Below are 54,808 nucleotides of genomic sequence, written 5' to 3'. Positions count from 1 at the left end.
TCTGGATCCCGGGTCTTCTCCTTTGGGCAGCCGGTCACGCCGCCGCGGTCTGGGCCGCCAAGCGCGACGCGCAGTTCGTCGACGTGGTGCGGCGTCACCTGCGTTACCCGGCCCATCTCGGATCCTAAGGAGGCAGGCGATGATGAATCTCGCCGAATACCGCAGGCGCCCTTCCCTGCTCGCCGATTATCTGCCGTGGGCCGCGCTGGTCGCCAAGGGCGTCGTGCTCAACAAGGACGGCAGCTTTCAAAGGACGGCGCGCTTTCGTGGCCCCGATCTCGACTCCGCGACGCCGGCCGAGCTGGTCGGCACCACGGCACGGCTCAACAACGCGCTGCGCCGGCTCGGCTCCGGCTGGGCGATCTTCGTCGAAGCCCAGCGCGATGCCGCCAACCGCTATCCGGAGAGCCGATTTCCCGATGCGGTCTCCGCGCTGGTCGACGCCGAGCGCAAGGCGCAGTTCGAGGAGGAAGGCGCGCATTTCGAGAGCGCGTATTATCTGACGCTTTGCTGGCTGCCGCCGGCGGAAGATGCCGCCCGCGCCGAAGCGTGGCTGTACGAAGGCCGCGCCAAGGGCGGCGTCGACGGACGCGAGGTGTTGCGCGGTTTCATCGACCGCACCTCACGGGTGCTGCAACTCGTCGAGGGCTTTGTGCCCGACGCCGCCTGGCTCGATGACGCCGAGACGTTGACCTATCTGCATTCCTGCATCTCGACCAAGCGGCATCGCGTGCGCGTGCCGGAAGTGCCGATGCATCTCGACGCACTGCTGGTCGACGAGCCACTCGCCGGCGGGCTGGAGCCGCGGCTCGGAGCTAAGCATCTGCGCACTCTCTCGGTGATCGGATTCCCGACCGCGACCTTTCCCGGCGTGCTCGACGAGCTCAACCAACTCGCCTTCCCTTACCGGTGGGCAACGCGGGCGATCATGCTCGACAAGACCGACGCCACCAAGCTGCTGACGAAGATCCGGCGACAGTGGTTCGCCAAGCGCAAGTCCATCGCATCGGTTCTCAAGGAGGTGATGACCAATGAAGCCTCGGCACTTCTGGACACCGACGCGGCCAACAAGGCGCTCGACGCCGACGCCGCGCTGCAGGAGCTCGGGTCGGACACGATCGGCGAGGCCTATGTCACCGCGACGCTCACGGTATGGGACGCCGATCCGCGGACTGCCGACGAGAAGCTGCGGTTGGTCGAGAAGGTGATCCAGGGCCGCGATTTCACCTGCATCGTCGAGACGGTCAATGCCATCGAGGCATGGCTCGGGTCGCTACCCGGCCACACCTACGCCAATGTCCGGCAGCCGCCGATCTCGACGCTCAATCTCGCCCACATGATCCCGCTGTCCGCGGTGTGGGCGGGGCCGGAACGGGACGAGCATTTCGGTGCGCCCCCGTTGTTCGTTGCCAAGACCGAGGGCTCGACCCCGTTCCGGTTCTCGCTTCACGTCGGCGATGTCGGCCACACCTTGATCATCGGTCCGACCGGCGCCGGCAAGTCGGTGCTGCTGTCGCTGATGGCGCTGCAGTTCCGCCGCTACGCGCAGTCCCAGGTGTTCGCCTTCGACTTTGGCGGCAGCATTCGCGCCGCCGCGATCGCCATGGGGGGCGACTGGCATGATCTCGGCGGCGCGCTGTCCGACGACAATTCGAACGCCGTCGCCTTGCAGCCGCTCGCTGCGATCGACGAAGCAGCGGAGCGCGCCTGGGCCGCGGAATGGTTGGCGGCGATCCTGACCCGTGAGGGCCTCACCGTCACGCCGGAAGCCAAGGAGCATTTGTGGACAGCGCTGACCTCGCTTGCCTCGGCCCCATCCGGCGAGCGCACACTGACGGGTCTCGCCGTATTGCTGCAATCGAGCGCGCTGAAACAAGCGCTGCGCCCCTACTGCATTGGCGGTCCGTTCGGCCGGCTGCTTGACGCGGAGGCCGAGCGGCTAGGCGAGGCTGACGTGCAGGCATTCGAGACCGAAGGCCTGATTGGCAGTGCCGCCGCACCTGCCGTCCTGTCGTACCTGTTCCACCGTATCGAAGGCAGGCTCTCCGGCGCCCCGGCGCTCCTCATCATTGACGAAGGCTGGCTTGCGCTGGACGACACCGGTTTCGCGGAGCAACTGCGCGAGTGGCTGAAAACCTTAAGGAAAAAGAATGCCTCGGTGGTGTTCGCGACCCAGTCGCTCGCCGACGTCGCCGGAAGCGCGATCGCGGCCGCGCTGATTGAGAGCTGTCCGACCCGGCTGTTCCTGCCGAACGAGCGCGCCATCGAGCCGCAGATCACGGCGGTCTATCGTCAATTTGGCTTGAACGACCGCCAGATCGAAATCATCGCGCGCGCCACACCCAAGCGGGATTACTACTGCCAGTCGCGGCGCGGCAACCGGCTGTTCGAGCTCGGCCTTGGCGAGGCCGGGCTGGCCTTTACTGCTGCCTCCTCCAAATCCGACCAGGCTGCCATCGCGGATCTCCTGACTGTCCACGGCGCGGATGGCTTCGCCGCGGCGTGGCTCAAACGCAAGGACATCGCCTGGGCCGCCGAACTTCTTCCCACCCTCGCGCCGGAGGTTTCCCTATGACTCGTATCCGCTCGATCGTGGCGATCCTGTCGATCGCCCTTCTCCTGACCATGGGCTCAAGCACGGCCCAGATCCAGGTCTTCGATCCTTCGAATTATGCGCAGAACCTGCAAACCGCAGCCAATACGCTGAAGCAGATCAACAACCAGTTGACCGCGTTGCAGAACCAGACCCAGATGTTGCTCAACCAGGCGAAACATCTGGTGAGCCTGCCGACTTCCCTGGTCAGCGCCATCGACCAGACGTTTACGCAGACGCAGAACATCCTGCGCAACGTCGACCGCATCGCCTACGACGTACAGGCGATCGGCCAAGCCTTCTCGAACTACCAGCATTTCAATGCGTCGCAGAGCGACCAGCAGCTCATTGCGCTTGCCCAAGGGCGCTGGCAGACCTCGATCGACGCCTTCCAGCATTCGCTCAGCGTCGGCGCCACTACCGTCAATAACCTCTCCGCCACGCAGACGCAGACCGGAACGCTTGTCAGCGTCAGCCAGGGGGCGGTCGGGCAATTGCAGGCGACGCAAGCGGGCAACCAACTCCTTGGCGTGCAGTCGCGGCAGTTGTCGGACCTGACCGCGCTGCTCGCCGCACAAAGCCGTGCGGCAGCGCTTGAGCTGGCGCGCAAGGCCGCCGCCGAGGACCAGGCGCGCGAGCAGACCAGCCGCTTCCTGAACAACGGCCAGACTTATCAGCCGCAGACCGCGCAGATGTTCCATTGAGGATGGCGCGCATGCGTCCGTGTGCTGCGATTTCAACGCTGTTGCTCGCTTGTGCGTTGAGCGGCTGCACGGTTCCGCTTTCGAGCTGGAGCAGCCGTCCCGCGGTCTCGCCCGACGACGGCACGGCGCTCGATGCGCGCCTCGCCCGCTGTGCCGCGCTCGGCACCAGCGCGTCCGCTGACGCCGATTGTCAGGATGCCTGGGCCGCAGCGCGCCGTCGCATCCTGCCTTTGCCCCCGGAGAAATGAGCCCATGAACAATACCGGCGTCATCGACCAGTTTCTCAATGTCTTCACGCAATATATTGATTCCGGCTTCGGTCTAGTCGGCGGCGACGTGCGCTGGCTGAGCACGACACTGATCGCGATCGACATGACGCTCGCGGGCCTGTTCTGGGCGATGGCGGGCGAGGAGGACATCCTCGCGCGGCTGATCAAGAAGACGCTCTATGTGGGCTTCTTCGCCTTCGTGATCGGCAACTTCAACAGCCTGTGCAAGGTCGTCTATCAGAGCTTCTCCGGGCTCGGGCTGGAGGCGGCCGGCTCCACACTGTCGGCGCAGACGCTCCTGCAGCCGGGCAAGCTGGCACAGGTCGGCATCGATGCGGGAAAACCGATCCTGGCCGCCGCCTCCAGCCTGACGGGCTATGTCTCGATCGTCACGAACGCGATCCCGATCTTCGTGCTGCTGGTTGCCTGGGTGGTGGTAGTTCTCTCCTTTTTCGTGTTGGCGATTCAGCTCTTCATCGTCCTGCTCGAATTCAAATTGACCACGCTGGCGGGCTTCGTGCTGATCCCGTTCGCGTTGTTCAACAAGACCGCGTTCCTAGCCGAGAAGGTGCTCGGCAACGTCGTCGCCTCCGGCGTGAAGATCCTCGTTCTCGCCGTCATCGTCGGGATCGGCTCGACGCTTTTTAACCAGTTCACGCAAGGGTTCGGCAGCAACCAGCCGACGATCGAGGATGCGCTCTCGATCATGCTCGGCGCGCTGTCGCTATTCGGCCTCGGCGTCTTCGGCCCGGGAATCGCGACCGGTCTTGTCTCCGGCGCACCGCAGCTAGGCGCCGGCGCCGCCGTCGGCACGGCGCTCACCGCCGGCGGGCTCGGGGCTGCGGCGGCGCTTGGCGCGGGTGCTGCCATTGGTGCGGCGGGCTCGGGCCTCGGCGCCGCGGCGCGAGGCGCATCGCGGCTTTCTGGTTCTGCCGCGGCGCCAGCCACGGCGGCGGCTTCGAATTCGACGTCGCCATCAGGTCCTCCTGCCTGGGCGCAGCGGCTGCAACGCGGCGCGCGCCACGCCGGTCGGGCCGCGCTCCATGTCGTCCGCTCCGAGGGCCAGGGCGGCGCGAATTCCGTGTCCCTTGATCAGGAGGATCGCCGATGAATCCGTTCCGTCGGCCGAGCGTCCGCTACGGTAGGACGCCCGCCCCCGAGACGCCGTACCAGAAGGCTGCGCAGGTCTGGGACGAACGCATCGGCTCGGCGCGCGTACAGGCGCGCAACTGGCGGCTGATCGCCTTCGGCAATCTCACCCTCGCTGCGGGATTGGCCGGAGCCTTAGTGTGGCAGGCGACGCGCGGCACGATCGTGCCGTGGGTGGTGCAGGTCGACAAGCTCGGCGAAGTCCAAGTCGTGGCACCGGCGAACGCCGATTATCGGCCTACGGACGCGCAGATCGCCTGGTATCTGGCGCAATTTATCGAGCAGGTGCGCTCGGTTGGCGTTGATCCCATCATCCTACGGCAGAACTGGCTCAAGGCCTATGACTTCGTCACCGACCGCGGCGCGCTGGCGCTGAACGATTATGCCCGGACCAATGACCCGTTCGCGAAGATCGGCAAGGCCCAGGTCGCTGTCGATGTTTCCAGCGTAATCCGCGCCTCGCCGGATTCGTTCCGGATCGCCTGGGTAGAACGCCGCTACGAGAACGATGCACTCGCGGCGACCGAACGGTGGACCGCGATCGTCACCATCGCCATCGCAACCCCGCACGACGCCGACCGGCTGCGCAAAAATCCGCTCGGGGTATTCGTCCATGCCATCAACTGGTCGAAGGAGCTCGGCTGATGCGGTTGCCTTACATTATATTATGTGCCTGCTCTCTCGCCGGCTGCGCTGCCAACGCTTGGAAGCCGCCGCAGATTTCCTACGACGAACTCGAGCCGGCCGTGTTGGAGGCCGATCCACCGAAGCCGGTCGAGGTCGTGGAGGTGCCGAAGCTGCTGCCCCTTCCCGGCCAGCTCAAGCCGCTCCCGGGCAAGACCGCTGCGCCGGAAGCGAAGGATCCGAAGGAGCGCGTCGCCAAGGCCAACAATGCCGCTCGGGTGCAGCCGACGCGGCACGGCTATCTCAACGCGGTGCAGGTCTACCCCTTTGCCGACGGCGCCCTGTACCAGGTCTATGCTGCGCCGGGCGAGGTCACCGACATCGCCTTGCAGGCAGGCGAGCAGCTTGTCGGCTCGGGTCCGGTTGCCGCCGGCGATACGGTGCGCTGGGTCATCGGCGATACCGAGAGCGGCGCCGGCGCGTCCAAGCGCATCCACATCCTGGCCAAGCCGACGCGGCCCGATCTCGTCACCAACCTCGTCATCAACACCGACCGACGCACTTATCTGCTGGAGCTGCGCTCGACCGAGAAGACCTACATGGCCTCGGTGTCCTGGCAATATCCGCAGGACCAGCTCATCGCGCTGCGGCGGCAGGCTGAGGCCGCCGAGGCGGCGACGCCGATCGACAGCGGCATCGACATCGGCAAGTTGCGTTTCCGCTATGCGATCGAAGGCGACAATCCACCATGGCGGCCGACGCAAGTCTTTGATGACGGCTCAAAGGTTTATATCGAGTTCGCGCATGGCATCGCGCAAGGCGAGATGCCGCCCTTGTTCGTGATCGGCAGCGACGGCGGTACCGAGCTCGTCAATTATCGCGCGCGGCAGAACTACTACATCGTCGATCGCCTGTTCGCAGCGGCCGAGCTGCGTCTCGGCGGCGACAACCAGCAGAAGGTCCGGATCGTGCGCAGCGACGGGTGGAAGAAGCCGTGGTAACCGAACCCCATGTCACGCGGGAGGATCAGCTCGCGGCTGAGCTACGGCTGCGGCCCGAACGGCCGCCAGTGACCAGGCTGTCGCGCCGGGTGCTCGCGACGCTCGGCGCCGTGGCCACAGCCTTGATCCTTGGCGCGCTTGTGTTCGCGCTGCAATCGCCCGGCCGCCGCCAAGAGAGTAGCGAACTTTACTCGACCGACCACAAAACCACGGCCGACGAGCTCGAGAAACTTCCAAGGGACTATGCCGGCCTGCCGCAAGCGCCGCCGCCCCGGCCAATCCCACAGCTCGGGCCTCCCCTTCCCGGGGACCTCGGCCGCCCTATCCTCAACGCCCAGGGCGGCGCACCGTCGGCAGACGAGCAACGCATTGCGCAGGAGGATGAGGCCGCGCGGGTGAGCCGGGTGTTCGCGACCACGAATGTACGGCAGGAAACGGTGCCGACCGCGCCGACTCCAGCGGCGAGCGGCCTGCCGGGACAGCCGCAAGCGGCCGACAATAAGCCGCCGATCGATCCGGGATCGCTGCAGAACATGCAGGAGCGGAAACTTGCGTTCCTGAATGCCGAGACCGATAAGCGCACGGTGAGCTCGGACCGGCTGGCGCGGCCAGCGTCTCGCTATATCGTGCAGGCCGGATCGGTCATCCCCGCGGCGCTGATCACCGGAATCCGCTCGGACCTGCCCGGCGAAATCACCGCGCAAGTCACCGAGAACGTCTATGACAGCCCCAGCGGAAAATTCCTTCTGATCCCCCAAGGGGCGCGTCTGATCGGCCAGTACGACAGCCAGATTTCGTTCGGTCAGTCGCGGGTGCTGCTGGTGTGGAAGCGGATCATCATGCCGAACGGCACGTCGATCGTGTTGGAGCATCAGTCGGGCGCCGACAGTGCGGGCTATGCGGGGCTCGAGGACGAGGTCGACTATCACTGGGGCAATCTAGTAAAGGCAGCGGCGATCTCGACCCTGCTCGGCATCAGTAGCGAACTTGTGCTCAATAGCAACAACGCCGTGGTGCAGGCGTTACGCACTGGTGCCGAGAACACCATCAACCAAACAGGGCAGACATTGGTGAGCCGGCAGCTCAATGTGCAGCCGACCTTGACCATCCGACCAGGCTTTCCGGTGCGGGTCGTGGTCAATCGCGATCTGGTGTTTGTGCCCTACAAAGGCTGACGGAGTGAGACACTGTGGCCAGGCTGAAGCTCGGCGCGCTCGTGGACGACAAACCGGTCAAGCTCACGGTCGAACTGCCGGCCGCGGTGCATCGCGATCTCGTCGCCTATGCGGAAGTGCTGGCGTCCGAAAGCGGCCAGGCGGTCGAGGCGACCAAATTGGTCGCTCCGATGCTGGCGCGTTTCATGGCGACGGACCGGGCTTTCGGGAAGGCGCGGCGCGATATTGCGCCGAAGTCTCGATCGTCGCGGGCGGCCGAATGAGGGAGCCGTTGCGCGAGAGGGATTCGTCACGCAGCAAGCTCAAGAATTGATGCAGCGCCGGATTGTCGTTGCGGCCGTGCCAGCAGGCGACACACCGGACCGGCAGCGCGCGGTGTCGGCCGGATAGCTTCCTATAGATGACCCCGGGGTGAACGACGCCGGCGCTGGAGGCGTAAATCAACGTGACGGATCGGCGCAAGGCGACAAGGCCGACGATGGTGTCGCGGTCCGCGCTGGTTCGGAGGATGGCGGGCAGGTCGCCTGCCCCATACAGGTTCGCGATCAAGGCGTTGTGCAACTCCGGACCGGGATCGCGGCTGGAGAACAGGATGCGTTCATGGCGAAGATCGTCCCATGTGACGGCGTCCTGCTGAGAGAGAGGATGGTCGTTCGGCAGGGCGACGAGGATATCCTTGGTCCAGAGCGGCAAGATCTCGTGCGCACCGTACCTGACCCGGCCGTTGACGATGACGATATCGAGAGCGCCGCTGTTGAGCCGCTCCATCAGACTGCGTTGGCTTTCGTCGACGACGCTGATTTCGACGTCGGGGAAGCGATTGGCGTAGGCCAAGAGCGCGTCGCGGAGCGGGCCGGTCGACAGCGACACGTAAATTCCGATGCGAAGCCAGCCGGATTCGCCGCGACCGGCGCTTCGGGCGTTGACAAGGACCGAGTCGAGATCGGACTCGATACGCTGTATGTTCTCAAAGAAGATCCTGCCCGCATCGGTCGGACGAACGCCGTGGCGATGTCGTTGGAACAACGAGACACCGATCCGAGCCTCTAGCTCGTGCATCCGCCTGCTGAGTGTCGAAGGCTTGACGCCCAGCAGCGATGCCGCTTTGTGAAAACTTCCCTGCTCCGCCACAACCAGTGTTTGAAAGAGAGTGTCGAGCTCGATGTTCCTCATCGTCAAAGGGCGAGTTATTTGATTGGTTGCCAGAGCGAGTGCGGCGAACCGCGTCATACGCATGATGGCGCAAGTCCAACGGCTCGGAGCGGAACGAACTTCCTCAGAGTTCGCGTCGCCCTCCCCGCGCATCGGAAGTGGGCCCACCATAGAAAGCTGCCAGAGAGTTTGTACATTCACTGGACCGTATACATCGAAACGGCATTCAGTCCCAACACGAGATTGGGTCGGCGCAGCGGCACGCAAACTGTCTTGCGCTGCGGATTCGGTCGCGTGAGTATGGACGCTGTTGCCGAGAAGGCGGGCGTCGCCAAGCGTACGCTTTACTACTAATACCGCTGCAAGGACGCTTTCGCGCAGCCTATCTCCACGACCGACCGCGACTAACCTCGCACCTCTCCAGTACTGGTTCGACGAGACGAAAGACTCGCCGAGGGGCGCGCGGCGCCGTCATCAATCTCGCTAATGAAGGACCCGCGGAGCGCGCCCCTTTGCCGGGCACCTGCCCCTGCCTGCGGCGTTCTCTCCATCGGAGAGATCGTTGCCCGCCCAAATAATCTGCTCGAGGGTCGCATTCGCATCTCGTGGGAGCCGCCCCAAGATATACCGACTAGTGAATATACCGATTGGACCCTTTGGTCGATATTCGCGCCATGGGCGTTTCGTTCTTCGCCTGCGGCTTTCAACTGATGCTCACCGCTACGTGACTGCTCGCCCAACCTAGAAGCAACCAAAGGAGTCGTTACTATGCCTCTAGCTCAAATCTACGTTCCAAACGCGCTTACGCTCGATCAGCGCCGCGCCCTTATCAAGGGCGTCACGGATGTCATCGTCTCAGTTGAAGGGTTACCGCCGAGCGCGCGGCCGTTTGTGACCGTGCTGATCAATGAGGTGCCAGATGGTGGCTGGGGCGTGGCCGGGCACGGCTATCTGCGCTCTGAGCTCCCCGAGTTGATACAAAAGGGCGCCCGAACCGATCCGGACGTGCCACGATAGTAACGCGACCGCGCATTGCCGCTGCGCCGATGCGCTGCCGTCGGCGCAGCAGCTGACCGTCCACATCTCTCAGCAAGGAGGCCATCATGACTTCGGCGTTAAATCGTCGCGACTTCACATTTCTCGGTTCAGCGGTCGTATTCTCGGTCGCTGTATGTCCTCTTCGCGCCACTCCTGCGATGTTGGCTCAACCGACAGGCTCACCTGTGGTCGTTCAGATCATTGGCGGAGACCTGACCACCGGAAAACGGCAGGACATGATTGCCCAAATCACCGACCTATTGGCCGAGACGCTTCAGTTGCCGGACCGATCATTGGTTACGGTGTTATCGATGACGCCCGTCGACCAGTTCGTATCGACCGAAAGACAGCACGACGTGGTGTAAAGGCGGTACGCGACATCACACTCAGCCAGCAGTCGGAGAGTACCCAATCCACTAGCAGCATTTGGTTGGAAAATTCCTCAGACGGGAATCGTCCACGGCGATTTACCCTGGCTAGCAACAGGTGCCTGGGGGGGTGTCTCGAATAGCTTTCGCGGCTTTTCTTCCTTTCCGCCCCTATGCGCGGCAATGAAGCGCGGCATCGCACCGCGGGTGGAGGCCGCGCAGGCGATGAATGAACGACTGCGGTCAAGAGTTTTCGCTTGCTAATGGCGTTTGACACCATTAGCCGAGTCCGGCCACGGTCGCCGATTGGACCGACTGCCGTGCTGCTTGTGATGCAAGAGGCAGCATAGCTGCGCTCTCCGGTCTTCCCCATACCGATGGCCTTATTAGCGCACGGTCTTGGAAAGTAGCGCGGCAGCGGCCTTTCCGGCAGCGCGAGCATATGACGGGTCGCGATGGATTAGCATCTGTGCTACGGCGCCATCCAGCACTATCATGAGCTGGCGAGCACGCCCGTCCGGGTCATCGAGCCCCTCTGCGCGGATACGACTGGCTAGCCATGCCTCGAACTTTTTCTTGTGAGCTGATCCGATCTTCAGCGCTGGGTGACCTGGAGTGTTTGCAAGTTCGGCGGCCGCACGCAAGAAGCCACATCCTTTCCATTTCGCACGGGCAGCGACGCGTGCCAGCCGCCGAAAGACCCCAGCCATCTGATCGGCCAGTGAGCCTTGCGTTTCATCGAGCCAGTACGCGTATCTCTTGAGGGTCGGCTCATCCCGTGCCTCAAGATAGGCGGCAATCAGATCATCTTTGCTACGGAAATGATTATAGAGCGTGCGCTTTGTGATGCCCGCTCTTTCAGCGATCGCATCCATGCTCGCGCTACGAATGCCCGCTCCATAGAACAGGTCATCCGCTGCCTGGACGATAAGCGCGCGTGTGGCAACCGCCGTGGACCTCATCGTGGCAAAGTATACTAACTAGTGAATGTAATCAAGGCGTCCAGCTCCCTATGTTTACAGCCAAGGCGCGCCCGAGACGTCCATTAACCAAGGAGTACAGCAATGCCTCAGGTCAATATCACGGTAATTGGCGATACCCCGAGCCCTCAGCAGAAGGCGGCGTTGTTCGAGAAGATCACTGATCTCATGGTCAACGTGCTTGGCCGCACCCGGAAACTAGTCGTTGTTTCTGTCACTGCCGAGTCCGCCTGCGATTGGTCTGCCGGCGGCGCCGTGCGAACTGGCGGCGGTGTGGCAGGCGTTCAGGCCGTGCTGAAAATCCTCGCCGGAAGTGCCACCGATGAGCAGAAGGCACAAATGATCGAGCAGATGACGAGTGTTCTGCGCAGCGTGCTCGGCCAGCCGTCTATGCCGCTGTACGCGATCTTCGAGGAGATCCCGCCCAGTTCATGGGGCTACGACGGGCGCCCGGTTTCGGCATTAGCCCACGCGCCAAGCTGAAATCGATCGCAACACTCACCAGAATGTCCTCAAGAGAAGGGCTCCGTTATGCGTCAACTCAGTTACATCAAGCCAGGAGTCCTCGAGTGGCATGACGTGCCGCGCCCTCGCCTTGCCGCTGACACCGATGCTATTGTTCGGCCAATCGTGGTAGCTCGCTGCGATCTCGATCTCTGCATTGCGACCGGCATCGGGACCGGGACGCGGGTTTTTCCTGGGCCATTCGCATTCGGGCACGAGGCGGTCGCGGTCGTCACGGATGCCGGTGATGCCGCGGGCGTCGTGCCTGGTGAGATGGTGGTCGTGCCGTTTCAATTGTCGTGCGGCCGATGCGACCATTGCCGGCGCGGCTTCACGAATGCGTGCAGCGCCTATCCGCCGCGTGCCGCTTTTGGTCTCAAGCCCTCCTCGGGCACGGAATTTGGCGGCGCCGTTTCCGAAGCCATGCGCGTTCCCTTCGCCGATCACATGCTGATCAAGGTTCCTCACGGCATGGACCCCCTCAGCGTTGCCAGCATGGCGGACAATCTCCCGGATGCATGGCGGGCCGTAGCGCCCCAGCTCGAAGCCTGGCCGGGGGCCCGCGTGTTGATCTTGGGCGGGTGGGCACAAAGTATCTGTCTTTACGCGGCCGGGCTTGCGGTTTCGTTGGGTGCCGGAACAGTGCTGTATCTCGACGATGACCCCAAGCGTCGCGCAGTTGCCGAGAAGATGGGTGCAACGGCGGAAGCGCTCGCACTCGGTGATCGCGATGGGGCGGACAAATTCGAGATTGTCGTCGATGGGAGCGGGAATCAAGACGGGCTGCGTTTCGCCATAGCGTCAACTGCACCGAACGGGGCGCTGACCATTGTGTCCATGTACTTCGGCGAGGCGACACCTCTTCCGCTCGAAAGAATGTATGCGAAATCGATGAGTTTCACGAACGCTCGCATTCACGCGCGAGCGTTGATTCCTCCGGCCTTGGCGCATTGCGCTACCGGTCGATTTCACGCTCATGCAGTAACCTCACGCGTCGTTCCGTTCAGCGACGCCCCGGAAGGGTTTTTGGACCCTAGTCCAAAAATCGTTTTCCAGAATGATTGGCCAAAGTAGTGCCAATTTCCAAGGCTTGGGAGAAACATGATGGCGCCTGAGAAGGCCGTGCAGCAAACGCCTGGTTCGCGCGTGGTATTGCTCATCGCGGTCGCGGCCACGGTGCTGACTCTAAGCATGGGATTGCGGCAGAGCCTCGGCCTGTTTCTCGGTCCCATCAATCGCGATCTCGGCGTCTCGGCCTCGTCGTTCGGCTTTGCCATGGCACTCCAGAATATCGTCTGGGGAATCAGCCAACCTTTCGTCGGCATGCTTGGCGACCGCTATGGCGCACGCCCGGTGCTCATCGGCAGCGCCATCGTCTATGCCCTCGGCCTCCTGCTCATGGCCGTGGGCGGACCGGTGATCGGATTGAACATCGGAGGAGGGATCATTGCTGGTCTGGGCGTCGCCGGTACCGGCTTTGGGGTCCTGCTCGGTACCGTGTCACGCGCGGTACCCCCTGAGAAGCGCAGCCAGACGGTGGGTCTTGTCTCGGCAGCCGGATCGCTTGGAACGCTTGTTCTCGCGCCACTTGGTCAAGTACTGATCGCTGACTATGGCTGGCGCTTGGCCCTGCTGGCCTTCGCAGCCATTGCGGCCGTGATGGCGATCATATCCGTTGCCATCGGCCAGGAGTCTGCCGGCGCGAGGATGGGCGCGCCGGGCAGCGAAACGCGTGAGGGATCACTCTCGACCGCTGAGGCGGTTGTGCTCGCAGGCAGACATCGTGGCTTCGTCGCCATGATGGTCGCGTTTTTTGCCTGCGGCTATCAGCTCATGTTCATTACGGCACACCTGCCCCAGTATCTCTCGATCTGCGGACTGACGCCGGCGGTCAGCGCGAGTGCGCTGGGTTTGATCGGCTTGGGCAATGCTGCCGGCTCCTACGTCGTCGGGCACCTTGGCGCGCGTTTCAGTCAGAAGCGATTGCTCGCGCTCATCTATCTCTTGCGTACGCTTGCCATCGCCGTCTTTCTCCTGACACCTGTCACCCCCATCTCGGCGCTTCTGTTCGCGGCAGCCATGGGCTTTCTGTGGCTCAGCGTCGCACCGCTGGTGAGTGGCCTGATCGGGCGAATGTTCGGCCTTCAGCACTTCAATATGCTGTTCGGTCTTACGTTTCTCAGCCATCAAATCGGGGCGTTCGCAGGAGCTTGGCTCGGCGGCGTCACCTTCGATATGACCGGATCCTATGCTGTCGCGTGGGCATCCATGATTTTCATCGGTCTATCCGCCGCCGCTATTCAGTGGTTCATGGACGACCGCCCCGAGCCTGACCGCACGCAGCGGAGAGTCATGCCGGTTACCTCAGTTGCCTAGTCTAGCAACCTGCTTGAAACTTTTGCGGCCAGCATGTCGCCGCGTAGCAAGTCGCTCAGGCGATCTCCTCGCCCTGCGCGGCGGATCCATCGACGCTGGGGTCCTTATCGCGCTGAGCTGGAGACATATCAATATCTCGGGGAATATCGTGCAGTAGCGTGCGTCCTTTCGCGAGCCGTCGGCCCAAAGCGTCCACGAAACCTTCAAATCGCTCCCTTCCCTTGGCTTGCGCGGCCGCCTGCGCATCTGCCGGGAGCTGCGGCGTGACCGTGAGCCAGAAGCGAATGAATAGCGCGAGCGTTTCAGTCGCGATGGAGAGATCGCGCTCGATGCGTTGGACCCGGCGCGACAGGCGATCAAGCCTCCGGGTGAAGGCGGCTTCGGTGCGATCGGCGTCGTCGGGCAAGAGGAATGACGTGACTGCGGCCTCCACGATGGAAGAGCGCGAGAGCTTCTTGCGATCCGCTAGATCGATGAGCTGCCGTAACAACTCTGGAGGGAAGTAGACATTCATCCGGGTTCGCATTCCACCCCCTCATAAAGCCATGCCGTCATCGGGATCCATCGCGGCCTGACGTGCGGCTGCGGTGAAGGAGCGCTGCAACGCAGCGGTACGGACCGCTTTCCCGTGCCGTTCGTCGTCGAGCAGCGCGAATTCCGGCAATGGCACGGGCGCTTCGCGCGTGATCGCCTCGTGCTCGGGGAGCTCCGGCTCGCGGCGAATGCCGGAATTGGCGGTATCGGCTTGTTTGTCGAAACCGCCCATGGATCGTGTGTCATGCGACGGCGGCAAAGTCGTCCAGTCGGTGGCCGACACCGGTTTGCGTGTTACAGCGTCGTCATGCAGCGAGGCTGGCGTGGGCGGCGGCAGCACGCGCATGTCAAAGCGGCGATCCTTGAAGTAGCGCGTCTTCTTCGCAAGGATCGGCGGCGTACCGGAAACGAGCACCAGTTCATCGGAGGGCGGCAGTTGCATGACTTCGCCTGCCGTGAGCCGGCAACTCAATGTGCAGCCAACGCTGACCATCCGACCAGGCTTTCCGGTGCGTGTGGTGGTCGACCGCGATCTGATCTTTGTGCACTACAAGGGCTGAGGGAGCGGGACATTATGGCCAAGCTGAAGCTCGCCGCGCTCGTGGACGACAAACCGGTCAAGCTGACGGTCGAGCTGCCGGCCGCTGTGCATCGCCTCGCCGCCTAGAGGTCGACACGGACGCACTCGGTCACGTGTATGTCGACCCGACCGCTCAAGAGATCGGGAAGCGCAGCGCTGTCGCCCTTGTGTTGGTCCACGACGACCGAGAACTGGATGTTGCCGGTCACGAACTTCGATCTGGCACGGAGGTTGGCGATATGCGTGTCGAAGACCGTCTGAACCGCTGAACATGCCAGGCCGGCTCCAACGCGCAAGTCCGCTCAGTGACGGCTGGCAAAGTGCGCTGACACGATATCGCGCACCAATTCGGTCTCCCCTGCACTTTCGATCGCTTGGATCAGCCGGCCCGCTCGGCATGACAGAGGCACGCTGGCCGGCACGAAGGAGCTTGCATCATCGAGGCTATCGGCCAGCAAGAACTCTATTTGAGAGATCTCCTGCCTCCGCATCAGCACGGTCGTTCCACAATCTCTACAAAAGCCTCGTTCAACTGTCCGGCCGTCATCGGCGTCGATTGGGAAGAACTTGAGTTCGCTCCCGAGCATTTCCAGCCAAGCGTGCATTACGATCGCCAAATTGGCGGGTTCTAAGCCGCTGGCCCTTCGACAATCCCGGCAATGGCAAGCCAGTTTGAAAATCGGCTTCTCCGCGATTTCATAGCGAACGGCGCCGCAAGCGCAGCCGCCCGTTTGTCGAGAATTCAACGACGCCTCCACGAATCTGCCGAGAACCCACTTTGCTATGCGCGCCTGCCAGACGAAGCCCCTCGGGCAAGTTCGACAACTCCCGAAGGGGCCACCAAACCCGGTTCGAGGGTCCCCCTTCTCCGACATCCCCCCCTCCCCCGCCGACGCACCGAATCAGGGCATCCACGACTCCGGCGGTTTGTGATCACTGCTGGGCGGTGTGCGAGCTGTGCTCCATCACTCGTTTCGCCGGCTCGCGGTTCACGCTGAGCCGCAGCAGATCAGGACGCGAGTAATGCCCTGCGATGTCGCATATGGCCTTGGCCGCGAGGATAACGTCGCGGGACCCTTCCGCGACGAGAATCGTCTCGCCCTTGCCTGCCTGGGCGACGATCTCGCCGCGCGGATCTATGATGAGGCTGTCGCCCGTATACTCGCTGATGGATAGTTCTTTATAATGATCGGGTGTGTGCTCCAGTGTGCGAACTCCACCGACGGCGATCACGTAGCACGCCGCCTGCGACGCAAACGCCCTCGACAGCGTCAACTGCCTGGTCGTGAATGGCGACGGCGATGGCGGAGGAGGGTCCAACTCCTTACCCGGCCACGCAGCCACATGTACCTCCGTGCTTTCGGCAGCGAGGGCATATCCCGGGAGCATCATGTTATGTTCCCAACAGTTCAGGCCGCTCAATCGCGCGTACGACCGCTGATAGGTCCGCAGTCCGACGGCGTCCCCGTCGCTCCACACGGATCGCTCATGGAAGGTCGGCTTGATCTTGCGGTGGCGTCCCAGGATTTTGCCTTCGCTTCCGATGAATAGAAGAGTGCAGTACACGGTACCGGTGCTCTGAGGATCACGTTCGGCGATACCGATGGCGACGTCGGTTCCGGCCTGTTTCGCGGCGGCGCAAAGACGGTCGGTTTCCGCGCCTCCGATGATCACCGCATTAGAAAGATAGTCGGCTGCCGCGCGCCAACCGGCCATGCTCGGCGAAGCGTTGCAGAAGAACGGGTAGCCCGGCAGCCACGTCTCGCCGAACGCCGCGATCGTCGCCCCCATTGCGCCAGCCTCAAGGATCAGACTGCATGCCTTTTTTGTTGCCGCTTCGCGATCGAAGGGAATTGAAGCGGCCTGGATCGCCGCCAGCTTGAAAGTGTCTTTCATGGACGTAACGCTTCCGGTTGGGAGCCGGCCTCCGGCTCGCGGGATGGGGCTCGGGGAAATGATCGGGATGGCGGCCCGCCGGTGGATCAACTAGCGACAGGTCGCTAAGATGCGACCGCGGCGCTCGACGCCGTAGCCGGGATTGCTTCTTTGGACACGTCGTCGCCGGTCGAGCGCAGAAGACTCCCCAGGATTTCGCGCGCCTTCTGGCGTCGACGCCGCGCCAGCCGCTCTTCACCGATAACGCGTTGGCTCGGATCGCCAACCAGCATGGCGTGGATGTCAGCCACGGACCGCAGGACGCCACGGCCACCCCACGTTCCTTCGGAAATTTCGGTCGGGAAGATCATCAGACGAGGACCAACGTCCTCGACGGAAGCCCCTTCCGCACGGGCGACGGCGGCGGTGATTTCCTGCACGAGCTTTGCGCGCGCGGCATCGGTGTACTGGCCTTCCGGCACCGACGGGACGAAGCGGTAGCGCGGCTTGGATGCCGGCTCGCCGGCGACGTAGACGGCTGCGGGCCGATGGAGGAAGCATACCGAGACGCTCTGTGCGATCTTGTTTGTCTTCGGATCATAGCCTTCGGCCGTGATCAGGATGTCTGTCACTTCCTTGATGAGGCGCGCCTCGGCGTCGGCCGTCAAAGCACCAGCAGGAATTAGGGCATCGATCATTGGCATGTGAGTAGTCCTTTCCAACAACGCCGGGACCACAATACTCGAACGAAAAAGGTCAATTCCAAAGTGGCATAAATGCCATTATAGATGGTATTCCAGACAAACGGCTTTTCTTCGCCGACATGGCTAGAATGGCCATCGGGACCGCGCTCGGGCGACGCTAGATCACATTCTGAAGTTCGCGACGCTATCTTTGCTGAGCCCTAAGGGCGATTCTGGCCGGCACGTCGTCTTCGAGGTTCTTTCAGTCTATCGCTTGGATGCTTTCGCCAACCGAGACACCTTGACTTGCAACTCATGCGCGCCGCCAGGGCACGCCAGGATCAGCAGGATCAGTATCGCTCCGTATACCGCGCCCGAGAGCCCCTTCGACACCTGCTCGGCGAAATTCGGGACGAACACGATGAACGCAGCACCGGCGAGCGAGCCTGGTAGCCAACCGACGCCGCCGACGACCATGCCGAGGAAGAGCGCGACGGCGAGTTGGACAGTATAGGCGTCGGGAGCGACGAACTGCACCGCGATGGCACCTAGGCCACCGGCTATTCCGGTGAGGCCGGCGGAAAGGCCAAACGCGAGGGTTTTGTAGACCGAGACGTTTACGCCCATTGCCGAGGCGGCGATCTCGTCGTCTCGGATAGCCATCATTGCACGGCCGGTACGAGACCTCAGGAGATTAACGGACGCCAGATAGATCGCAGACGCGATTCCTAACGTGAAGAAGTACAGCCAGATGTCCGGCGACGGCTTGAGTCCGATTGCGGTCAGAAACGCTGGCGCATCGGGCTTGGTGACCACCAGACCTTGCACCCCACCCGTCCAGTATTCGAGGACACCCAACTTGAGAAGCTGTGGCATCGCGACGGCCAGAGAAAACGTGGCCAGTGCCAGATAGATGCCGGAGAGCCGCAGAGCCGGCAGACCAAACAAGAAGCCGGAAGCAAAGCAGACGAGGCCAGCGATCGGAAGCGTCGTCGCGTAGTTCATGCCGCCGTGCTCCATCAGGATCGCCGACGTATAGGCCCCGAGCGCGTAGAAGGCGCTCTGACCAAGCGAGAACTGGCCGCTTGCGCCTGTCAGAACGTTGAGCGCCAGTATTGCGATCGCGTAGATCGTGCACATCGTCATCTCAAAGACGACGAAGTTGGTCGCAAACAACGGCGCAACCACCAACAGAATTAGAACGACCAACCACCCTACCAATCGTCGCGGCTTGACCTTCTTCGTAACGGCGGCCGCGGTGGCGGAAGAAAACTCCTGGATCGCGCTCATGTCAGACCCGCTTTACGATGTTGCGGCCGAATAGCCCGTTCGGCCTGAGAACGAGGACCGCGACGATCAGCGCAAGCGCGATCGGCAGCTTGAGTTCGTTGCCGACCCCGGGGATGTAGGTCCCGATCAGATTCTCGAAGATCCCGACCAGAAATCCGCCGATCACTGCACCGGGTGGGCTCGACAGTCCGCCGACTACGGCGGCGGCAAAGCCGTAGATCAAGACTCCGCCCATCATGTTAGGCTCGAGGAACACGACAGGTGCGATCAGCATCCCTGCGATGGAGCCGACGGCCGATGCCATGCCCCAGCCGAGCGCCACCATCCACGACGTATTGATGCCTACGAGGCGGGCCGATTCCGGCATCGCTGCCGCCGCCCGCATCGCAAGGCCAACCCGCGTGTGGCGGAAGACCACGAACAATAGGAGCAGCAGCAAAAGCGTCACGCCGATCATGCCGGCCTGGTGGGTCGAGACCAATTGACTGCCGAGGAACGGCGCGGATCCGAACGGGGTCGGGAACTGCTTGACGTTGAAGTCCCAAACGAGCCCGGCGACGCTGTTGACGATCGCGAAAAGCGCGATGAAGCCGGCCACGTGCGTCAGCACCGGTGCCTTGGCAAGCGGCTTGAAGAGCACGCGCTCGATGGCGACTCCACCCGCAAAGGAAAGGAGCAGGACCGATGCGAATGCCATCCAATACGATAGACCCCATTTCATCAATTGCCAGGCCACGAATGTCGAGAACATCGCCATTTCGCCTTGCGCAAAATTTAGATGATCGATCGCCTGGTAGATCATCACTACGGCAAGCGCCATACAGGCATAGATCGCCCCGGTGGCGATGCCGGCGATGATTTCGTTGGTAAGCAATTCCACGACCGTCGCCTCAATATCCAAGATAAGATTTGCGGATGTCTTCGTTGTTGGCGATCTCATCGGCGGAACCAGACATCGCTATGCGCCCGGTTTCGATGACATAGGCCTTGTCCGCGAGCTCGAGCGCAAGCTGCGCGTTCTGCTCGACGACGAGGATGGAAATCTTCTCCTCGCGGTTGATCTTGCCGAGAATGTTGAACAGATCACGGACGATCAACGGCGCCAACCCGAAGGACGGCTCGTCGAGCAGCATCAGGCGCGGTCGTAGCATCAGCGCGCGCGCCACCGCGAGCATCTGCTGCTCGCCGCCTGAGAGCGTGCCGGCCTGCTGGGTGCTGCGCTCCTTCAGCCTCGGGAAATAGGCATACATCCGGTCGACGTCGGATTTGATCCCCGACATGTCCTTTCGCGTGATGGCTCCGAGCTGCAGGTTCTCCCCCACGGTCATCGCACTGAACGTGCCCCGCCCCTGAGGGACGTGCGCGATGCCGAGCCGCACGATGTTTTCGGTTGCAAGATTTCCGATCTTGCTGCCTTCGAACTCGACCGAGCCGCTGGAGCGGACCATGTTGCAGATCGCGCGCAACGTCGTTGTCTTGCCGGCACCATTCGCTCCGAGAAGTGTGGTGAGGCTGCCTACCTTGAGCTCGAACTCGAGACCGCGCAACGCCTGAACCTGGCCGTAGTAGGCCCGCAGTTCCTCTACTCGCAGTAGCGCCGTCATGAATTCTTGTCCCCTAAGTAAGCCATGATAACCGCAGGGTCCTTCTGGACGTCAGCCGGAGTGCCCTCGGCAAGCTTCTTGCCGAAATTAAGTGCGACCACTTGGTCGGCTATAGACATCACGAGGCCCATGTGATGCTCGACGAGCAGCACGGTGACGTCGCGCTCATCGCGGATCCGCCGGATCAGGTCCCCCAGAACGTAGACCTCTTCGTGATTCAGACCTCCCGCGGGCTCGTCCAGCAGGAGGATCTTGGGTTCCGTCGCCAGCGCGCGGCCAAGCTCCACGCGCTTCTGCGTCCCGAACGGAAGTCCCCCGACCAACGTCTCGCCGAATTCCCGCAGATCAAGATATTCTAATATCTCGTCTACCTGACGATCAGTGGTGGCCTCGCCCTTCCGCATCCATGGGAGCCTCAGTGCATCGCTGACGATATCGCTTTTGGTACGCGCGTGTCCGCCGATACGAACGTTGTCTCTCACCGTGAGCGAGGGAAATAGGGCTACGTTCTGGAAGGTCCGACCAATGCCTATCTCCGATATCCGGTGCGACGGGCGTCCCAGGATCGACTGGCCATCGAAGCGGATGTCGCCCTTCTGAGGCTGATAAAGCCGACTGATGCAGTTGAACAAGGTCGATTTGCCGGCTCCGTTCGGGCCGATCAACCCGAGTACGTCACCGCGCCGAAGCTCGAACGATACGCCGTCGAGGGCGACGATGCCTGAGAACGAGATTCCGATATTGTCTATCTTTAGGAGCGTTTCGGGTTTCCCGGAGACGTCGACATCGTTCGCCACATCTACCGATCCCGTTGCCGACCGATCCGATGGACCGGTCGACGGTAGCCCCCCCGACGATGCGACGGTCATCGATCAGTTTCCGGCGACCGGAACCGCGCCGTCGATCACGTCGCCGAACAGCTCCCATTTGTCGCCCTTGAACCGCATCATCTGCAATTGCTGAATAGGAAAGAAGTCGGTCGCACTCGTGTTCATCGTAATGCCGGGGAGGAGGACCTCGTTCTTGAAGTCGGTCAGGCTGGCCGCCTGCTTCATGACGTTCTCGCGCGTCAGATCGTCTCCACATTGCTCAAGTACCTTCTTCAGAGTGAGCGACTCCGCGTATCCGAACATCGCGATGCTGTCGCCGGGATCCACGCCGGGCAGGTATTTCGCTAGGAAAGCATAGTAGGCCCCCATCCCGGGATCGTTGGCCCATCGAGGATCCGAACCGTCCTTGGCGTACGCGGCTCCGATCACGCCCTGCGCATTCTCGAAGCCCGCCGGCTTCATCACCTGGGTGACCGAAATCGACGAGACATTCGTGAGTTGAAGGGGATGCCATCCGAGTTCGGCAACCTTCTTGATGGACTGCGCCGTAAATTTCGGACCGGCGAAGTTTACCAGGGTGTCGGCACCAGCAGCCTTGATCTTCAGAATGTGGCTATCAATCGTCGGCTCCGATGTTTCGTAGGATTCCTCTGCGACGATGTTTGCAGTGCCGCTACCCAGTCCAGCCTTGAAGCCGCTCAACAAGTCTTTGCCGTAGTCATCGTTCTGATAGATCACACCGATCTTCGCTGACGGCTTATCCGCAAGGAGGTATTTGGCGAACACTCTGCCTTCAATCTGGTAAGGAGGCTGAAAACCGATCGTCCAGGGGAACTCCTTCGGATTGCCCCATTTGGTGGCGCCGCTCGCCACGAAGAGTTGAGGCACTTTCTTGCCGTTCAGGTACTTTTGCACGGCGGAGCTGGGTGCCGTCCCCAACGGAGAGAAGATAAAGAGGACCTCGTCCCGCTCGACGAGCTTTCGGGTTTGCTCGACCGTTTTCGGCGGAGAGTACGCGTCGTCATAGCTAATATAGTTGATTTTGCGGTTGTTGATCCCGCCCTGCTCGTTGATCATCCGGAAGTAGGCTTCCTCAACCTTGCCGATGGTGCCGTACGCCGAAGCCGGACCGCTGTATGGTTGAGTACTGCCGATCTTGATCTCGGAATCGCTTGCTCCGGTGTCGTAGCGTGGCTGAGCCAGGCTAACCGCCGATGAGAGAGCCGCAAAAGCGCCGGCAACGACGACGGTGGCTAGCGATCCTCGCATGGTAATGGTCATTGTTCGACTTTCTGGTTGCTGGTGATGTTTGTCTAACTTCACGATCTAGACGCGGTCGGCAGCGCTAGCATCTTCCGCGCCTCGTCCGACGTCGCGACTCCGAAGTCGAGAGCCGCGAGTATTCTGGTCGCCTTAGTGACGAGTTCAGCATTGCCGTTCGCCAGCCTTCCCTTCGACAGGTACAGGTTGTCTTCCAAACCGACGCGGACGTGACCGCCGAGGAGAGCCGAAGCAGCCACGATCTCGAATTGAGCCTGCCCTATGCCGAACGCAGACCAGATCGAACCTTGCGGCAGTCGGGATCGCATGTGGGCCAAGGACTCCAGGTCGGCCGGAGCTCCGTATGAGATCCCGAGACATATCTGGAAGAAGGGAGGAGCTTCGATACGACCGTCAGCAATCAGACGTTTCGCCAATTCGATATGGCCGAGTTCGAAGACTTCGATCTCCGGCTTGGTGCCGGACGCGCGAGCGATATCCGCAATTTCCTTCACGTGATCTGGCGTGTTGACGAACACGTGCGCACCGAAGTTCAACGTTCCAGCATCGAGCGAGCAGATATCCGGCTTCAATGCTGCCACGTGCTGGGCCCGGATTGGCGGGGTAGCGAGCGTACTTCCTTCAGCCGGGATCAGCGGGATTTCCTTTCCGGGAATGAAGCGAGCGCCGGCGCCCGTCGTCAGGTTGACGATCAGACCGGGGCGCGCCTTTTTGATGCGCTCGACCACTTCCGCATACAATTCCATCTTCATGCTAGCGAGGGTGGTCTGCGGATCGCGCACATGGATATGTGCGATCGCGGCACCGGCTTCAGCAGCTTCAAGCGCCGAGTTGGCGATTTCTTCCGGAGTCACGGGGACTGCCAGATTCCTGCCTTTGGTATCGAGACCCCCGGTTAGTGCGCACGATATGATGACTTTCCTCTTCACGACCACACACCTGAGGTGGGCGACAACCACTGGGTCGGCCAGCGTCGCGGCTCGGCCGTCCCTCGATCAATGCCGCCTCCGATTGAGACGGCGCGATGGAAACAAGAAAGATATGGAAGAAGGGAGTGGCATCTTCGCCAATTCAGATGGCGTTCTTGTCATGCAGACAAAAACATTTTCTCGCGCTCGCCTCGATGAGCAAGGCTTGTGCTGATGCCTGCCGAAGAAGCATGATTTTGCCTAAAAGATGGATAGAAGCCGGGACCGATTCGTCGAGACTTGCACCGTTCGAGGATGACGGCGCACGATAGGCGAGTCGCGGAGTAGCGCGTGCGTCCTGAATGAGGGCCTGCGTTGACCTCCCTGAGCGTCTGACTACCGGGGATCAGTTAAGCTTGGTGATGCCCTTTATCTCTTGTGAGAACTTGACTTGGTAAGCCCTCAGCGTCATCCCCGTCTCTCGCTTGAAGAGTTCGCGGAATGTCGCCAGGTCTTCGTACCCAACCCGTTCGCTGACCTCCTGCGCCGAGCCCTCGCCCTCTTCAAGGAGACGCTTAGCGCTCTCTACTCTGATGGACTGAATGAACTTGATTGGCGTGACGCCGGTAGCAACTTTGAATCTCCGATTGAACGTCCGTTCGCTGACACCCAACGCCTTCGCGACGTCAGCCAACTTAAACGCGCGCCAATAGTTAGCGGTCAACCAGTTCTTAGCCTGCACGACAAATGAATCGTCGGATGGCTGCTCCACCGATAGACCTTCCTTCGCATAGGCCGTTTGGGCCCCTCTTTTTCGATCGATGAGCAGATAACGAGCCGTGTCGGATGCGAGGTGTTCGCCGGCCAGACGGCCGATAATCTCGAGAATAACGTTGGAGAACGACGTGACCGCGCCTCCGCAGATCACGCCCCCGTCTTCGGTCACAACATTCCGGATATCGAGCCGGACGTCCGGATAGGCCGCCGCGAACTCCTTCGCGCGCGCCCAGTGCGTCGTCGCCACGCGATTCCGCAACAGCCCTGCTTTGGCGAGGATGAAGGCTCCCGTACAATGCGTCGCGATGAGCAAGCCGCCGGTGTGAGCGCGCTGCAGCGCGCGGATCAACGCGGCTTCGTTGCCGGTCTCGTTTTTCGGAGATCCTGAGGATACTCCCAGAAAAGGGCTCGCGACATAGACCGCAGCAGCGGACTTTCGCATGGAAACGGCACCATCAACGGCGATGATCTGTCCCGATGCGGTGCGGATCGGTTGCCCATCCAGCGACTCGATGGACCAGCTGAAGAGGGCACGATCGCCGCCTCGGCGGCGCCCATTGAGCAGATTGGCTGCGACTAGAATATCGATCGGAGTCGTAATCGCGGAGGCGAGGACGCCGTCCGAACCCCAGAGCCGGATATTGAACATGGCTAATTTACCCATGAACTTGGCAAATACGCCACCTTGCCTAATTCTTCAATGGAAATGTTCAAGCTGTTACCGTTCGCCCGCGGGACATGTCACAGGGGTAGATCATGGCATACCAGGGCGCTGACGCCGTCGAGCAGAAGGGCTCGGAGAAGGTGGGCTTTCCCAGGCGTCACGCAATCTCGTCGCCCTGCGCGGCGGGTGCATCGACGCCGGGGTCGTCACCGTGATGAGTTCGAGACGGATCAATGTCTAGGGGAATGTCGTGCAGTAGTGTGCGGCCTTGCGCCAGGCGTCGACCCAAAGCTTCCACGAAACTCTCAAATCGCTCCCTTCCCTTGGCTTGGGCGGCCGCCTGCGCATCTGCCGGGAGCTGCGGCGTGACCGTGAGCCAGAAGCGAACGAACAGCGCGAGCGTTTCGGTCGAAATGGAGAGATCGCGCTCGAGCCGTTGGACTTGGCGCGACAGCCGATCAAGCCTTCGGGTGAAGGCGGCTTCGGTGCGATCGGCGCCGTCGGGGGAGAGGAATGACGTGACTGCCGCCTCGACGATGGAAGAGCGCGAGAGCCTCTTGCGGTCCGCCAGGTCGATGAGCTGCCGCAAGAGCTCGGGCGGGAAATAGACGTTCATCCGGGTTCGCATGCCGCCCCTCACAAAGCCATGCCGTCGTCCGGGTCCATCGCGGCCTGACGTGCGGCGGCGGCGAAGGAGCGCTGCAGCGCAGTGGTGCGGACCGCTTTCGGGTCGCGTTCATCGTCGAGCAGCGCGAATTCCGGCAATGGCGCGGGAGCTTCGCGTGTGATCGCCTCGTGCTCGGGAAGCTCAGGCTCGCGGCGAATACCGGAATTAGCGGTATCGGCTTGTTTGGTGAGACTGCCTATGGATCGTGTGTCATGGGACGGCGTCAAGGTCATCCAGTCGGCGGCCGATGCCAGTTTGCGTATTGCAGCGTCATCGTGCAGCGAGGCCAGTGTGGGCGGCGGTAGCACACGCATGGCAAAGCGGCGATCTTTGAAGTAGCGCACCTTCTCCGCGCGGATCGGCGGCGTGCCGGATACGAGCACCAGCTCGTCGGAGGGCGGCAATTGCATGACTTCGCCTGCCGTGAGCAACGGCCGCGCCGTCTCCTGGCGAGATACCATGAGATGGCCGAGCCAGGGCGATAGCCTGTGGCCGGCGTAGTTTTTCATGGCGCGTAGCTCGGTTGCAACGCCGAGCGCGTCCGAGAGACGTTTGGCGGTCCGCTCGTCGTTGGCAGCAAACGCCACGCGCACATGGCAGTTGTCCAGGATCGAGTTGTTCTGGCCATACGCTTTCTCGATTTGATTGAGCGACTGGGCGATGAGAAAGCTCTTCAACCCGTAGCCTGCCATGAACGCAAGCGCGGTCTCGAAGAAATCGAGACGCCCGAGCGCGGGGAATTCGTCGAGCATCAACAGCAGGCGATGACGACTTGATTTGGCGAACAGATCCTCGGTCAAGCGCCTCCCGATCTGGTTGAGAATCAGCCGGATCAGCGGCCTGGTCCTGCCGATATCCGACGGCGGAACGACGAGGTAGAGCGTCATCGGACGATCGGCTCCGACAAGATCGGCGATCCGCCAGTCGCAGTGGCTGGTCACTTTCGCGACGATTGGATCACGGTAGAGGCCAAGGAACGACATTGCGGTCGAAAGCACACCGGAGCGCTCGTTCTCGCTCTTGTTGCTGAGTTCTCGCGCAGCCGACGCAACGACCGGGTGCGGCCGATCGCCAAGATGCAATGTCGTCATCATGCCATGGAGCGTGGTCTCGATTGTCCGGCGGGGATCCGACAGGAAATTGGCGACGCCGGCGAGCGTCTTATCCGGCTCGGCATAGAGCACATGCAGGATGCTGCCGACGAGAAGCGAATGGCTGGTCTTTTCCCAATGGTTGCGCCTGTCCAACGCGCCTTCCGGATCGACTAGGATATCCGCGATATTCTGCACGTCGCGAACCTCGTGGTCGCCACGCCGCACTTCGAGCAACGGATTATAGGCCGAGGACTCCGAGTTGGTCGGATCGAACAGCAGCACGCGCCCGAAGCGGGCGCGCCAGCCAGCCGTGAGATGCCAGTTCTCGCCCTTGATGTCGTGAACGATGCAGCTTGCTGGCCAAGTGAGAAGCGTCGGCACCACCAGGCCGACGCCCTTGCCGCTGCGCGTTGGCGCGAAACACAGGACATGCTCGGGGCCGTGGTGACGCAAATACTGCCGGCGCAGCTCGCCGAGGATCACGCCGTCGGCGCCGAGCAGGCCAGCAGCGCGGATTTCCGCTTCGGTCGCCCAGCGCGCGGAGCCGTAGGTGTGGGCTTCCCTCGCCTCGCGTGCTCGCCACACCGACATGGCGATCGCAATAGCGACGGCGGCAAGGCCGCCCGACGCCGCGATCAAGCCGCCTTCGACGAAGATGCGTGGCGCGTAGGCATCGAACGCGAACCACCACCAGAAGAAGGCCGGCGGAGGATAAAGCGGCATGCTTGCGAAGTGCATCCAAGGCTGGCCGAGTACGGGCTGATAGCCGAGGCGCCAGGCCGTCCATTGGGTCGCCGTCCAAATGGTCAAGAGCACGACGATGAAAACAGTCGCAATCTGTCCCCAGAGCACTCGTGTTACGGGCACGGCATCGATCCTTAAGCAAAATGTCGCCTAAGGAAACGGCGCAGAAGAACAAATGCAAGGAGTCCCGGCCGCCGGTCGCAAGATCGGCTAAGTTCGAGCGCAATTACTGATCTTCGTTAGTTGCGCCCCAAAAGCGACAGCTCATTCAGAAACGGGCCGTGAAACTGAGTCGTTGTGGACCCCTCGCTGCATCCAACCAGACCATTGTTGCGGCCTAGGCCGTTCCGGTTCTACGCGCGACGTCGGCCACGTTTCAGCTTTGCCGACTCCCGGCGATGAGAGCAGCGGGAGGCACGAAAGGAAGCGGCCCCCCTCACAGCCCTAACCCTCTGTTTCGCCCGAAGGTCCACTCAATGCCGCCGTCCGATCTTGCGATCCCAGCCACGTGACGGCCGAGTTGCCGCTCCAACGATGGCGACCACGGCACCAAGCTGAACCCCAAGCCATCGTCGAGCATGGCGAAGCGACCGGAGCTGAGGCTGAGCCGGCGCTGATAGACGCCGCCAACCTGGCTGCCGCTCTCCGCTGGATGGTACGGCCGGTTGAGCTCGGCCGCGAGGCGTGCCCCTTCCGTATCAAGCTCTCGTCGTCGTAGCGTATCGAGCAGATTGCGCGCGAAGATCGCGCGCTGCCCCTGCCGGCGGGCCAAACCCTCGTCGATCAGGCGCTCGATGCGGGCATTGACGGCAGTCCGCGCTTCCGCCCCGAAGCCGCCATGTGCGAATAAGGCGTCGTCGTTGCTGACCAGGCGATGATCGAGCCAAGTCGCGCCCGGGGCCGTCACCTGATGTGCAAGGTCGGTGTCGGATCGTGATACCAGAAGGAGCGTCGGCGCCCGCTCCTGCGGTCCGCCGAACCGCCGCACCTCGACTATCCCGCCCTCGGGGGCGGCGTGTTCCAGCGCATCGAGACCCTTGAACCTGACATGATGCACACGCCCGTCAACGCCGTCGATCACGGCGTAGGCCTCGCCGTTCAATTCGTCGTAGAGCCCCTTCTCCAGCAATCGGCCGACGATCGGCGTTGTCGCCGCGCCGCCCTCGATCACGTAGTCGCCGGGTGGCCGTTCCAGGCCGCGCCCAGCGAGGGCGTTGTGCATGGTCTTGATGATGTCGCCCCGGACGGCAAGATCGCGCAAGACCGGTTCGGCATCCTGCCTAAGCGTCCACCGGCCTGGACCGCCGGAGGATGCGAGCCCCATCCGCTCGAGGCGCTGCAGCCGGCCGACCATGAGGCGGCGGATCTGCGGATCACCGGCCCCGGCGTTGGTGGGCCTAAGATCGATAATTCCGGTCTCGTCGGCTTCGAGCCTGATCGTGGCATCAAGCTTGGTCCAGCGCTCGGCGTCGACGTCCCGTTCCAGCGCCGATCGGATCTCCTGTTCTGGCTTGGGGCCAAGCTCAAGCGACACGAGATCCTCGGCCCGCGACCGCAGGCCGCGGCTGATGTAATCGCGTGCGATGACCAGGTCCCGGCCATCATCGGCAACACCGCGCACGAGCAGATGGACATGGGGGTTGTCCGTGTTCCAGTGATCGATCGCGATCCAATCTAGCCGCGTGCCGAGATCGATCTCCATCCGGGTCGCAAGATCACGGGTGAAAGCGCGGAGATGGCGAAGCGACCGGAGCTGAGGCTGAGCCGGCGCTGATAGACGCCGCCAACCTGGCTGCCGCTCTCCGCTGGATGGTACGGCCGGTTGAGCTCGGCCGCGAGGCGTGCCCCTTCCGTATCAAGCTCTCGTCGTCGTAGCGTATCGAGCAGATTGCGCGCGAAGATCGCGCGCTGCCCCTGCCGGCGGGCCAAACCCTCGTCGATCAGGCGCTCGATGCGGGCATTGACGGCAGTCCGCGCTTCCGCCCCGAAGCCGCCATGTGCGAATAAGGCGTCGTCGTTGCTGACCAGGCGATGATCGAGCCAAGTCGCGCCCGGGGCCGTCACCTGATGTGCAAGGTCGGTGTCGGATCGTGATACCAGAAGGAGCGTCGGCGCCCGCTCCTGCGGTCCGCCGAACCGCCGCACCTCGACTATCCCGCCCTCGGGGGCGGCGTGTTCCAGCGCATCGAGACCCTTGAACCTGACATGATGCACACGCCCGTCAACGCCGTCGATCACGGCGTAGGCCTCGCCGTTCAATTCGTCGTAGAGCCCCTTCTCCAGCAATCGGCCGACGATCGGCGTTGTCGCCGCGCCGCCCTCGATCACGTAGTCGCCGGGTGGCCGTTCCAGGCCGCGCCCAGCGAGGGCGTTGTGCATGGTCTTGATGATGTCGCCCCGGACGGCAAGATCGCGCAAGACCGGTTCGGCATCCTGCCTAAGCGTCCACCGGCCTGGACCGCCGGAGGATGCGAGCCCCATCCGCTCGAGGCGCTGCAGCCGGCCGACCATGAGGCGGCGGATCTGCGGATCACCGGCCCCGGCGTTGGTGGGCCTAAGATCGATAATTCCGGTCTCGTCGGCTTCGAGCCTGATCGTGGCATCAAGCTTGGTCCAGCGCTCGGCGTCGACGTCCCGTTCCAGCGCCGATCGGATCTCCTGTTCTGGCTTGGGGCCAAGCTCAAGCGACACGAGATCCTCGGCCCGCGACCGCAGGCCGCGGCTGATGTAATCGCGTGCGATGACCAGGTCCCGGCCATCATCGGCAACACCGCGCACGAGCAGATGGACATGGGGGTTGTCCGTGTTCCAGTGATCGATCGCGATCCAATCTAGCCGCGTGCCGAGATCGATCTCCATCCGGGTCGCAAGATCACGGGTGAAAGCGCGGAGGTCGCTCATCTCGCCGGCGTCTTCCGGCGAAACGATGAAACGGAAATGATGCCGGTCTTCCGTGCAGCGCTCCGTGAACACCCTGTCGTCGGCATCGTCGCTCCCGGCATCGAACATCCGACCGCGTGCGCCGTTCCGGGTCACGCCGTCACGCTTGAGATAGGACAGGTGCGCGGTCATCGGTGCGCTCCGGGCGCCGCGGGAACCGCCTCGCACGACACGCGCCTTGACTATCACGCGCCGCTGCGGACTGAACAGCCGGCTGCGGCTGAACGCCGTTCGGCCGCGGCCGAATCCTGAACGGCCGCCGCCCGTCAAGCGGCGCCCGGAGACCTCCCCGCTCTCGGCCTTCTTCGCCGCGCGAAGGACCTGGTGCACGAATGGTTTTGGTTTGCTGACGCGGCGGTCGCGAATGCGGCCCGGGCGAACATGCACGTCATCGTCGCGCTCGCTCATCTGCCGGCCCTTTCGAAGAGCGCCAGCGAACGAGTGCTGAAATCTATGTTGCTATCATTGCGCTTTTGGCTTCGCGCGGCACGCGCGCCGACCGACGCCCCCGCGGGGAGGCAAGCCATGCCAATGGCTTGTCGACGATGCGGGGGCACGAATTTTATCTTGCCGTAGGTCGGTCGGCTGTCGCTGGTTCCCAGGGCCCCACTTCCAAGCCAAGAGACTCTCGGTGCCCGCAGCGATTTGCGACGAAATGCAGTTCGGGTCATTGCGGTGGATCCTCCAATAGCGCTGCCCGAACACGTCGGCTGGTAGCCGATTCATTGCCAAAGAGCCGCCGCGACTTGGCAGTTGACTCGCGAAGCCCCCACTGTTTACGAGCGAAGCGAGCGTTTGCGATAGCGATCGTTACCCGGAGGGCCGAGACACCCGTAGGGTGGCTCGGTGAGGAGCGAAGCGACGAGTAGAGCGCGGGCCGAAGGCATCGCCCGTATGCCATCAGCACGTTAATGATGCGGGCTTGGCTTCGGATCGTCACGTCATTCCTTCGCTACTTGCTGTGCGCTTCTCGCTTGCCGACGAAGAGGCGGCCGGGAGGCGGAACGAGCGCGGAAAGATCGGCGACCGTTCGGTCGTTGCGCGCGAAACTCGCCAGCGGCGTGAACGCCGAGCGACTGACGCCCGAGACGCCTGCCCGCTGCTCGACGAACAACGGCGCTTGCTGCCAGGAGACGTGATCGATGGTGAGGGAACGATCGTCGGCGACAGGTCCACCCGACAACAGCGGCGCGAGCTTGGCGACGTACGCCAGCGTCTCGTTGGGCAGCGGCCGGCCTGTCGCCAGATGGTCCTCGTAGCGTTGCGGGCCGGCATTGTAGGCAGCGATGAATCCTTCCGTGCCGAAGCGTTCGCGCATGTCACGGAGATACGCCGTACCAGCGACGATGTTGTCATGAGGGTCTGTGAGATCTGCCCCGAGGCCGTAGCGAATGCGCAATTCTGAGTAGGTGTTCGGCATGAGCTGCATCAGGCCGACCGCGCCTTTCGGCGACAGAGCCTTGGGATTGCCTTTGCTCTCGATCTGGATGACGGCGCGGATCCAGGACGCCGGCACCGAGAAACGGGTTGCTGCTTCGTCGATGAACGACTGCCACGAAACGGCGAGCTCAGCCGATGGCGTAGATGCAGGTTCGGCGTGGGCCGAAACGGGAAATGAGGTCACGACGGAGGCTGCGGCGATCATGCCGAAACGGCCAAGCCGCCGCGCCATCAGTGTGATCACGTCTGTTGCCGTGACGGACGGGTCCAGCTCAGATGGAAGATGTCGCCGTCGCGCTCCAGATGGAACAGATTGGCGCGGATCGGGTGCGCGAAGGACAGATCATCGATCACGAGCGCAACGTAGTCGCCTGCCCGCTCGCCGGTGCGCTTCCAGCCAGCGCCGATCTCCACTTCGCCCGTGAGCACGCGATAATCCGGGGCGTTTTCGACGTCGCTCGCGACCGCTGGGATGATGTCGACCTCGCGGTCGAGTGTGAGCGTCCGAACGGTACCGCTATAGCCATCGTTCTTGCGCTTGAAGATGCCGATATGTGCCATGATTTACTCCGTTTTGGGGTGGTAAGGTGAAGGATCAGCGTGTGGTGGCGCGCCAGACAAACCGGCCGTCGCTGGCTTCGTCTGTCCAGAGTGGGATGGCGCGCGCGATAACGGCGGCTTTCGGCAACGGACCGAAATAGCGGCCATCGAGACTGTCGGGTTCGTCCCAGTTCATGAGAAAGACTTCGTTGTTGCCGATGACGTGGCAGCCTTGCCAGCTTGGTAGCGGGCGGCCGCGGCCGTCGCGCTCGCGGGCTGGCGCAGCGGCAATGCCGTCAACATTGATTTGGGTGCCGATCCGACACACGGTTTGGCCGGAAAGGGCGAAGATGCGCTTGAGCAACGGCACGCCGCGCGGCAGATATCCGCCACGATCCAGGAGCGAGGCGAGCGGTTCCGGCGGTCGCACGACCACAAGTGTGGTGATGCGCGGACAGTTCGGTGGTTCGACCGCGTACAGTCCGCGGGGCACACTTGGCGTGAGATTCCAGACATATTGGGGGATGTCCTGATGTCTGGCCGTTGCCGTGATCGCGGCAATGGCCAGCAATCCGGCCGCGAGCGGTGCGAGCCTGGTCATCACGGCACGATCCTGCGGCGCTTCAGCCAGGCACGGTGCCGGCTGAGCGTATAGGCGCGCGGTCTTTCGCCGACGATGAGACGGTTGTGAACGTGTCGCCAGTGATCCGGAGCGGCATCGGCCGGATCGATGCCGAGTGCCTCGACGGCGTCGATGGCCTGCAACACACGTTCGACCTTTGGCCAACTTTTGATCGACAGGAAGATTTCGCCACCTGGCTGCATGAACGGCGCAGTGGTGCAGCGTTCGCCGGGCGCGACGGCGCGCAGAATATCGATCTCGGAGGAGATGGTTCCGTAAGTGTTGCCCGTCCAGCGGACGACTGCGAAGATGGCGTTCGGCGCGAATGAAACGCAGCGGCGATGACGATCAAGGCGGAGGCTCGCCATGGGCCGGCCGAAACGGATGCGCTGTTCGACGCGCTTGGCCAACCATGTCAGCTCGACATGCGTCAGCCGGTCAGGTGCCGGATCGGCGAATTGGTGGAAGAAAGCGCTGGCCGTCATTGGACGCGCCCTCTGCCCGATCGGTGAGCCGCAAGCCGCCCCAAGCCAGGCACCGGCTTGGCAGCATGAATTACGCCATTTCCCTGATCGGACGTGGATTGGCGCAAGCCGACATCGGCCCAGGCTTGGACGTCTTCGATCGTATAAACGACCCGGCCGCCGAGCTTCCGGTAGCGTGGGCCGGTGCCATGCGTGCGATGTTTCTCCAGCGTGCGGTTGGAGACGCCAAGCATGCGGGCGACTTCAGGAGTCCTAAGGTAGCGCGGAGAGGGAGAGACTTTGTCGGCCATGGGATACATCCGGCTTAAGTTGGCCGTCTTGGCTCATCGACGGCGTGACGGGCGCACCATCGCGTATTTCGGGCAGCGACAAGGATGACGAAGATAGATAGACGCAAACTGTCCATCCCCCTCAAACGACGGCCGTTGCTCGGCCAGGATTGTTGAATTGCGGCCCGAGGAGGAGGAATAGCGGGGGCGATCTTTCGCCTCATCCGCCGCAGCCTCCTGGGTGGAAGCTGCCCATCGATCCTCACGACGAGATTCCGTGGCCCGTCAGCGCCTCGTTGTTGCGGTAATTCGATATACTATCGCAGGGGGCTTTAATGGAGAACTTAGCGATGGCGAAGGAACTTGACTGGCCCGGGCTTGTCGATCGGATCGAGATTAGCGAGTCGGCCGGGATCACAGTTGAGCAGATCGATGACGAGATCACGGTCGCCATCGCGAGCGTTGTCTGCGTCCATTTTGAGGTAACGGCGGATCAGGCGCTCAAGCTATCCCGCGCACTAGCGGTGGCCGCAGACAACGCGGCTAAATTCCTTGCGTCAACGGAGACCTAACAATACTTCTGCGAGCCTCTGGTGACCGGCTGACGCGGCGCGATAGGGGAAACAGTCTGACCAAGCACCCCGACCACGGAGTGCCCGGCTAATCGCCCCTGAGCAGATCGCGATAGCCGCCGCGCATCCGGCGAATAGCATCCTTGACCAGCCGAATGATTTGCGCGCGACGTGGCGATGTCAGCCATTCGCGGCGCGACTGGTTGCGGACGAGCGGGTCGAGCAACACGGCCGCTATCTCGCGATAGCTTGCATGCTGCTGCCAGCCATCTAGCGCGCGTAGCATCAAGATCAGCCGTCGCCGCTGCTGAGCGGTGAGCGGCGCGACCGGCGGCGGCGTCGATCCGGTCAAGCTCAGCCAGAGATGCAATGCGGCTTCGACGCGCTGCGGCATATGTGCGTCAAAGGGAATAACAGCTGCAAACGGTGCAGTCGGCGGGGCATCAGCAAGCATCCAAAGCTGGCGGTTGCCGCCATGCTCGCGCAGCAAGACATGGCGGCCGTCCGGCCGGTTGGCGACAAATGCTGCCGGCGGTAGCTGTCTAAATGTCAGAGAGCTGACGGATTCCAGCGGCGACGTGGTCAGGATAACCGCCGCCGGCAGGATGTTTGGATCCCAGAGCGTGGACGCTTGATCGCTACGCTGCCGGGGATCACTCGGAAAAGTTCAGGCCCCAGCGCTTTGCCAGCGCCAGAGCCACCTCCTGATCGCTCGGCGCTTGGCTGTCCAAAAGCTGGCTCATCTGTCGATAGTCATGGCGGTATAAGGGGTCACGTCTCAGAAACTCCCAGGCAAATCCTGACCGCTGCACGTCGTCCAAATAGTCGGTCGATTCTTCCGACCGCCACCCTGCTCCGTCTGGCATGCGATAATCCCCACGATACGCACATACGCATGCCCCCAATCCTAGGTAGAACTATTTGGAGCACCTTCAAAGCTTAGAAGTACCCGGCCACGCAACACGTGTTGCAGCGCTCCTACTGTGAAAGATGAGGGATTAAACCGTTGTCACAAAAAACCGTTGAACTCTCAGTTCATTACGGCGAGCGTCGAACGAGGTCGCGATAGCCGGATCGGCTCATCCATCGTGCGCGTGCAAGATGGCTGTCATGCACGCTGCGCGCGCGTGCGGGCTCGCGTTCGGGGTCGAGACCGAAGATGATCTGCACGACCTCGCGCCAGTCGGCTCCTTCCTCGGCGGCGTCAAGGAGCCGTAGATAGGTCTTGAGATGGCGCTCGTCGTAGGGCGTGACGTGCGCCTCGTCGGGCGGGTGGTCGTCGAAGACGGGGATGGTCATGGCTGCACGCCCGGCCTCATTGAAATATTAGATATACCACATCTTGCCTTGGGCTGATGGCGGTCAGGCGGTTATGCACTGCCGCGCGGCCCTTGCGGTTTGACTTGCTGCTTGCCTGGCTCGATTGGTCAGACTGCTCGAAGTCAGGATATCACGGCATCGAACGAATCGGAACGATCGTTCCTAGAACGATCGTTCCTCTATCATCAGCGTGGTCGCCATGGATCTCAAGGAGGTCGTGGCGATCAACCTGCGTCGGGTACGTCATGCCAAAAAGATGACGCAGGAGGAACTAGCTGAGGCCGCCGGCCTGAGCGCCCGATATGTGGGCGATATCGAGCGCGCGGATAAATCACCGAGTGTGTCGGTTCTCGGTCGTATCGCAGATGCTTTGAGGATCGAACCGTCCGAGTTGGTTCAGCCGGTGAAGCCAAGACATGGCGGAAAGACGAAAACCCATGCCGGCTAGGCTTCGAACGCAGATGGGCCTAGATCTGGGGCACCGGTTTAGCTGGGCAGACGAGCGTAGGTGACGATCCCATCCAGCGTGCAGGCCCAATTGGCGGGATAGGAAGTGCCCCGCCCGGACGGCCGGACGGGGCATTCTGTGCGGGTCAGTCGCCGCTGCGGCGGCCGCTGGGGCGAGACCAGATCAGCGTGTGGGTCTTGCCGCCCTCGTCCTCAATCAGGTTCGCGTAGATCGGACCCGTGAAGCTTGGGTCGTCGAGCTTCACCGAGAGGTACGGGCGACCCTCGTTGGATCGCTTCGCCCAGGCGGCTCCGATCTCGACTCTTCCGACGAAGGCCCGGTGGGTCGGCGCGTTCTCGTTGCTGCTCGCAGCTTCCTCAACCAGGCGGACGTTCTTTGCCTTGAGACTGAGGGTGACGAGTTCGCCGGTGAAGCCCTGCTCGGTCTTGGTGAATGTGCCGATGTTCGCCATTGTAGTTCTCCTTGCTCTGTTTCCGAGCCGCGACCATCGCGGTCTCGATGGCGACCGACAGGCCGGAGACGAGCGACGCCGCATCCTTCAGGACCGCAGCGCAGCGGAGGATGCCGGGCGGGCAACTTTCTTGGTTCGCGCGAGGAATGGGCGAAGCCCAGGGGAAGAAAGTTGAGCGCCGGCATTGCGGCTAGGCGATCGAGGCGCAGCCGATGTCCGGCTAAGGTCAAGCCATCGTAGACGTGAATGGACGCGCTTCTCGGAACAGGGATTTGGCAAGGAGAGCTGGCGAACATCGCACTGCCGCCATAAGCAAGCTGGCGACGGGCAATCGTCACATCCTGCGTCGGGCGTGGACGTTCGACGCGCGAGGAAAAGCGAGAGGCGGAAGGCATTACCATCGACCTTGAACGAAAGGGAGATTCTGCGCGGCGGGCGATCCAGCAAGAGGCACCCCATGCCCCTCAGTCATAATCCACATCCAGGCGATAACGCTCGAACTCACCCAAGTGAGGTCGGTGGCACGGATGCAACGCGCGGTGCTGTGCGCCCTACCTCCACGCCTGTGCCGGGCGGCGCTGATCGTTGTCACTGGCAGGCGGGACCGTTGCGTCAAGTCTCTGCCAGGCGATGACGCCAATTAATGTTGCCCCAAGGATCGCAAAGGCCTGACGCCATCCTTCGGACGCCGAAGTCAAGCCGAACAGAGCGTACGTCAGGGAATAACCTGCGAGCGCGGCTGGGGCTGCGAAGACCAATGCGATCGCAGCACGCAGGAGCGGTCCCCCCGCCTGCGCGAACACCGCGCGCCCGACGATCAGAACCAGCACGCCGGCACCGACCCCGAGCACGATGCCGCCGAGCGCGCCGGCTCCGGCCTCCTCTGCATGGAGGCCAACGAAAGCGCCCACGAGAAACGGCAATGTATAGATAGCCGCGCCGTAGAGCAGCCAACAGAAGAAACCTATGCCGACGAAGACGGCAAGTGCTGCCATGGCGGATGGCTCCATTTTGTGGAAATGAATGATGTGCGCCTCCCCACCACCGCGGCGCGAAGCGAAGTGTAACCGATCGCAGACGTCCTCGGAATCAAAATCGCAAGTGAAGAGAACTTCTTGCGATCGCACGCTGATGGTTTGGAGTCACGCGGCGAGACGACGGCGCCGATCGGGAAGAAACAACCAGGTGGCGGTTGATGTCGGCGCTATAACCGATATGGCGTTTTGCCGGTATCGCGCAAGATCTTCGCCCAAGCGCGGGGAGCTAACTTTTGCGGCGAGTTTCTTGAGCTCACACCCGAAGCCGACGCGCTTTCATTGGCGCGCACTGTTGCTATTGATCTCAATCGACCAGAAACCAGGCGGTAAGTGCTCCGCTCGTATTGGAGTGGTCAAGCCACCGCTGAGACTTCGATAACCGTCCTCATCTGTCAGAACCAGGATTCGCGTGTAGGTCTCGAGAAGCGACTTAACGGGACCTACAAGGTCGGTCGCACCGCTCCCCTGAATCCTGGACAATTCGGACATGACGCTATCGACAGAACAGACCTTTTGAATAGCGCTATCGACGAGCGCGACACTTCCCCCTCTTCGGATTCGGTCAAGATATTTTGTCAACTGCGGGCTTTTCAGAAGTCCGGCCATAGACGGGGAAATGTCGAGCGCGATCACTGTCCGGGAGGCCGACGCATCAAAGGGCTGCACGGGCTGGCCGAGGATCTCGCAAACTTCCTTTCTGAATTTGCTCCTGGCATCGCGACCATATGGGGTCAAATCCCCTATTGTTTCGCATCGCAAAAAAACATCCCGAGGCAGATCGACAATCGACACACCCACCGGCCCATAGTTTACCAGCAGAATTCTGGCCTTGGCGTGAGCACGCGCGTAGTCCTGGAGCACTTCCGCGAATTTTGTAGGCGCGGCGCGCTTGTAATGCTTCACCTCAACGACGAGCTTGCACTCCCAAACGCTTGGATCACCGCTCCAAAGGCCATAGTCCGGCTGCACGTTTTCCTTACGGCCGTGACCGACTGGGTTTTTAAGAGGGCTACGTTTCTCGGCGACAAGCCGAACGATGGGGCTTGCGGACTTTATTGTCGCGACGACGGTCTCCTTGAACGCGAAGACAATACGTCCATCTTCGTGGTGAAGGTCAATCGTGTGTCCGGGGCAGGCATTTACGATTTCAGTCGCAATCCACACGGCATAGAGTTCGTGTCTTCGTTGCCAGACGGGGAGCGACAGAATTTTTTCGAGTTCGGCTACCGACGTCAGCGCTCTAAGTTTGCGGCGCGGGTATTTCGCATACTCGGCTTCGAGTTGCTCACCAAGGGCGGTTCTTCGCGCCTCAGGACGCTGCTGCGCTATTGCCAGTCGCGCAATGACCCTGGGGATGCAGAGATCGGTTTCATCTTGGGCGATGGTCCTGTAGCTGAGCCCGTCTTGGCTGTCGAAACCGAATCGGCGGGCGCGATATTCTCCGTCCATGGCGTACCAGTCGGACCAGCGCTCTTTGATGATTGCAAGCGATGCCGCGACAAGCTCGGCCGTTTCGCGGTAGCCGGGTCCAAGGCGTGCCGGCTGTAGCGAGGCTGGTAAAGCCGAATACTGGCCCCGAGAATATGCCTCAAGCCAGAGATCGACGTCGCTGACGCCGGTACGACAAGGGCTTTCGCCAACCCTGCGAACAGTGTCCTCGAATTCTTCCACATTGTGGGTCAGCTTTTGAAGGACGAAAGCGCCGGTCATGTCGATCGCCGGAACCTCGAATTCGCATTTGATTTCGTCCCACGTCTTCAGGAACGATTGAAAATGTTCCAAGTCGAGGTGCTCTTCCTCGATCTTGATCGTCCAATCGGCGCGACCCTCCTTCGCGCTCGCGGCTTTGAAGAACTCCAGAATGGCTCTGAACATTTGCACGAACGGCTGGGCGACATCGAATAATGCTCGCACAAGCTGGTCGGTTGTTGCTTCGAGCAAGGCTTGCTCAAGCGTCGCCGCTGAACTGGAGAGTTCTAGCCTGAGCTTGTCCTTCAGCTCGACATCGCGGCCTTCGAGCTCGATGCCTCCCGTCGCACAAAGCGCGCGCCAGGCCGTTGAAGCATCGCGGTACACGTCATTGGCCATGAGTTCATATCCCCCTAACCGGGCGACCGACTCAACCGCATTTCAGCTCCGCTTAGGAAAGCGTGCTCAGGTTGTATCCGAAAAGTAGCGGGTTGGCCAGCTCTGTGCGCTAGAATGTGTCGCAATCCTCGAGCTCCATCCTTGGTCCTGCGAAGATAGAGCCAGGGTGTTTTCCGAAGCCGTCGAGAATCTTGTAGACCTCAGTCTGCTCTGGAGGTCGAATATTCGGCAGAACGGCTCCTACACGACCTTGATCCGCAAGCTTAGCATTTTGCTTTCGGATCGCCACTTCAATCGTCTGCCAATAACGCAGCATCAATAGGCTCACACATGAGAGGCGGATCGATGAACTTTTGGCATCCTCCTCGTGAGTGATCGTGTACACTTGAAAAGCGGCTGAAGCTGCCTGCGCGGCGGAGTCAGCTGAATTGTAGGGTGCTGCGCGGTTCTTGCGATCCTTTTCATATTCTTCCAGGTACCTTGAAGCTGCCAGCTTTGCTGAACCTTGATCCTTGTTCAGCCGGGCGTCCAAAAGCAACGCGATGCTCTCGTCCTGCTTCCAGTCGTTCGAGATAGTGTTTTTTTCGTTTCCCGCACCGTCCCACATCGCGGATGCGCGATGAAAGTAATCCACTGCCTTTTTTGCACGCTGTCCATCGCTCGAGGCCTTGGCGGCAATTGCCATCAATCTGCCCGCGGCTGCGTGTATTTCAATTGTGTCCCGTAGGCCATACAAGTCGTCCGAGTAGGCTAGTCCGTTCTGATCGATGCTCTGCGTGAATGCGTCCACCTGATCGGCAAGCTTCGCGAGAACGGCGGGCGGATTGGACAAGGACGTTTCCATGGCCGAATTCTCAATTGCATGGATCAGATCCCTCTCTAACTGCGTTGCGACAAACTCCGTAATATCAGCTGGCTTGAGCTCGGTTTTATTATTCGGATCTCTAAAAGGACCGCGCTGCCACACATGCAACTCGACCTGCGGCCCCGCGGCCACCTTACCCCACAAAATCAGATCAGATTTGTACCTCGTCCGCAGCCACGCTGCAGACCCCTCCTCAGGGAAAACGTCTTGCGTGGTGGTAACGCTCTTTGTGACCCGTAAGCAGGTCTGGATCACAGGGAAACCATATCGTAGCGCGATCTCCCTGGCGAAACGGTCGCCCACGCCAATGTCATCGCCGTCGAATCCCGCCACAAGGATTGTGAATCCGCCCGCTGCACCGGTGGGTTCGAAATAGGAGTTCAACGAGCATCGGATGGAGAGTGCACCGGACGGAGCGTAGGCAGCGAAAGCGGTGACCGCATAAATGCACCCCACGGCGACAAATGCCGCAGCTTTTTGCCATACCTGGTTCCTCGGAGGAGCGGAAGGAAGCGCGACCGCATCCGCACCCTCGCAAGTCGCCTCGGTGGTGCAGACACGAGCGATGTGGGCAATGATCTTTTTCAGTGTGTCGGGATTGTTATAAAGGGAATGTCGGAGGCTAAACACGCTCCCTTCGGAGGGAACGCACCAATCTACGTTGTAAGAGTTGGAACCGTCCGGCGTGTCGGAAACATTAACGACGGCATTCAATGATCGATAAAGCAATTCTCTCCCGAACAATGACTTGCACACGGCTGCAAGCGAAACCAAGGCTACGCTTATTCCAAAGCCAAAAGAGACGGAACGCGTGATCTCATCGGAAATATCACTCATCCCGATAGACGCCATCAAGGCGTAAACCTGTCCAGTCATGCAATCCGGGGTGAGATTTGCGAGGCACTCCGAATAGGATCGCGCCGTCGAAATCAAAAACTCGAGTACGCCATACAAGAGGAATACGGCAAGCAGAGTAACAACGATCGGAACGATCATCGAGATTGAGGCGGCGATATGCGTCAGAAAGCTCGCGATTTTTCCAAAGATCAGTGCTAGGGTCGCTTCGTCGCGCCGACTCCTGAGGATTTTTAGCTTTGTGACAACGCGGGAAACGTTCGGCGATCCATATTGTGGGCCGTAAAGGATACTTCCCGCTATCGATCGAGTAAGGAAGAAGACGAGCAAAGAAGGAATTACGACAGTTAGAACAAGCGTCGGGCCTAAGAGAATCATGACGGCGAATACGACGGAATTAGCGTTATCAAAGTCCAGACCCTCAAAGATTCCTTCCGGATGACGTCCAAAAAGAAGCCAGGCAGCAGCGAACAAAATGGCGCTCGCAAGCAACGCCTGATTGTTGATATGTCGGGCTAACTTCAACCGTTTGAAACGGTGACCGCTGACTCGTTGGCTTCTTATGAGCCGCCCGTAGGCCCAGCAAAGAAGAGTGATGGCACCGACAATTATTGACAGAATTGAAATCAGTAGAGGAGCAAACAATAAAAACGCGCCGGCAGTCGCCCACGCCACCATAAGATAGCCAGCGAATATTGCCGCGCCAATCGAAAGACAGAGAACAAAAAGCTTGTCGACGATTCGCGGAACTGTTCGATAGATAGAGAGAAACGGCGTGGCCATCGTCACAATGTGCACGTTGAGCGGATCGCCCAACATTGCCTCACGCGCGTCCAGCGCGACGTTCCCTCCGTGGCTATGCGCAATTACAAAATGTGGTGCCTCCGGCGCCGCGGCAAGACTTTTATCGAGCTCCTCGGCTAATCGCGCGGCGGCGCATCGCCGTTCCTCAATTGAATTAGCGCCTGACCAGAGAAATGCGCTCAAATCTTTCGCCGCTACTAAGCTCGAGAGACCGGTGCTCAGCTCCGTGTAAAATTTCGATCCGACTTCAAACCACCGCGGTTCAGTGGGGGCAGTATCTTTGCGGCATTCATCTTTATCGGGATTGAATCCTCGGCCCCAAGTTCCATGAACAAGAATAACTTTCGCTGGCGTCACCTTCATGGTCACAACCCTCTATGGGTAGCGCAAACGCGTTGCTTGATCTGAGTGCTAAGCGATGAACATCAACTGACTTGTTCGGCGAATTGAACGATGGTGATTGTCGGACTGTCGCACCTCCAGCCGTACTGACGCGCAGACTTTTACGTCCGCCGCCTGCGCAGAGGTGAAGCTCAAAATCGAAAAAGTCGGCAACAGCAAACCCATCAGCCCCCTCGGCTGATGCAAAGCTTACGTACAATTTTAACAGCCATCTCCCTTAAGTTGCAAGATCGGATCTAGCCGGTGATCCACCCCGCCCATTGGCCCAGCAGCCGGCGGCTGCTCACCAAGCAATATCGGTTACCTGTTATTCGGCGCACAGTTTGACCCATCGATCGGCGCCGGAGGCTGACCCCGGCCAACACTGACGAAACCCCTGAACAAGCGGCGGAATGTTCATCACGTGTGGGGTCAATGTTGGGAGCCGATAGGAGTCAAAGTTCGGCGCTTATTTACACGGCGCTCATGCGCCGTCCTTGCCGATCTTCCAGACGGGGATGCCGAGGCGGCGGGCCTTGTCGGCGAGATTGGCTTGGATGCCGCTGCCGGGGGTAACCAGCACGCCGATTGGCAATGCTTCCAGCATGGCGTCGTTGCGTTTGAACGGGGCTGCCTTGCCCTTTGCCCAGTCGGGTCTGAAGGCGATCTGCGACACCTTGCGGTGATCGGCCCAGCGCGATGCGATACGTTCAGCACCTTTCGGGCTGCCGCCGTGCAATAGGACCATGTCCGGATGCTTGGCTCGGACCTGGTCGAGCTTGTCCCAGATCAGACGGTGATCGTTGAAGCCGGGCCCGCCGGTGAAGGCGATCTTCGGACCGGGAGGGAGCATCACTTCGGTCTCGGCTCGACGCTTTGCGGCGATGAAGTCTCGGCTGTCGATCATCGCTGCTGTCATCGTCCGATGGTTGACTGTTGATCCGGAGCGCGGCTGCCAGTTTGATCCGGTGTGCTTGGCGAAATGCTCCGCGGCCTGGTCGCGGAAGTATTCCATCACGTTGCGTCGCTCGATCAATGTCAGTCCTTCGGCAATGAGGCGTTCGAGCTCGACGGAGCGGATTTCGGAGCCGTCCTGCTCGTGTTGACTTTGTCGTTGCGCCTGTTCGTTGCCGTCGAGCTCGCGTTCGATACGCGTAGTGGCGCGGTGGAATAGGTTGACCGCCGACCACAGGAGATCGTCGAGGTCGGGCTCTAGCCGCGTGTCGCGCAGGCTGACGATCACCGCATCGAAGATGTCGGCGACTGCGCCGGTGATCAGCCGGCCTTCGGGCAGTGGCCTTGGGTCTGGTTCGTCCTGGAACGGACGGTAGCTGTGAAGTTGCAGCTCGGTGATCGTGTGGTCGGTGGCTGAGGAAGTTGCGTCGTCGTGGTCGGTCGTCATGGCGGTGCTCCTTGATCGGATCGGCCGCGCCCATCGCGGCCTTCATGGCGACCAAAGGCGGCGGGCGGGCCGGACCGGCACCGCTTAAGCGGCCGGAGCGAAGCGGAGGATGGCGGCGCGCGGCTATTTTGCTTCGCGATGCAAAGCGCGCGTCGTCCTGTGGACTATGTGAGCAGTCATTCGTGGGCGCGCGGCGGAAAATAGCCGCGCGCCGCCATTGCGGGGCCAGACCGCTTGCCGCAAAACGTCGCCTCTCAAGAAGGCCGGCTGCGCGGCCCTTTTCGGATGGAGAACCGCTGCACGACCCTCACGGGCCTCGCCGTCTCGCCCGCCCTTTGCGGATCCGATCCGGCTGCCAACGTGAAACGCGCGACGTCCTGCGCAAGGAGCTGGACTCGGACTGCCGCCCGGATCGTATCGAGGCCTAGCAGCCGCAGATCATCGTTGAAATCTCCCAGCCCGGGTAACAGCGGGATCACGTCGAGGCCGGCCTTATGAGCCCGGTCGCGCAACATGTCGTGGGCTGTGTCGCCGGCGGGATCGTCGTCGCGCGCAACGTAGAGGCGGCGCAGTGTGGGCGGAAACAGGATTGCCGCAAGGTGCGCGGCCGAGAGTGCGCTCAGCATTGGCATGGCCGGCAGAACCTCGCGGAGCGACAACATGGTCTCGATGCCCTCGCCTGCGGCGGCGACATCGGCCACCGTGCCAAAGCGGACAGCGTGACCGAGCAGATCGCCGATCGCGCGACGCGGTGTGTCGATGGGCGCTTTGCCGAGCGTTACGGGATCGACTCCATCGGGATTGAGCCAGGTGCGATGCACGCCGGTGATACGATGGTTAAGGTCGGTGACGGCCGCGATCAATGCTGGCCAGGTCTCCGTGGGGCCGTGATCCCCGGGGCGATAGTAGCAGCGCGGGTGAAAGCGCAGGCTGTTCAGGCTTTCAATGTGCGTGATGCCACGATCGGCCAGATAGGATTGCGCGCGCGTGCCGGCGATGCCTTGCGAGATCGCCCACAATCGACGGGCCGCCTCCGATGAGCCGACAGGTGCTGGTCGGCGCCGGACGGCGGATACAAGATCGGGTGCGGGAGGCGGCAGGCTGAGGAAACGGCGAGCCTCTTCGGCGGCCTGGCTGAACGCAAGCCTGCGGCTCAATTGGATGACGTCGAGCAGATCGCCATGTTGTCCTGTTGCCGCATCGGTCCATTTTCCGGCAACGCCTCTGCCAGACTGCTGCCCGGCGAGACGGACGAACAGGGAGCGACCCGGCGTGTTGTTGACGTCACCGACCAGCCAGTAGTTGCCCGAACGGCGTCCATTGGAAAGATAATGCCGACACACCATCTCGGCGCGCTCGGCCAGGCGGCGAGCAAGATCGGAAGCTTGCGTGAACATGGGAGCTCCAGGGCGAAGAAAGGCCCGCCGTCGCCGGCGGGCCTCAAGGAGGTCATACTGCCTCGACTACTCGGCCGCGATGATGCGCGGCTCGGTCGCGGCGGCCTCATCTTCGCCCAACGTGGCCACGGCCCCCATAGCCACATCGCATCCGGCCGCCGCCGATTCTACGCCGGGTGGTTCGGTCGACGACTGGTCGTGAGCACCCAGCGCCTGGGATGGGGTGCCGAGCGGCAGATTCGGCGTGCGCAATGGTTCCGGCAGCCAGCGAGAGTCCTCAAGCAGGCGCTCGGCTTCCTTTGCCATCTCAGTCTTCTTGAGATGGTCGATCAGTTGCGCGGAGCTCTCGCCCTTCGCCTCGCGGACGGCTTCAAGGATACGACTCTTGGTGACGCGACCGAGATAGTTGTCGACCGTCGGCCGCCAGCCAATCTCCGCCATGTCGAGATTGACGGCCCGCGCCAGGCGGTCCGCCTGATCGAGACGGCGCCGCAAGCCATTGGCGGTCACGCCGGAACCGCCATAGCGATCGACTTTCTCGGACAGCGCATTGATGCCGCCGGAAACGCAGTGGGCGAGCAGCGCCAACCGGCTGGCATCGTCAAGCGCGACTAGCCAATCCCACAGTGCCTGCTCATCGGTGGGTAGATCGGCCCTCCAGGCCTCATGCCGATCCGTGATAGACTTCGCAGACGCACTCTCCTTCATATCCGGTGCCTGCACCGGAAGCTGGACGAGGCGAACACCCGCTTCAAGGCATCCCGGCGTGTAGGTCTGGTAAAAGGCATCTACACAGAGCTTGTGCAGAAGCGCAGTCATCGCGACCTGCGGATGGGAAGCAACCGCATCGCGCAGCGACAACGTGCGGTGTGCGGTTAGCTCGGTGACGAGCCGGTCGGGCAACGGCCGGATGACATCGTCTTCTTCCTCCTCTGGGCTCACCTGCCCGCTGACGGTGATCGTGGCACGCGGGGCCGCCGGTGGGTCCTGGTCCCCACCATCGGCGGCCGGCGTTGCTGCACCAGGCTCGGGATCGAGCTCGACGGTCGCCGCGACGAACGCGGCCTCGTCCTCGCGGCGGACATAGCCACGCGCAACCTGCAACGCACCCTCGGCATCGATGCTGACAAAGGCGCCAGCGTGGACCATCTCGGCCGGCTTGAAGATATCCGGCCGGTTCTCGAAAGCTTCGAGCGCCTCCTCGAGCTCGCCGAGCCGCGCATCTACCTCGTCGGGCAGTTCGTCGGCATCTTCATATTTCTCCTGAAGCGCGGTGTACTCGGCCTGGAGCGTGTCGGCGCTTGCCTGCTCCTCGGCGGAGAGATCCGCCGGGATGCCCTCGAGCCGGCGGAGCCCATGGTCATGGCCGTAGGGAAAACTGGCGGCGACCTCGATCCACTTCCATCCCTCCGCGGCGATCGTCCCGGCTTCGGCGCGCAGCTTCTCGGCCACCAGACGCTCCAACAATGCAACGTCCTCGAGCCAGCCGCCGTCGTCGGCTTCGAAGAGATCGCGCAGCACATTGCCGCCGGCGGCCTCGTAGGCGTCGAGACCGACGAACCGCGCGCGCTTGTCGGAGCCACGCACCGCGCGCTCGGTCAAAAGGCGCCTGATCTGATACGACTCGTCGTAGCCCGACTTGTTGACGGTCTCCCAGACCTGTTCCTGCCTGACGTGATCGTCGGTGACAGAAAACGCCATCAACTGCTCTAGCGACATGCCGTCGTCGGCATAGACGTCGAGCAGCTTCGGGGAGACCGTGGCGAGACGGAGCCGCTGCTTCACCACCTGCGGGGAGACGAAGAAGATGGCCGCGATATCCTCCTCCGACAGCTTCTGCTCGCGCAAGGTCTGGAAGGCGCGGAACTGGTCCAGGGGATGAAGCGCGACGCGATGCACGTTCTCGGCGAGCGAGTCCTCTTCCGCGGAAATTTCGCCACCAGTTTCGCAGACGATGCAGGGAACCGGCGCGGTCTTCGCGAGCCGCTTCTGCTTCACCAGCAATTCGAGCGCACGATAGCGGCGGCCCCCGGCCGGCACCTCGAACATGCCGGTCTCCTGTCCGTCGGCGTCGAGGATTGGCCGCACATAGAGACTCTGCAACAGCTTCTCGCGATGGGCGATGTCCTCGGCGAGATCCTCGATCGAGATGCCGGCCTTCACACGCCGGACGTTGGACTGGCTGAGCACCAGCTTGTTGAAGGGGATGTCGCGTGAGGGCGACAGCTTGATCTTCTGAACGGCCTTTGCCATGTCAGTTTTCTCCGGAACGGGCGGCCGAGACCCTCTCTCGGCCTCCAACCCATTCGCCAACACGCCCGCCCTCCTCTCCCTCTCGCCGCGCGTCGGACGAATGAGCATCGCAACGCTTCCGGAGCGCGGCGGCTCAACCGCCACGCCCCGGCGAAGCGCGCCGAGGTCACCGATCTTCCCGTTGCAACACCGCGGCCGCGGCACGCAGCGAACGGTCGTCAATCACGATCCGGCCCGCCGTGCGAGCGGCCTGCGCGTAAACCGATAGAGGGAACGCGCCCTCGAACAGGATGTCGCGTTCAATCCCCAAGCCGAAGGGCAGCTCGACGGCCTCCATCTCCACGAGGCTGAACGCGCCGAGCTCCGGTTCGCCGAGATCAGCGAGACCGAACAGCGTGTCGCCATCCTCATCGAGCTCGCTCACGAGCCAAGTGCCGACGCCGAGCGGATTGAAGAACCTCACGACCGGCACATGGTCGAGGCCGCGGCGGCGGCCGTTGGCGAGCAGGCGCTCGCGTAAGTCTTGCGGGAGCAGGATCATGCCACCCTCCTCTCGTCGGCGGTCTCATGGTCGGACGGCTGTGAATCCGGCAGGAAGCCGAGGATATAGTCGGCGGCTTTGCTGGCCTGGGACGCGGCGCGCACGATGGCGCGGTTGTCCTCGCGCATAACTTCCAACCACGAGCCGATGTAATCGGCATGGCGCACGGTCGGCACGATGCCGAGCGAGGCGCAGCAGAAGGCGGCATTCAATTCCGCGATCAGTTCTTCGAAGGCATATTTCTTCGTGCCAAAAGAACCGCTGAGATCGCGGTTGAGACGCGAGGCATGGCCGCTGGCGTGGCCGAGCTCATGGAGCGCGGTGCGGTGCCAGTTGATTGGTTCGCCATAGGCATGCGGCGGCGGTACCTGCACATAATCTGCTGAATGCATATAGAAGGCGCGGTTGCCGCCGATGCGAAAGTCGATGCCGGTCGCCTTGATCAACGCTTCGACCGTCGGCTCGATCAGGGCGGGCAGCGGAGGCGGCGCAGCCTTGGCGATCCCGTCAGGGAGCTCGTCGCACTGATCGCTATTGAAGACGGTGAAGCGTTTCAGAAACGGGATCGCCTGCGCTTCGTCGCCAGTCTCGTCCGCGCGACGCTTCTCGTCCTGCGGCACGAAGCGGTCGGCATAGACGACAGTCGTGCCGCGCTCGCCCTTGCGGACGTGACCGCCGAGCGACAGCGCTTGGCGAAACGTCAACCAGCTCTGGCCTGCAAAACCGTGTTCGATCACGGCGCCCCAGAGGATCAGAACATTCACGCCGCTATACTGGCGGCCGGTCGATGCGTTTTTCGGCATCGCCAGCGGCGCCTTCGCGGCCGCCGTCCCCCAGGGCTGCACCCAGGGCACGCGGCCGGCTTCCAGCTCGGCGATGATCTTGTCGGTGATTTCGTCATAAAGGCTCGCCCGGTTCTCGCCGCCGCGCGCCCGATTAGCATGTCTGGACATCTTGAGGTCTCCGCAACGGGCACCGCGGGACTCTCCCGCGAGCTTCCAACCCGTCACGGCAACCCGGCCCGCACTCTCCCTCTCCTGCTCCGGCGTCCGCCGTCGGCACGGTGTCGCGCAAGATCACCGATCTCGTCGCGGGCTCCGCGTCAGGGATGAACGCCCGAAGGGGGAAGACCCCGCAAGGCCGGGTTTCAGCGTAGCCGACAGCCCGGTCCCGAAGGGAGACGCCCAACTGAGTAGGCGCGATCAATAGCCGGTGTCGATGCAACGTGGCGCGACACTTTAAGTGTGTCTCTCCATACGCATCACTCAAGATCGGATGTGACCGGCCTCGACGGCCATGACTTGAGGCAGCATCGCGTCGACCGAATAGCGGCGCCCCGAAGGGATGGCGATCGGCCGAGCGCGCGGCCACATGAACCAGATCCAGGCGACGAGCTGGAGCGCGAGGTCGATGCCGAATGCGACCTGATAGGCGATCATCGGGTGGTGAGTGCCTTCCACGGGCCAGCGCTCGATGACAATGCCAATCAACTCCTGAAGGGCGAATGCCCCGCCGATATGAATGACATTCAATGCGGCATTGGCACGACCTGCCAATTCCTTTGGGAAATGGTTAGCCAGAATCGCGTAGCTCAACACCGTCACCGCGCCTGCAGCGGCGATCAGGCACCACAGGACGTAGGATGGCAGCGGCCATCGCAGGATCAGCGCGGTCTGCACCGTCATGAACAGTGCCGCAACAACCCCGACAACGGCCTGCGGCTCAACGTTGCGCCGGCGCAGGCGGGTGGCCAGTGCTCCAAGCAAGACCGCACCGATACTGAGCGCCACGGCCATGGCCAGCAGATGGTTGACGAGCGCGGCGCGGTCTAGTCCTTCGACGTCGGCGAGCCAGGGCGCGGCCCACAGTCCCTGGAGCGCCCAGGCGGTTCCGATCGTGGTCGCAGAAAGTGGCGCCAATCGCCAGAAGCGTGAATCTGCGTAGATTTCTCGAAGTCCGGCGAAAGGGCGGCTGTTGTTTGCTGAAGGCGACGGCGGTGCTTCAGGGACCAAGAGATAGACGGCACCGGCCGCAACCGCGGTCGCCGCGGCAAGCCATTCGAACAATCCGCGCCAACCAATAGAGGCCAATAGCCATTCGGACGGCGCCGTGGCAGTGACGGCGCCCAGCGCGCCAAGCATGACCATCCAGCCATTGACGAGCGCAACGCGCTCCTTTGGAAACCACAGCACGGTCGCTTTCAAGCCGGCAGCCAGGGCGGCGGCAACGCCGAGCCCGATCAGCGCGCGGCCGGCGAGCAGGGACAGGAAGCCATCGGATGCGCCAAACAGCGCGGCACCGCCGGCTGCTATCACCAGCAGCACGGCCTGGACCTGGCGAGGGCCATAGCGGTCGAGGAAAACGCCAATCGGGATCTGGGCGGCGGCGAAGGTGAGAAAATAGGCCGACGTGAGCAGGCCGAGACTGGACGGCGTCAACCCGAATTCGGCTGTCAGCGGCTCTGCGGTCAGCGCGCTGATTGTGCGAAACAAGTACGACAGGTAGTAGCCGAATGCGAAGGGCAGGAAGACGCGGAGGATGAGCGTTAGGTTTGACGCCCCGGCTTTGACCGATTGCAGTGCGTCATCCTCGGGTTGCAGCTTCGCCGTCTGCGCAATCTCCGCCTCTTCAACCGGGTATTGATCGGCGGCCCCGGACGGGCTGCTCATCGCCTCGCAAGTCGCTTCCGCGGGATACCCTGCCGGCGCGCTTGCCGGACCCTGGCTTTCGGGAGACGGCCGCGTGGCACCTGTCGTGCCGAGCCGCTCAAGCGTCTCGCGTATCAGCGGGCGCCCCTCCTCGACGCGTCGTCCGACCTGCGCGGCGAATTCCTCGAAGCGCGCCGCGCCAAGTCGGCAGGCGGCCGGCTGCGCGGTGTCGGGCAGCGGCGGCGTGACCGTGAGATGATAGCGCGCATGCATCGCGACCGTTTCGTTGACCAATCGCAATTCGCGCGCGAGGTGATCGAGCTGCCGGCCCATCTGGGCCAGGCGCTGGTCCACGCCGGGCTGGTCGTCGCGCTCGTCCGCTGTATCGAGGAAGCGATCGAGCGCGGCGCCGACGAGCCCGGATTTGGTGGCGCCGCGGTGCTCGGCGGCGACTGCCAATCGCGAAACAAGATCCTCGCTGACATAGACGCAGATTTTCCGCTTCATGGCACGCCCTGCCCGATGACGGCCACGGGCATGCACGCGCGAAACGACCGCGGCACATTCGAACATCTCGGGCTTTCCGTGCAAAGGGGCGCCGAGCCTTGTGAACATCCAGGCATCATTGCGACGCCAAAGCGAGCTTCGAGAATTTCACACATATTCGACGCCGGGCCTCACCGCGTTCTTTGCGATGATAGAAAGGCAGCGAACTGCATCGGCGCAAGCTGCAAACCGCATGTCTCGCGGTTTCGGCGGGATCAGCGCGCAAAAACAGGCGCGAGCGTAAGCGTTAGCGGAAAGCTTTGAGCGACGAAATGAGCGCTCGCGCTTCGGGCGTGCGAAAGCTGGCAACTGCGGCCGACCGTCAACATGCGACTACGTGCGGACGCCGCCCTATGATGCCTCGTGAACGCGACCACGGATTTGATGAGCCGGGGCGGCATCAATTGTCGGTGCGATTGGCTGACAAGTGATGGGCATCGAGATTGTCAGACCTGCACCTCGTGCCGGGATTTCGCGCTGGCGTCATAGACGCGAACCTGCAAGTCCGGAAAACGACGCTTCAACGCGACGGCGCCGCTCTCGGCGCCTTCCCTGGTGTCAAACTCGGTCTTAATTCGCCCATCAATCTCGAGAGCGAAGCCGGTTGATGGAAGTTCGTTGGAGCGAGGAGCCATGCCGATGTCCAAGACTGCGTTGTGGCGGAATGGCTACTGTGAGTCCTGCTTCGCCGGCAAGAGGGTTCATGCGGATGCCATCGATTGCTGGCGTGTCGCCATCGACGATGCCGGGCCTGCCGGACAGGTTGCTGGCAAATGCTGACACGGCTGGCAAAGAGCAGCATCAGCGCGGTGCATGCAGATCTCGCGGTCAACACGTCGTGTCTCACCGCGTGTCGCGCGGGTTGAATTTCGGCCAGTTGGTGAGCGGCTTCAGCTCCGGTAGATCGGCGGGCCGTTCGGGATAGTGGAATTCCGAGCCGCGCAGCCAGCGTCCCTTGAAGCGGTCCCAGAACAGGATCGCGTCCATCTGCCAGGTGAATTCGTAGACGCGCCAGGTGCCGTCGTCGCGGATAGTCTCGCCGGTGGCGTTGAACGGCAGGCTGTTGAGCTTGCAGAGCGCGTCGATCTCGAACCAGTTCTCGCGCAGAAAATTGTCCTCGATCGCGACGTGATACGGGCGGTCGGTGCGCCAGCGCGGACCGCCGCCACGGGGATGGAAGCCCTTGCGCGGCATCAGGAGTTCGGGGATGCGGGCGATGGCCTGTCCGATCCGTCGCGCCTCGTCGGCGGTGAGCGTGGCGGCGCCGAAGCTGTAGCGGCTGGAGCCGTCGCGACAGAACAGCCAGGCGACGGTAACGCCATTGGCGTCTTGCACGATGTAACGCTCGGAATTCTCCCGGATCAGGGTCCACGGCGGCGGAAAATGGCGGCTTGACTCCATGAGAACAAAATAGGAACATGCAGCGCGTCAGGTCAACACGGAACAGGCCATGTCCGCCGCTCCACAACCCGAGACAGAAGATGATGAAGGGCTGGAGATCGCGGTGGCCCAGGCCGTTGCCGCCAGCAACGGCGATGTGCGAGCCGCGGTTCGTGCATTGATCGTCGAGAACCGGAATCTCAGCAAATCCGTCTCGCATGCCTTCATGCGCGGTCGTTTTCGAACTTATGCAGGATACGGGTTTGAAACTCGGCAGCAGTGACGTTGTTCAGCGTCAGGCTTTGCTTCCGCCGAGCGCCTTGCTGTACAGATCGAGCGCTTTAGCACTGAGGTGGCCGGCCTTCCTGGCGGCGGCGACCTTTTTTGGCAAATTCGTCAGCTTTGTCAGCTTCGATCTTCCCCTGGATGCGCTTTACACGTTCGTCTTGCGTTTCGATTTTCTTGTCGGGGGCCACTTCGTGTGACCTTCATTGTTTATCTTGGTCGCTTCGCGACATATGAATGATGCGGGAAGATTTAATCGGCAGCACCCCCGCGCCCGCGAGATTTCATGAGTGTCATTACGCTTACCGGCTCGTCTTTTCACGATCCTCTTGAACAGTTACTCCACGACTTGGCCGAACGCGTTAATTCTGTGGTCAACGGAATTGCACAGGAATCCCAGCAGTTCGGGAGGCATGAGGAGCCCACGACATCAAGATTGGCCCAAGCCATCAACGACGCCATTCGCAACCACCCAATCACGGCGCCCGGCCTGGCATTGGATGTTCACGCCGAGGAATTTACTAAGCACCAGGAAAAGGTCGCTGGAGCAGATCTCTACATCTCGGTTGTCCGCAAGGACAAGGACGATCCAATAAGCAAGGGCATGCTGGTGCAAACGAAACGCCGAGAAGCCATGCTCAGGAGCGGCGAGCCCCAACGACTGGGAAATCAGTGTAAGCAAATGTACAGGCGCTCTAAAAAGTCCTCATACGTTTGGATTTATGAACGAGATCGGGTCCGTTCTGTCAAAGCTCCCCAAGCCTCCAAACCCATTCTCCAGCGCACTGCGGGCTCCTCATCGGTTGGCGAACTCATCGCGGATGGGCTGCGCTGCAATAAGGGGGACGATAAGATCGGCAGGGAATTATCCGCCGAACCAGCAGAAGGCATCCTTGAAGTGATGAAGCGACTGTCAGTCCCTAACGGCCTCGACTTTGTTGTAAGGCAGGACTAGCAGGGCATCGCTTGTCGCGGGCGGGCGGGTAAGCCTTTTCTCGAAACCGCCTTGTGAGGAAAACATTGCTTTTTGCATCCTCGACCGGCACAGGCACGCTAATGATACAAAAAAACACTGCGAGCAAGTTCGTAAGCGGCAAGGAAACCCCGTCTGGCGGAGTGGTAAGCGATCGGCTATCGGCTGCTGAGTTTGTGAGCCGATGTGAGCTTCTATGTCTGCGCCTAGTTCTGGAACTAGAACCTTCCATATGATCGAAGCGGTCGCCGACCGTCTTGAGGGAGCGCCGCGGCAGCTTCGCCGAAGCTGGTCGGACGAGTTCAAAGCGCAAGTTGTGACGGAGGCGCTGGAGCCTGGCGCGAGCGTCTCGGCGATCGCCCGCCGGATCGGCATTCACCCGTCGCAGCTGTTCGCCTGGCGCCGTGATGCTCGGGCCGAGCGGCATTATCGCTCGCGGCACTCGAGTTGCGAGGGCGTGGTGGCGTCTGCGGCAGGCACAGTGATTGAGATTGCCATTGGCGAGGTCGTCGTGCGTGCCGGCCTGGACGTCGACGAGGCGCACTTGCAGCGGGTGATCCGAGCGGTGCGTTCGGCATGATTCCCTCGGGCGTGAAGGTGTTCCTCGCCAGCCATCCAGTCGACTTCCGCAAGGGTATCGATGGCCTTGTTGCGCTAGTGCGCGATGCGGGCTCAGATCCGTTCGACGGTGCGCTTTATGTCTTCCGGGCCAAAAGAGCCGATAGAATAAAGATCGTATGGTGGGATGGGTCCGGCGTGTGCCTCTATTTAAAGCGTCTTG

General features: G+C 61.9%; 59 protein-coding genes and 3 pseudogenes (1 of these 62 cut by a window edge). 24 read left to right on the top strand and 38 right to left on the bottom strand.

Going from position 1 to position 54,808, the window contains the following annotated elements:
- The 9 genes in view from AC066Y_RS03250 to AC066Y_RS03210 are tightly spaced (at most 14 nt apart) and all read left to right on the top strand, a layout consistent with a single transcriptional unit that may run on beyond the window.
- Positions 1 to 128, top strand: the 3' portion of a protein-coding gene (locus AC066Y_RS03250; protein ID WP_478272634.1) for a VirB3 family type IV secretion system protein. The gene continues 145 nt to the left of window position 1, outside the view; the window shows 128 of its 273 coding nt (coding positions 146-273); its start codon lies off the left edge, out of view; the stop codon is at positions 126 to 128.
- Positions 129 to 139: 11 nt separating this feature from the next.
- Positions 140 to 2,575, top strand: coding sequence for a conjugal transfer protein TrbE (gene trbE, locus AC066Y_RS03245; protein ID WP_478272633.1), 2,436 nt, complete (start codon positions 140 to 142; stop codon positions 2,573 to 2,575).
- Positions 2,572 to 3,297, top strand: a complete 726-nt coding sequence (gene trbJ, locus AC066Y_RS03240) for a P-type conjugative transfer protein TrbJ (RefSeq protein WP_478272985.1) — start codon at positions 2,572 to 2,574, stop codon at positions 3,295 to 3,297. The genes trbE and trbJ overlap by 4 nt, the downstream gene beginning before the upstream one ends.
- Positions 3,298 to 3,299: 2 nt before the next feature.
- Positions 3,300 to 3,545 (top strand): putative entry exclusion protein TrbK-alt, encoded by a 246-nt coding sequence (trbK-alt, locus tag AC066Y_RS03235; RefSeq protein WP_478272632.1) that lies wholly within the window; start codon positions 3,300 to 3,302, stop codon positions 3,543 to 3,545.
- 4 nt (positions 3,546 to 3,549) lie between these two features.
- Positions 3,550 to 4,677: a P-type conjugative transfer protein TrbL gene (gene trbL, locus AC066Y_RS03230; RefSeq protein WP_478272631.1), complete on the top strand. Its 1,128-nt coding sequence runs from the start codon at positions 3,550 to 3,552 to the stop codon at positions 4,675 to 4,677.
- Positions 4,674 to 5,360, top strand: coding sequence for a conjugal transfer protein TrbF (gene trbF / locus AC066Y_RS03225; protein ID WP_478272630.1), 687 nt, complete (start codon positions 4,674 to 4,676; stop codon positions 5,358 to 5,360). Before trbL ends, trbF begins: the two co-directional genes overlap by 4 nt.
- Positions 5,360 to 6,340 (top strand): P-type conjugative transfer protein TrbG, encoded by a 981-nt coding sequence (trbG, locus tag AC066Y_RS03220; RefSeq protein ID WP_478272629.1) that lies wholly within the window; start codon positions 5,360 to 5,362, stop codon positions 6,338 to 6,340. Before trbF ends, trbG begins: the two co-directional genes overlap by 1 nt.
- The gene (locus tag AC066Y_RS03215) at positions 6,322 to 7,515 is read left to right on the top strand and encodes a TraB/TrbI/VirB10 family type IV secretion system protein (protein WP_478272628.1); all 1,194 of its coding nucleotides are present in this window, start codon (positions 6,322 to 6,324) and stop codon (positions 7,513 to 7,515) included. The genes trbG and AC066Y_RS03215 overlap by 19 nt, the downstream gene beginning before the upstream one ends.
- Positions 7,516 to 7,529: 14 nt before the next feature.
- On the top strand, positions 7,530 to 7,778 hold the full coding sequence (locus AC066Y_RS03210; protein ID WP_478272627.1) for a DUF2274 domain-containing protein: 249 nt from the start codon (positions 7,530 to 7,532) through the stop codon (positions 7,776 to 7,778).
- On the opposite strand, the gene AC066Y_RS03205 is transcribed toward AC066Y_RS03210, so the two are convergent.
- The gene (locus AC066Y_RS03205) at positions 7,699 to 8,751 is read right to left on the bottom strand and encodes a LysR family transcriptional regulator (RefSeq protein WP_478272626.1); all 1,053 of its coding nucleotides are present in this window, start codon (positions 8,749 to 8,751) and stop codon (positions 7,699 to 7,701) included. The genes AC066Y_RS03210 and AC066Y_RS03205 overlap by 80 nt on opposite strands.
- Before the next feature lie 216 nt (positions 8,752 to 8,967).
- Here AC066Y_RS03205 and AC066Y_RS03200 point away from each other — a divergent pair, with 216 nt between their 5' ends.
- The 3 genes from AC066Y_RS03200 (at position 8,968) to AC066Y_RS03190 (ending at position 10,070) form a co-directional block, all read left to right on the top strand.
- On the top strand, positions 8,968 to 9,021 hold the full coding sequence (locus AC066Y_RS03200) for a hypothetical protein (protein ID WP_478272984.1): 54 nt from the start codon (positions 8,968 to 8,970) through the stop codon (positions 9,019 to 9,021).
- Positions 9,022 to 9,435: 414 nt separating this feature from the next.
- Positions 9,436 to 9,684, top strand: a complete 249-nt coding sequence (locus AC066Y_RS03195) for a tautomerase family protein (protein WP_478272625.1) — start codon at positions 9,436 to 9,438, stop codon at positions 9,682 to 9,684.
- A gap of 86 nt (positions 9,685 to 9,770) precedes the next feature.
- Complete coding sequence (locus tag AC066Y_RS03190; RefSeq protein WP_478272624.1) at positions 9,771 to 10,070, top strand: hypothetical protein; 300 nt, start codon at positions 9,771 to 9,773, stop codon at positions 10,068 to 10,070.
- A 389-nt stretch (positions 10,071 to 10,459) separates the two neighbouring features.
- On the opposite strand, the gene AC066Y_RS03185 is transcribed toward AC066Y_RS03190, so the two are convergent.
- Positions 10,460 to 11,035: a TetR/AcrR family transcriptional regulator gene (locus AC066Y_RS03185; RefSeq protein WP_478272623.1), complete on the bottom strand. Its 576-nt coding sequence runs from the start codon at positions 11,033 to 11,035 to the stop codon at positions 10,460 to 10,462.
- A gap of 102 nt (positions 11,036 to 11,137) precedes the next feature.
- Here AC066Y_RS03185 and AC066Y_RS03180 point away from each other — a divergent pair, with 102 nt between their 5' ends.
- Genes AC066Y_RS03180 through AC066Y_RS03170 form a run of 3 tightly spaced genes read left to right on the top strand, consistent with a single transcriptional unit; the run spans position 11,138 to position 13,933 of the window.
- On the top strand, positions 11,138 to 11,536 hold the full coding sequence (locus AC066Y_RS03180) for a tautomerase family protein (protein ID WP_478272622.1): 399 nt from the start codon (positions 11,138 to 11,140) through the stop codon (positions 11,534 to 11,536).
- Positions 11,537 to 11,584: 48 nt separating this feature from the next.
- Entirely contained in the window at positions 11,585 to 12,631 is a 1,047-nt protein-coding gene (locus AC066Y_RS03175; protein WP_478272621.1) for a zinc-dependent alcohol dehydrogenase, read from the top strand.
- Between the two features lie 30 nt (positions 12,632 to 12,661).
- A complete protein-coding gene (locus AC066Y_RS03170) occupies positions 12,662 to 13,933 on the top strand; it encodes an MFS transporter (protein ID WP_478272620.1) in 1,272 nt (423 codons plus the stop codon).
- A gap of 55 nt (positions 13,934 to 13,988) precedes the next feature.
- Here AC066Y_RS03170 and AC066Y_RS03165 read toward each other — a convergent pair whose 3' ends face one another.
- Both AC066Y_RS03165 and AC066Y_RS03160 read right to left on the bottom strand, forming a co-directional pair.
- Positions 13,989 to 14,459, bottom strand: a complete 471-nt coding sequence (locus AC066Y_RS03165) for a CopG family transcriptional regulator (RefSeq protein ID WP_478272619.1) — start codon at positions 14,457 to 14,459, stop codon at positions 13,989 to 13,991.
- A 9-nt stretch (positions 14,460 to 14,468) separates the two neighbouring features.
- The gene (locus AC066Y_RS03160; protein WP_478272618.1) at positions 14,469 to 14,909 is read right to left on the bottom strand and encodes a hypothetical protein; all 441 of its coding nucleotides are present in this window, start codon (positions 14,907 to 14,909) and stop codon (positions 14,469 to 14,471) included.
- Positions 14,910 to 14,922: 13 nt separating this feature from the next.
- Between AC066Y_RS03160 and AC066Y_RS03155 the strand changes: the two are divergent.
- Together AC066Y_RS03155 and AC066Y_RS03150 are read left to right on the top strand one after the other, a co-directional pair.
- Positions 14,923 to 15,027 (top strand): annotated as a pseudogene (locus AC066Y_RS03155) (TrbI/VirB10 family protein); the annotation flags it as partial.
- 14 nt (positions 15,028 to 15,041) lie between these two features.
- Positions 15,042 to 15,122, top strand: a pseudogene (locus tag AC066Y_RS03150) (DUF2274 domain-containing protein); the annotation flags it as partial.
- 227 nt (positions 15,123 to 15,349) lie between these two features.
- On the opposite strand, the gene AC066Y_RS03145 reads toward AC066Y_RS03150, so the two are convergent.
- The 19 genes and pseudogenes from AC066Y_RS03145 to AC066Y_RS03055 all read right to left on the bottom strand — a co-directional run bounded on the left by AC066Y_RS03145 (position 15,350) and on the right by AC066Y_RS03055 (position 33,781).
- A complete protein-coding gene (locus tag AC066Y_RS03145; RefSeq protein ID WP_478272617.1) occupies positions 15,350 to 15,793 on the bottom strand; it encodes a GFA family protein in 444 nt (147 codons plus the stop codon).
- A gap of 187 nt (positions 15,794 to 15,980) precedes the next feature.
- The gene (locus tag AC066Y_RS03140; protein ID WP_478272616.1) at positions 15,981 to 16,943 is read right to left on the bottom strand and encodes a carbon-nitrogen hydrolase family protein; all 963 of its coding nucleotides are present in this window, start codon (positions 16,941 to 16,943) and stop codon (positions 15,981 to 15,983) included.
- Positions 16,944 to 17,047: 104 nt separating this feature from the next.
- Positions 17,048 to 17,626, bottom strand: a complete 579-nt coding sequence (locus AC066Y_RS03135) for a tautomerase family protein (RefSeq protein ID WP_478272615.1) — start codon at positions 17,624 to 17,626, stop codon at positions 17,048 to 17,050.
- Positions 17,627 to 17,872: 246 nt separating this feature from the next.
- Positions 17,873 to 18,895, bottom strand: a complete 1,023-nt coding sequence (locus tag AC066Y_RS03130) for a branched-chain amino acid ABC transporter permease (protein WP_478272614.1) — start codon at positions 18,893 to 18,895, stop codon at positions 17,873 to 17,875.
- 1 nt (position 18,896) lies between these two features.
- Positions 18,897 to 19,775: a branched-chain amino acid ABC transporter permease gene (locus AC066Y_RS03125; protein WP_478272613.1), complete on the bottom strand. Its 879-nt coding sequence runs from the start codon at positions 19,773 to 19,775 to the stop codon at positions 18,897 to 18,899.
- Positions 19,776 to 19,785: 10 nt separating this feature from the next.
- Positions 19,786 to 20,499, bottom strand: coding sequence for an ABC transporter ATP-binding protein (locus tag AC066Y_RS03120; RefSeq protein ID WP_478272612.1), 714 nt, complete (start codon positions 20,497 to 20,499; stop codon positions 19,786 to 19,788).
- Positions 20,496 to 21,368: an ABC transporter ATP-binding protein gene (locus tag AC066Y_RS03115; RefSeq protein ID WP_478272611.1), complete on the bottom strand. Its 873-nt coding sequence runs from the start codon at positions 21,366 to 21,368 to the stop codon at positions 20,496 to 20,498. Before AC066Y_RS03115 ends, AC066Y_RS03120 begins: the two co-directional genes overlap by 4 nt.
- 3 nt (positions 21,369 to 21,371) lie before the next feature.
- Positions 21,372 to 22,610 carry an ABC transporter substrate-binding protein gene (locus AC066Y_RS03110; protein WP_478272610.1) on the bottom strand — a complete coding sequence of 413 codons (1,239 nt, stop codon included), beginning with the start codon at positions 22,608 to 22,610 and terminating at the stop codon, positions 21,372 to 21,374.
- A gap of 38 nt (positions 22,611 to 22,648) precedes the next feature.
- Complete coding sequence (locus AC066Y_RS03105; protein ID WP_478272609.1) at positions 22,649 to 23,539, bottom strand: beta-keto acid cleavage family enzyme; 891 nt, start codon at positions 23,537 to 23,539, stop codon at positions 22,649 to 22,651.
- A 385-nt stretch (positions 23,540 to 23,924) separates the two neighbouring features.
- Positions 23,925 to 24,959 carry a GlxA family transcriptional regulator gene (locus AC066Y_RS03100; protein WP_478272608.1) on the bottom strand — a complete coding sequence of 345 codons (1,035 nt, stop codon included), beginning with the start codon at positions 24,957 to 24,959 and terminating at the stop codon, positions 23,925 to 23,927.
- Positions 24,960 to 25,116: 157 nt separating this feature from the next.
- A complete protein-coding gene (locus tag AC066Y_RS03095) occupies positions 25,117 to 25,587 on the bottom strand; it encodes a CopG family transcriptional regulator (protein ID WP_478272607.1) in 471 nt (156 codons plus the stop codon).
- 8 nt (positions 25,588 to 25,595) lie between these two features.
- The gene (locus tag AC066Y_RS03090) at positions 25,596 to 27,587 is read right to left on the bottom strand and encodes a conjugal transfer protein TraG (RefSeq protein WP_478272606.1); all 1,992 of its coding nucleotides are present in this window, start codon (positions 27,585 to 27,587) and stop codon (positions 25,596 to 25,598) included.
- A gap of 313 nt (positions 27,588 to 27,900) precedes the next feature.
- Positions 27,901 to 29,166 (bottom strand): DUF3363 domain-containing protein, encoded by a 1,266-nt coding sequence (locus AC066Y_RS03085; protein ID WP_478272605.1) that lies wholly within the window; start codon positions 29,164 to 29,166, stop codon positions 27,901 to 27,903.
- 32 nt (positions 29,167 to 29,198) lie between these two features.
- Positions 29,199 to 30,812: pseudogene (locus tag AC066Y_RS03080) on the bottom strand (relaxase/mobilization nuclease domain-containing protein); the annotation flags it as partial.
- 544 nt (positions 30,813 to 31,356) lie between these two features.
- Positions 31,357 to 32,049, bottom strand: coding sequence for a lytic transglycosylase domain-containing protein (locus tag AC066Y_RS03075; protein WP_478272604.1), 693 nt, complete (start codon positions 32,047 to 32,049; stop codon positions 31,357 to 31,359).
- A 35-nt stretch (positions 32,050 to 32,084) separates the two neighbouring features.
- A complete protein-coding gene (locus AC066Y_RS03070; protein WP_478272603.1) occupies positions 32,085 to 32,405 on the bottom strand; it encodes a DUF736 domain-containing protein in 321 nt (106 codons plus the stop codon).
- A gap of 34 nt (positions 32,406 to 32,439) precedes the next feature.
- The gene (locus AC066Y_RS03065; RefSeq protein ID WP_478272602.1) at positions 32,440 to 32,985 is read right to left on the bottom strand and encodes a S26 family signal peptidase; all 546 of its coding nucleotides are present in this window, start codon (positions 32,983 to 32,985) and stop codon (positions 32,440 to 32,442) included.
- Entirely contained in the window at positions 32,985 to 33,491 is a 507-nt protein-coding gene (locus tag AC066Y_RS03060; RefSeq protein WP_478272601.1) for a DUF2840 domain-containing protein, read from the bottom strand. The genes AC066Y_RS03065 and AC066Y_RS03060 overlap by 1 nt, the downstream gene beginning before the upstream one ends.
- Positions 33,488 to 33,781 carry a helix-turn-helix transcriptional regulator gene (locus AC066Y_RS03055; RefSeq protein ID WP_324403843.1) on the bottom strand — a complete coding sequence of 98 codons (294 nt, stop codon included), beginning with the start codon at positions 33,779 to 33,781 and terminating at the stop codon, positions 33,488 to 33,490. The genes AC066Y_RS03060 and AC066Y_RS03055 overlap by 4 nt, the downstream gene beginning before the upstream one ends.
- A 329-nt stretch (positions 33,782 to 34,110) precedes the next feature.
- Between AC066Y_RS03055 and AC066Y_RS03050 the strand changes: the two genes are divergently transcribed.
- On the top strand, positions 34,111 to 34,332 hold the full coding sequence (locus AC066Y_RS03050) for a hypothetical protein (protein WP_324403845.1): 222 nt from the start codon (positions 34,111 to 34,113) through the stop codon (positions 34,330 to 34,332).
- Positions 34,333 to 34,420: 88 nt separating this feature from the next.
- Here the strand turns inward: AC066Y_RS03050 and AC066Y_RS03045 are convergent, their stop codons facing one another.
- The 3 genes from AC066Y_RS03045 to AC066Y_RS03035 all read right to left on the bottom strand — a co-directional run bounded on the left by AC066Y_RS03045 (position 34,421) and on the right by AC066Y_RS03035 (position 35,631).
- Positions 34,421 to 34,822, bottom strand: coding sequence for a DUF2285 domain-containing protein (locus tag AC066Y_RS03045; RefSeq protein ID WP_478272600.1), 402 nt, complete (start codon positions 34,820 to 34,822; stop codon positions 34,421 to 34,423).
- 163 nt (positions 34,823 to 34,985) lie between these two features.
- The gene (locus AC066Y_RS03040; protein ID WP_478272599.1) at positions 34,986 to 35,198 is read right to left on the bottom strand and encodes a transcriptional regulator domain-containing protein; all 213 of its coding nucleotides are present in this window, start codon (positions 35,196 to 35,198) and stop codon (positions 34,986 to 34,988) included.
- A gap of 172 nt (positions 35,199 to 35,370) precedes the next feature.
- Positions 35,371 to 35,631 (bottom strand): DNA -binding domain-containing protein, encoded by a 261-nt coding sequence (locus AC066Y_RS03035; RefSeq protein WP_478272598.1) that lies wholly within the window; start codon positions 35,629 to 35,631, stop codon positions 35,371 to 35,373.
- Between the two features lie 220 nt (positions 35,632 to 35,851).
- Here AC066Y_RS03035 and AC066Y_RS03030 point away from each other — a divergent pair, with 220 nt between their 5' ends.
- Positions 35,852 to 36,100: a helix-turn-helix domain-containing protein gene (locus tag AC066Y_RS03030; protein WP_478272597.1), complete on the top strand. Its 249-nt coding sequence runs from the start codon at positions 35,852 to 35,854 to the stop codon at positions 36,098 to 36,100.
- A 145-nt stretch (positions 36,101 to 36,245) separates the two neighbouring features.
- Here the strand turns inward: AC066Y_RS03030 and AC066Y_RS03025 are convergent, their stop codons facing one another.
- The 12 genes from AC066Y_RS03025 to AC066Y_RS02970 all read right to left on the bottom strand — a co-directional run bounded on the left by AC066Y_RS03025 (position 36,246) and on the right by AC066Y_RS02970 (position 52,724).
- Complete coding sequence (locus tag AC066Y_RS03025) at positions 36,246 to 36,572, bottom strand: DUF736 domain-containing protein (RefSeq protein ID WP_478272596.1); 327 nt, start codon at positions 36,570 to 36,572, stop codon at positions 36,246 to 36,248.
- 551 nt (positions 36,573 to 37,123) lie between these two features.
- On the bottom strand, positions 37,124 to 37,567 hold the full coding sequence (locus AC066Y_RS03020) for a hypothetical protein (RefSeq protein WP_478272595.1): 444 nt from the start codon (positions 37,565 to 37,567) through the stop codon (positions 37,124 to 37,126).
- A 318-nt stretch (positions 37,568 to 37,885) separates the two neighbouring features.
- Positions 37,886 to 39,697: a hypothetical protein gene (locus AC066Y_RS03015; RefSeq protein WP_478272594.1), complete on the bottom strand. Its 1,812-nt coding sequence runs from the start codon at positions 39,695 to 39,697 to the stop codon at positions 37,886 to 37,888.
- A gap of 109 nt (positions 39,698 to 39,806) precedes the next feature.
- The gene (locus AC066Y_RS03010) at positions 39,807 to 42,584 is read right to left on the bottom strand and encodes an esterase/lipase family protein (protein WP_478272593.1); all 2,778 of its coding nucleotides are present in this window, start codon (positions 42,582 to 42,584) and stop codon (positions 39,807 to 39,809) included.
- A gap of 502 nt (positions 42,585 to 43,086) precedes the next feature.
- Complete coding sequence (locus AC066Y_RS03005) at positions 43,087 to 44,004, bottom strand: DUF2493 domain-containing protein (RefSeq protein ID WP_478272592.1); 918 nt, start codon at positions 44,002 to 44,004, stop codon at positions 43,087 to 43,089.
- 254 nt (positions 44,005 to 44,258) lie between these two features.
- On the bottom strand, positions 44,259 to 45,401 hold the full coding sequence (locus AC066Y_RS03000) for a DUF7146 domain-containing protein (protein ID WP_478272591.1): 1,143 nt from the start codon (positions 45,399 to 45,401) through the stop codon (positions 44,259 to 44,261).
- A 66-nt stretch (positions 45,402 to 45,467) separates the two neighbouring features.
- Positions 45,468 to 47,654: a ParB/RepB/Spo0J family partition protein gene (locus AC066Y_RS02995; RefSeq protein ID WP_478272590.1), complete on the bottom strand. Its 2,187-nt coding sequence runs from the start codon at positions 47,652 to 47,654 to the stop codon at positions 45,468 to 45,470.
- A 166-nt stretch (positions 47,655 to 47,820) separates the two neighbouring features.
- Entirely contained in the window at positions 47,821 to 48,195 is a 375-nt protein-coding gene (locus AC066Y_RS02990; RefSeq protein WP_478272589.1) for a DUF2958 domain-containing protein, read from the bottom strand.
- A complete protein-coding gene (locus AC066Y_RS02985) occupies positions 48,192 to 49,148 on the bottom strand; it encodes an ArdC family protein (RefSeq protein WP_478272588.1) in 957 nt (318 codons plus the stop codon). Before AC066Y_RS02985 ends, AC066Y_RS02990 begins: the two co-directional genes overlap by 4 nt.
- 312 nt (positions 49,149 to 49,460) lie before the next feature.
- Positions 49,461 to 51,350 carry an MFS transporter gene (locus AC066Y_RS02980; RefSeq protein WP_478272587.1) on the bottom strand — a complete coding sequence of 630 codons (1,890 nt, stop codon included), beginning with the start codon at positions 51,348 to 51,350 and terminating at the stop codon, positions 49,461 to 49,463.
- A gap of 485 nt (positions 51,351 to 51,835) precedes the next feature.
- Positions 51,836 to 52,036: a hypothetical protein gene (locus AC066Y_RS02975; protein WP_478272586.1), complete on the bottom strand. Its 201-nt coding sequence runs from the start codon at positions 52,034 to 52,036 to the stop codon at positions 51,836 to 51,838.
- 196 nt (positions 52,037 to 52,232) lie between these two features.
- Entirely contained in the window at positions 52,233 to 52,724 is a 492-nt protein-coding gene (locus AC066Y_RS02970) for a hypothetical protein (protein WP_478272585.1), read from the bottom strand.
- A 115-nt stretch (positions 52,725 to 52,839) separates the two neighbouring features.
- Here AC066Y_RS02970 and AC066Y_RS02965 point away from each other — a divergent pair, with 115 nt between their 5' ends.
- From AC066Y_RS02965 to tnpB, 5 genes are all read left to right on the top strand, one after another.
- Entirely contained in the window at positions 52,840 to 53,052 is a 213-nt protein-coding gene (locus AC066Y_RS02965; protein ID WP_478272584.1) for a hypothetical protein, read from the top strand.
- Entirely contained in the window at positions 53,033 to 53,254 is a 222-nt protein-coding gene (locus tag AC066Y_RS02960; protein WP_478272583.1) for a hypothetical protein, read from the top strand. The genes AC066Y_RS02965 and AC066Y_RS02960 overlap by 20 nt, the downstream gene beginning before the upstream one ends.
- An 86-nt stretch (positions 53,255 to 53,340) precedes the next feature.
- Positions 53,341 to 54,009 carry a hypothetical protein gene (locus tag AC066Y_RS02955; RefSeq protein WP_478272582.1) on the top strand — a complete coding sequence of 223 codons (669 nt, stop codon included), beginning with the start codon at positions 53,341 to 53,343 and terminating at the stop codon, positions 54,007 to 54,009.
- A gap of 250 nt (positions 54,010 to 54,259) precedes the next feature.
- On the top strand, positions 54,260 to 54,607 hold the full coding sequence (locus AC066Y_RS02950) for a transposase (RefSeq protein WP_478272581.1): 348 nt from the start codon (positions 54,260 to 54,262) through the stop codon (positions 54,605 to 54,607).
- The coding region (gene tnpB / locus AC066Y_RS02945) for an IS66 family insertion sequence element accessory protein TnpB (RefSeq protein ID WP_478272580.1) at positions 54,604 to 54,808 on the top strand (205 nt) is incomplete at its 3' end. The genes AC066Y_RS02950 and tnpB, both read left to right, overlap by 4 nt.

Source organism: Bradyrhizobium sp. USDA3010 (assembly GCF_056429065.1).
Note: the sequence above shows the minus strand (reverse complement) of the source record. Positions and strands in the feature narration are given on the sequence as shown.

What these genes read in the sequence shown, in the direction of transcription:
- trbE (WP_478272633.1), top strand. Translation starts at nt 140, where the DNA reads ATGATGAATCTCGCCGAATACCGCAGGCGCCCTTCCCTGCTCGCCGAT.
- trbJ (WP_478272985.1), top strand. Translation starts at nt 2,572, where the DNA reads ATGACTCGTATCCGCTCGATCGTGGCGATCCTGTCGATCGCCCTTCTC.
- trbK-alt (WP_478272632.1), top strand. Translation starts at nt 3,300, where the DNA reads ATGGCGCGCATGCGTCCGTGTGCTGCGATTTCAACGCTGTTGCTCGCT.
- trbL (WP_478272631.1), top strand. Translation starts at nt 3,550, where the DNA reads ATGAACAATACCGGCGTCATCGACCAGTTTCTCAATGTCTTCACGCAA.
- trbF (WP_478272630.1), top strand. Translation starts at nt 4,674, where the DNA reads ATGAATCCGTTCCGTCGGCCGAGCGTCCGCTACGGTAGGACGCCCGCC.
- trbG (WP_478272629.1), top strand. Translation starts at nt 5,360, where the DNA reads ATGCGGTTGCCTTACATTATATTATGTGCCTGCTCTCTCGCCGGCTGC.
- AC066Y_RS03205 (WP_478272626.1), bottom strand. Translation starts at nt 8,751, where the DNA reads ATGCGTATGACGCGGTTCGCCGCACTCGCTCTGGCAACCAATCAAATA.
- AC066Y_RS03195 (WP_478272625.1), top strand. Translation starts at nt 9,436, where the DNA reads ATGCCTCTAGCTCAAATCTACGTTCCAAACGCGCTTACGCTCGATCAG.
- AC066Y_RS03190 (WP_478272624.1), top strand. Translation starts at nt 9,771, where the DNA reads ATGACTTCGGCGTTAAATCGTCGCGACTTCACATTTCTCGGTTCAGCG.
- AC066Y_RS03185 (WP_478272623.1), bottom strand. Translation starts at nt 11,035, where the DNA reads ATGAGGTCCACGGCGGTTGCCACACGCGCGCTTATCGTCCAGGCAGCG.
- AC066Y_RS03180 (WP_478272622.1), top strand. Translation starts at nt 11,138, where the DNA reads ATGCCTCAGGTCAATATCACGGTAATTGGCGATACCCCGAGCCCTCAG.
- AC066Y_RS03175 (WP_478272621.1), top strand. Translation starts at nt 11,585, where the DNA reads ATGCGTCAACTCAGTTACATCAAGCCAGGAGTCCTCGAGTGGCATGAC.
- AC066Y_RS03170 (WP_478272620.1), top strand. Translation starts at nt 12,662, where the DNA reads ATGGCGCCTGAGAAGGCCGTGCAGCAAACGCCTGGTTCGCGCGTGGTA.
- AC066Y_RS03165 (WP_478272619.1), bottom strand. Translation starts at nt 14,459, where the DNA reads ATGCGAACCCGGATGAATGTCTACTTCCCTCCAGAGTTGTTACGGCAG.
- AC066Y_RS03160 (WP_478272618.1), bottom strand. Translation starts at nt 14,909, where the DNA reads ATGCAACTGCCGCCCTCCGATGAACTGGTGCTCGTTTCCGGTACGCCG.
- AC066Y_RS03140 (WP_478272616.1), bottom strand. Translation starts at nt 16,943, where the DNA reads ATGAAAGACACTTTCAAGCTGGCGGCGATCCAGGCCGCTTCAATTCCC.
- AC066Y_RS03135 (WP_478272615.1), bottom strand. Translation starts at nt 17,626, where the DNA reads ATGCCAATGATCGATGCCCTAATTCCTGCTGGTGCTTTGACGGCCGAC.
- AC066Y_RS03130 (WP_478272614.1), bottom strand. Translation starts at nt 18,895, where the DNA reads ATGAGCGCGATCCAGGAGTTTTCTTCCGCCACCGCGGCCGCCGTTACG.
- AC066Y_RS03120 (WP_478272612.1), bottom strand. Translation starts at nt 20,499, where the DNA reads ATGACGGCGCTACTGCGAGTAGAGGAACTGCGGGCCTACTACGGCCAG.
- AC066Y_RS03115 (WP_478272611.1), bottom strand. Translation starts at nt 21,368, where the DNA reads ATGACCGTCGCATCGTCGGGGGGGCTACCGTCGACCGGTCCATCGGAT.
- AC066Y_RS03110 (WP_478272610.1), bottom strand. Translation starts at nt 22,610, where the DNA reads ATGACCATTACCATGCGAGGATCGCTAGCCACCGTCGTCGTTGCCGGC.
- AC066Y_RS03100 (WP_478272608.1), bottom strand. Translation starts at nt 24,959, where the DNA reads ATGGGTAAATTAGCCATGTTCAATATCCGGCTCTGGGGTTCGGACGGC.
- AC066Y_RS03095 (WP_478272607.1), bottom strand. Translation starts at nt 25,587, where the DNA reads ATGCGAACCCGGATGAACGTCTATTTCCCGCCCGAGCTCTTGCGGCAG.
- AC066Y_RS03085 (WP_478272605.1), bottom strand. Translation starts at nt 29,166, where the DNA reads ATGGAGATCGATCTCGGCACGCGGCTAGATTGGATCGCGATCGATCAC.
- AC066Y_RS03075 (WP_478272604.1), bottom strand. Translation starts at nt 32,049, where the DNA reads ATGATCGCCGCAGCCTCCGTCGTGACCTCATTTCCCGTTTCGGCCCAC.
- AC066Y_RS03070 (WP_478272603.1), bottom strand. Translation starts at nt 32,405, where the DNA reads ATGGCACATATCGGCATCTTCAAGCGCAAGAACGATGGCTATAGCGGT.
- AC066Y_RS03065 (WP_478272602.1), bottom strand. Translation starts at nt 32,985, where the DNA reads ATGACCAGGCTCGCACCGCTCGCGGCCGGATTGCTGGCCATTGCCGCG.
- AC066Y_RS03060 (WP_478272601.1), bottom strand. Translation starts at nt 33,491, where the DNA reads ATGACGGCCAGCGCTTTCTTCCACCAATTCGCCGATCCGGCACCTGAC.
- AC066Y_RS03055 (WP_324403843.1), bottom strand. Translation starts at nt 33,781, where the DNA reads ATGGCCGACAAAGTCTCTCCCTCTCCGCGCTACCTTAGGACTCCTGAA.
- AC066Y_RS03050 (WP_324403845.1), top strand. Translation starts at nt 34,111, where the DNA reads ATGGCGAAGGAACTTGACTGGCCCGGGCTTGTCGATCGGATCGAGATT.
- AC066Y_RS03040 (WP_478272599.1), bottom strand. Translation starts at nt 35,198, where the DNA reads ATGCCAGACGGAGCAGGGTGGCGGTCGGAAGAATCGACCGACTATTTG.
- AC066Y_RS03035 (WP_478272598.1), bottom strand. Translation starts at nt 35,631, where the DNA reads ATGACCATCCCCGTCTTCGACGACCACCCGCCCGACGAGGCGCACGTC.
- AC066Y_RS03030 (WP_478272597.1), top strand. Translation starts at nt 35,852, where the DNA reads ATGGATCTCAAGGAGGTCGTGGCGATCAACCTGCGTCGGGTACGTCAT.
- AC066Y_RS03025 (WP_478272596.1), bottom strand. Translation starts at nt 36,572, where the DNA reads ATGGCGAACATCGGCACATTCACCAAGACCGAGCAGGGCTTCACCGGC.
- AC066Y_RS03020 (WP_478272595.1), bottom strand. Translation starts at nt 37,567, where the DNA reads ATGGCAGCACTTGCCGTCTTCGTCGGCATAGGTTTCTTCTGTTGGCTG.
- AC066Y_RS03015 (WP_478272594.1), bottom strand. Translation starts at nt 39,697, where the DNA reads ATGGCCAATGACGTGTACCGCGATGCTTCAACGGCCTGGCGCGCGCTT.
- AC066Y_RS03010 (WP_478272593.1), bottom strand. Translation starts at nt 42,584, where the DNA reads ATGAAGGTGACGCCAGCGAAAGTTATTCTTGTTCATGGAACTTGGGGC.
- AC066Y_RS03005 (WP_478272592.1), bottom strand. Translation starts at nt 44,004, where the DNA reads ATGACGACCGACCACGACGACGCAACTTCCTCAGCCACCGACCACACG.
- AC066Y_RS03000 (WP_478272591.1), bottom strand. Translation starts at nt 45,401, where the DNA reads ATGTTCACGCAAGCTTCCGATCTTGCTCGCCGCCTGGCCGAGCGCGCC.
- AC066Y_RS02995 (WP_478272590.1), bottom strand. Translation starts at nt 47,654, where the DNA reads ATGGCAAAGGCCGTTCAGAAGATCAAGCTGTCGCCCTCACGCGACATC.
- AC066Y_RS02990 (WP_478272589.1), bottom strand. Translation starts at nt 48,195, where the DNA reads ATGATCCTGCTCCCGCAAGACTTACGCGAGCGCCTGCTCGCCAACGGC.
- AC066Y_RS02985 (WP_478272588.1), bottom strand. Translation starts at nt 49,148, where the DNA reads ATGTCCAGACATGCTAATCGGGCGCGCGGCGGCGAGAACCGGGCGAGC.
- AC066Y_RS02980 (WP_478272587.1), bottom strand. Translation starts at nt 51,350, where the DNA reads ATGAAGCGGAAAATCTGCGTCTATGTCAGCGAGGATCTTGTTTCGCGA.
- AC066Y_RS02965 (WP_478272584.1), top strand. Translation starts at nt 52,840, where the DNA reads ATGTCCGCCGCTCCACAACCCGAGACAGAAGATGATGAAGGGCTGGAG.
- AC066Y_RS02955 (WP_478272582.1), top strand. Translation starts at nt 53,341, where the DNA reads ATGAGTGTCATTACGCTTACCGGCTCGTCTTTTCACGATCCTCTTGAA.
- AC066Y_RS02950 (WP_478272581.1), top strand. Translation starts at nt 54,260, where the DNA reads ATGATCGAAGCGGTCGCCGACCGTCTTGAGGGAGCGCCGCGGCAGCTT.